Origin of the sequence: Dentiradicibacter hellwigii, assembly GCF_041770905.1 — a bacterium.
Lineage (GTDB): Bacteria > Pseudomonadota > Gammaproteobacteria > Burkholderiales > Rhodocyclaceae > Propionivibrio > Propionivibrio hellwigii.
This window is the reverse complement of the sequence record NZ_JBEUWX010000002.1, coordinates 745,239-802,909: the sequence shown is the minus strand read 5'-3', so window position 1 is coordinate 802,909 and position 57,671 is coordinate 745,239. Positions and strand designations below refer to the sequence as shown.

48 protein-coding genes, 1 tRNA gene and 2 pseudogenes (1 of these 51 only partly in view) are annotated in these 57,671 nt (G+C 58.7%); 26 read left to right on the top strand and 25 right to left on the bottom strand.

The features are described 5' to 3' along the window. Positions 1-1,771: the 3' portion of an AsmA family protein gene (locus ABCS64_RS05975; RefSeq protein ID WP_418890973.1), read on the top strand. Its footprint begins 455 nt before the window's first position; the window shows 1,771 of its 2,226 coding nt (coding positions 456-2,226); the start codon falls outside the window, past its left edge; it ends in the stop codon at positions 1,769-1,771. A gap of 47 nt (positions 1,772-1,818) precedes the next feature. Here the strand turns inward: ABCS64_RS05975 and ABCS64_RS05970 are convergent, their stop codons facing one another. Beyond that, positions 1,819-3,021, bottom strand: coding sequence for an amino acid aminotransferase (locus tag ABCS64_RS05970; protein ID WP_418890972.1), 1,203 nt, complete (start codon positions 3,019-3,021; stop codon positions 1,819-1,821). Between the two features lie 231 nt (positions 3,022-3,252). Here ABCS64_RS05970 and uvrB point away from each other — a divergent pair, with 231 nt between their 5' ends. Then, the gene (gene uvrB / locus ABCS64_RS05965) at positions 3,253-5,451 is read left to right on the top strand and encodes an excinuclease ABC subunit UvrB (protein WP_418890971.1); all 2,199 of its coding nucleotides are present in this window, start codon (positions 3,253-3,255) and stop codon (positions 5,449-5,451) included. 16 nt (positions 5,452-5,467) lie between these two features. Beyond that, on the top strand, positions 5,468-6,229 hold the full coding sequence (locus ABCS64_RS05960) for a HesA/MoeB/ThiF family protein (RefSeq protein ID WP_418890970.1): 762 nt from the start codon (positions 5,468-5,470) through the stop codon (positions 6,227-6,229). Between the two features lie 513 nt (positions 6,230-6,742). Here ABCS64_RS05960 and creD read toward each other — a convergent pair. The 4 genes from creD to ABCS64_RS05940 all read right to left on the bottom strand — a co-directional run bounded on the left by creD (position 6,743) and on the right by ABCS64_RS05940 (position 12,130). Beyond that, the gene (gene creD, locus ABCS64_RS05955) at positions 6,743-8,191 is read right to left on the bottom strand and encodes a cell envelope integrity protein CreD (protein ID WP_418890969.1); all 1,449 of its coding nucleotides are present in this window, start codon (positions 8,189-8,191) and stop codon (positions 6,743-6,745) included. A gap of 739 nt (positions 8,192-8,930) precedes the next feature. Next, positions 8,931-10,535 carry a two-component system sensor histidine kinase CreC gene (creC, locus tag ABCS64_RS05950; RefSeq protein ID WP_418890968.1) on the bottom strand — a complete coding sequence of 535 codons (1,605 nt, stop codon included), beginning with the start codon at positions 10,533-10,535 and terminating at the stop codon, positions 8,931-8,933. 94 nt (positions 10,536-10,629) lie between these two features. After that, entirely contained in the window at positions 10,630-11,403 is a 774-nt protein-coding gene (gene creB / locus ABCS64_RS05945; protein ID WP_418890967.1) for a two-component system response regulator CreB, read from the bottom strand. Positions 11,404-11,818: 415 nt separating this feature from the next. Next, complete coding sequence (locus ABCS64_RS05940) at positions 11,819-12,130, bottom strand: hypothetical protein (RefSeq protein WP_418890966.1); 312 nt, start codon at positions 12,128-12,130, stop codon at positions 11,819-11,821. A 310-nt stretch (positions 12,131-12,440) separates the two neighbouring features. Here ABCS64_RS05940 and ABCS64_RS05935 point away from each other — a divergent pair, with 310 nt between their 5' ends. Next, a complete protein-coding gene (locus tag ABCS64_RS05935) occupies positions 12,441-13,283 on the top strand; it encodes a BUD32 family EKC/KEOPS complex subunit (RefSeq protein WP_418890965.1) in 843 nt (280 codons plus the stop codon). Between the two features lie 143 nt (positions 13,284-13,426). Here ABCS64_RS05935 and cphA read toward each other — a convergent pair whose 3' ends face one another. The 4 genes from cphA to ABCS64_RS05915 all read right to left on the bottom strand — a co-directional run bounded on the left by cphA (position 13,427) and on the right by ABCS64_RS05915 (position 21,223). Then, on the bottom strand, positions 13,427-16,021 hold the full coding sequence (gene cphA, locus ABCS64_RS05930) for a cyanophycin synthetase (RefSeq protein WP_418890964.1): 2,595 nt from the start codon (positions 16,019-16,021) through the stop codon (positions 13,427-13,429). A gap of 99 nt (positions 16,022-16,120) precedes the next feature. After that, positions 16,121-18,295, bottom strand: coding sequence for a cyanophycin synthetase (locus ABCS64_RS05925; protein WP_418890963.1), 2,175 nt, complete (start codon positions 18,293-18,295; stop codon positions 16,121-16,123). Positions 18,296-18,380: 85 nt separating this feature from the next. Then, positions 18,381-18,872, bottom strand: a complete 492-nt coding sequence (locus ABCS64_RS05920; protein WP_418890962.1) for a cyanophycin metabolism-associated DUF1854 family protein — start codon at positions 18,870-18,872, stop codon at positions 18,381-18,383. Continuing rightward, positions 18,869-21,223 carry a cyanophycin metabolism-associated ABC transporter gene (locus ABCS64_RS05915; protein ID WP_418890961.1) on the bottom strand — a complete coding sequence of 785 codons (2,355 nt, stop codon included), beginning with the start codon at positions 21,221-21,223 and terminating at the stop codon, positions 18,869-18,871. Before ABCS64_RS05915 ends, ABCS64_RS05920 begins: the two co-directional genes overlap by 4 nt. A 1,693-nt stretch (positions 21,224-22,916) precedes the next feature. Here ABCS64_RS05915 and ABCS64_RS05910 point away from each other — a divergent pair. The 6 genes and pseudogenes from ABCS64_RS05910 (at position 22,917) to rlmD (ending at position 27,718) form a co-directional block, all read left to right on the top strand. Beyond that, complete coding sequence (locus ABCS64_RS05910; RefSeq protein WP_418890960.1) at positions 22,917-23,390, top strand: hypothetical protein; 474 nt, start codon at positions 22,917-22,919, stop codon at positions 23,388-23,390. A gap of 105 nt (positions 23,391-23,495) precedes the next feature. Further along, a complete protein-coding gene (locus ABCS64_RS05905; RefSeq protein ID WP_418890959.1) occupies positions 23,496-24,143 on the top strand; it encodes a hypothetical protein in 648 nt (215 codons plus the stop codon). Beyond that, complete coding sequence (locus ABCS64_RS05900; protein WP_418890958.1) at positions 24,140-24,457, top strand: hypothetical protein; 318 nt, start codon at positions 24,140-24,142, stop codon at positions 24,455-24,457. Before ABCS64_RS05905 ends, ABCS64_RS05900 begins: the two co-directional genes overlap by 4 nt. Position 24,458: 1 nt before the next feature. Then, positions 24,459-25,046: a hypothetical protein gene (locus tag ABCS64_RS05895; RefSeq protein WP_418890957.1), complete on the top strand. Its 588-nt coding sequence runs from the start codon at positions 24,459-24,461 to the stop codon at positions 25,044-25,046. Between the two features lie 316 nt (positions 25,047-25,362). Continuing rightward, positions 25,363-26,190: pseudogene (locus ABCS64_RS05890) on the top strand (tRNA (5-methylaminomethyl-2-thiouridine)(34)-methyltransferase MnmD); the annotation flags it as partial. A gap of 226 nt (positions 26,191-26,416) precedes the next feature. After that, entirely contained in the window at positions 26,417-27,718 is a 1,302-nt protein-coding gene (gene rlmD, locus ABCS64_RS05885) for a 23S rRNA (uracil(1939)-C(5))-methyltransferase RlmD (RefSeq protein ID WP_418890956.1), read from the top strand. 432 nt (positions 27,719-28,150) lie between these two features. Here the strand turns inward: rlmD and ABCS64_RS05880 are convergent, their stop codons facing one another. From ABCS64_RS05880 to ABCS64_RS05860, 5 genes are all read right to left on the bottom strand, one after another. After that, positions 28,151-29,530: an IS1380 family transposase gene (locus ABCS64_RS05880; protein ID WP_418889980.1), complete on the bottom strand. Its 1,380-nt coding sequence runs from the start codon at positions 29,528-29,530 to the stop codon at positions 28,151-28,153. 877 nt (positions 29,531-30,407) lie between these two features. Next, the gene (locus ABCS64_RS05875; protein WP_418890955.1) at positions 30,408-31,190 is read right to left on the bottom strand and encodes a UDP-2,3-diacylglucosamine diphosphatase; all 783 of its coding nucleotides are present in this window, start codon (positions 31,188-31,190) and stop codon (positions 30,408-30,410) included. 8 nt (positions 31,191-31,198) lie between these two features. Further along, a complete protein-coding gene (locus ABCS64_RS05870; protein ID WP_418890954.1) occupies positions 31,199-31,690 on the bottom strand; it encodes a peptidylprolyl isomerase in 492 nt (163 codons plus the stop codon). 89 nt (positions 31,691-31,779) lie between these two features. Beyond that, positions 31,780-32,379, bottom strand: a complete 600-nt coding sequence (locus tag ABCS64_RS05865; RefSeq protein ID WP_418890953.1) for a peptidylprolyl isomerase — start codon at positions 32,377-32,379, stop codon at positions 31,780-31,782. A gap of 159 nt (positions 32,380-32,538) precedes the next feature. After that, positions 32,539-33,276: a tetratricopeptide repeat protein gene (locus ABCS64_RS05860; protein WP_418890952.1), complete on the bottom strand. Its 738-nt coding sequence runs from the start codon at positions 33,274-33,276 to the stop codon at positions 32,539-32,541. 286 nt (positions 33,277-33,562) lie between these two features. On the opposite strand from ABCS64_RS05860, the gene cysS reads away from it, so the two are divergent. After that, positions 33,563-34,951, top strand: a complete 1,389-nt coding sequence (cysS, locus tag ABCS64_RS05855; RefSeq protein WP_418890951.1) for a cysteine--tRNA ligase — start codon at positions 33,563-33,565, stop codon at positions 34,949-34,951. Positions 34,952-35,808: 857 nt separating this feature from the next. On the opposite strand, the gene ABCS64_RS05850 is transcribed toward cysS, so the two are convergent. Continuing rightward, positions 35,809-36,618, bottom strand: a complete 810-nt coding sequence (locus ABCS64_RS05850; RefSeq protein WP_418890950.1) for an inositol monophosphatase family protein — start codon at positions 36,616-36,618, stop codon at positions 35,809-35,811. 182 nt (positions 36,619-36,800) lie between these two features. On the opposite strand from ABCS64_RS05850, the gene ABCS64_RS05845 reads away from it, so the two are divergent. The 10 genes from ABCS64_RS05845 to iscX all read left to right on the top strand — a co-directional run bounded on the left by ABCS64_RS05845 (position 36,801) and on the right by iscX (position 44,160). Further along, entirely contained in the window at positions 36,801-37,565 is a 765-nt protein-coding gene (locus ABCS64_RS05845) for an RNA methyltransferase (protein ID WP_418890949.1), read from the top strand. Positions 37,566-37,765: 200 nt separating this feature from the next. Further along, the gene (gene cysE / locus ABCS64_RS05840; protein WP_418890948.1) at positions 37,766-38,518 is read left to right on the top strand and encodes a serine O-acetyltransferase; all 753 of its coding nucleotides are present in this window, start codon (positions 37,766-37,768) and stop codon (positions 38,516-38,518) included. 63 nt (positions 38,519-38,581) lie between these two features. Further along, positions 38,582-39,070, top strand: a complete 489-nt coding sequence (iscR, locus tag ABCS64_RS05835; RefSeq protein WP_418890947.1) for a Fe-S cluster assembly transcriptional regulator IscR — start codon at positions 38,582-38,584, stop codon at positions 39,068-39,070. 53 nt (positions 39,071-39,123) lie between these two features. Continuing rightward, positions 39,124-40,335 (top strand): IscS subfamily cysteine desulfurase, encoded by a 1,212-nt coding sequence (locus ABCS64_RS05830; protein ID WP_479686651.1) that lies wholly within the window; start codon positions 39,124-39,126, stop codon positions 40,333-40,335. A gap of 22 nt (positions 40,336-40,357) precedes the next feature. Then, positions 40,358-40,741, top strand: a complete 384-nt coding sequence (iscU, locus tag ABCS64_RS05825; protein WP_418890946.1) for a Fe-S cluster assembly scaffold IscU — start codon at positions 40,358-40,360, stop codon at positions 40,739-40,741. Positions 40,742-40,769: 28 nt separating this feature from the next. Then, on the top strand, positions 40,770-41,093 hold the full coding sequence (gene iscA / locus ABCS64_RS05820) for an iron-sulfur cluster assembly protein IscA (RefSeq protein WP_418890945.1): 324 nt from the start codon (positions 40,770-40,772) through the stop codon (positions 41,091-41,093). A 13-nt stretch (positions 41,094-41,106) separates the two neighbouring features. Further along, positions 41,107-41,634, top strand: a complete 528-nt coding sequence (hscB, locus tag ABCS64_RS05815; protein ID WP_418890944.1) for a Fe-S protein assembly co-chaperone HscB — start codon at positions 41,107-41,109, stop codon at positions 41,632-41,634. Positions 41,635-41,678: 44 nt separating this feature from the next. Next, entirely contained in the window at positions 41,679-43,595 is a 1,917-nt protein-coding gene (gene hscA, locus ABCS64_RS05810; protein ID WP_418890943.1) for a Fe-S protein assembly chaperone HscA, read from the top strand. Beyond that, a complete protein-coding gene (gene fdx, locus ABCS64_RS05805) occupies positions 43,592-43,933 on the top strand; it encodes an ISC system 2Fe-2S type ferredoxin (RefSeq protein ID WP_418890942.1) in 342 nt (113 codons plus the stop codon). Before hscA ends, fdx begins: the two co-directional genes overlap by 4 nt. 2 nt (positions 43,934-43,935) lie before the next feature. Next, positions 43,936-44,160 (top strand): Fe-S cluster assembly protein IscX, encoded by a 225-nt coding sequence (gene iscX, locus ABCS64_RS05800; RefSeq protein ID WP_418890941.1) that lies wholly within the window; start codon positions 43,936-43,938, stop codon positions 44,158-44,160. Positions 44,161-44,321: 161 nt separating this feature from the next. Here the strand turns inward: iscX and ABCS64_RS05795 are convergent, their stop codons facing one another. The 4 genes from ABCS64_RS05795 to ABCS64_RS05780 all read right to left on the bottom strand — a co-directional run bounded on the left by ABCS64_RS05795 (position 44,322) and on the right by ABCS64_RS05780 (position 46,187). After that, entirely contained in the window at positions 44,322-44,720 is a 399-nt protein-coding gene (locus ABCS64_RS05795) for an IS256 family transposase, variant Zn-binding type (protein WP_418890940.1), read from the bottom strand. After that, positions 44,695-45,318 (bottom strand): IS1/IS1595 family N-terminal zinc-binding domain-containing protein, encoded by a 624-nt coding sequence (locus ABCS64_RS05790; protein ID WP_418890939.1) that lies wholly within the window; start codon positions 45,316-45,318, stop codon positions 44,695-44,697. The genes ABCS64_RS05795 and ABCS64_RS05790 overlap by 26 nt, the downstream gene beginning before the upstream one ends. Before the next feature lie 75 nt (positions 45,319-45,393). After that, a complete protein-coding gene (locus ABCS64_RS05785; RefSeq protein ID WP_418890938.1) occupies positions 45,394-45,807 on the bottom strand; it encodes a DUF4870 family protein in 414 nt (137 codons plus the stop codon). A gap of 303 nt (positions 45,808-46,110) precedes the next feature. Next, positions 46,111-46,187, bottom strand: a tRNA-Arg gene (locus ABCS64_RS05780). A gap of 113 nt (positions 46,188-46,300) precedes the next feature. On the opposite strand from ABCS64_RS05780, the gene tsaB reads away from it, so the two are divergent. The 3 genes from tsaB to ABCS64_RS05765 are packed head-to-tail and all read left to right on the top strand — an operon-like array spanning position 46,301 to position 48,343. After that, positions 46,301-46,978, top strand: coding sequence for a tRNA (adenosine(37)-N6)-threonylcarbamoyltransferase complex dimerization subunit type 1 TsaB (gene tsaB / locus ABCS64_RS05775; protein WP_418890937.1), 678 nt, complete (start codon positions 46,301-46,303; stop codon positions 46,976-46,978). Beyond that, the gene (gene rimI, locus ABCS64_RS05770) at positions 46,978-47,472 is read left to right on the top strand and encodes a ribosomal protein S18-alanine N-acetyltransferase (protein WP_418890936.1); all 495 of its coding nucleotides are present in this window, start codon (positions 46,978-46,980) and stop codon (positions 47,470-47,472) included. The genes tsaB and rimI overlap by 1 nt, the downstream gene beginning before the upstream one ends. Positions 47,473-47,521: 49 nt before the next feature. Beyond that, positions 47,522-48,343, top strand: coding sequence for a uracil-DNA glycosylase (locus ABCS64_RS05765; protein ID WP_418890935.1), 822 nt, complete (start codon positions 47,522-47,524; stop codon positions 48,341-48,343). A gap of 84 nt (positions 48,344-48,427) precedes the next feature. Here ABCS64_RS05765 and ABCS64_RS05760 read toward each other — a convergent pair whose 3' ends face one another. The 4 genes and pseudogenes from ABCS64_RS05760 to lplT form a co-directional block, all read right to left on the bottom strand. Next, on the bottom strand, positions 48,428-48,772 hold the full coding sequence (locus ABCS64_RS05760; protein ID WP_418890934.1) for a DUF1493 family protein: 345 nt from the start codon (positions 48,770-48,772) through the stop codon (positions 48,428-48,430). Next, positions 48,769-49,098: pseudogene (locus ABCS64_RS05755) on the bottom strand (STM2901 family protein); the annotation flags it as partial. The pseudogene ABCS64_RS05755 and the gene ABCS64_RS05760, both read right to left, overlap by 4 nt. Before the next feature lie 243 nt (positions 49,099-49,341). After that, complete coding sequence (locus tag ABCS64_RS05750; RefSeq protein WP_418889980.1) at positions 49,342-50,721, bottom strand: IS1380 family transposase; 1,380 nt, start codon at positions 50,719-50,721, stop codon at positions 49,342-49,344. 226 nt (positions 50,722-50,947) lie between these two features. Then, complete coding sequence (gene lplT, locus ABCS64_RS05745; protein WP_418891892.1) at positions 50,948-52,210, bottom strand: lysophospholipid transporter LplT; 1,263 nt, start codon at positions 52,208-52,210, stop codon at positions 50,948-50,950. Between the two features lie 351 nt (positions 52,211-52,561). On the opposite strand from lplT, the gene alr reads away from it, so the two are divergent. Both alr and radA read left to right on the top strand, forming a co-directional pair. Beyond that, positions 52,562-53,656 (top strand): alanine racemase, encoded by a 1,095-nt coding sequence (alr, locus tag ABCS64_RS05740; RefSeq protein WP_418890933.1) that lies wholly within the window; start codon positions 52,562-52,564, stop codon positions 53,654-53,656. Positions 53,657-53,669: 13 nt separating this feature from the next. Continuing rightward, on the top strand, positions 53,670-55,037 hold the full coding sequence (radA, locus tag ABCS64_RS05735; protein WP_418890932.1) for a DNA repair protein RadA: 1,368 nt from the start codon (positions 53,670-53,672) through the stop codon (positions 55,035-55,037). A gap of 199 nt (positions 55,038-55,236) precedes the next feature. On the opposite strand, the gene prmB is transcribed toward radA, so the two are convergent. Then, positions 55,237-56,160 (bottom strand): 50S ribosomal protein L3 N(5)-glutamine methyltransferase, encoded by a 924-nt coding sequence (gene prmB / locus ABCS64_RS05730; RefSeq protein ID WP_418890931.1) that lies wholly within the window; start codon positions 56,158-56,160, stop codon positions 55,237-55,239. 23 nt (positions 56,161-56,183) lie between these two features. After that, positions 56,184-57,359, bottom strand: a complete 1,176-nt coding sequence (locus ABCS64_RS05725; RefSeq protein WP_418890930.1) for a PilT/PilU family type 4a pilus ATPase — start codon at positions 57,357-57,359, stop codon at positions 56,184-56,186. Between the last annotated feature and the right edge of the window lie 312 nt (positions 57,360-57,671).

Below are 57,671 nucleotides of genomic sequence, written 5' to 3'. Positions count from 1 at the left end.
TGATTTTGCGGCAGAGGCTACCGCAGATGCCGCAATGACCGATGCAGAAAGCCCTGTGCAAGGTCGTACGGATTTGGTTGTGACGCCTGCTGATACAAAAACGCAGAATGCTGTAAATGCGCGATCCACCATAAAAACGATCATCGGAAAGCTTACTTCGCTCTCTGGGCGTTGGTGGGGCTGGCGCAACCGCCGTCTGGCGGCACAGAATCAAGAGCAAACCATGCAGCGTCCGTATGCGCCGTATCATCGAGAGACTCCCTCACGTTATCAGATTGGCCGGCCGGGCAGGTTGATCCGTCCGGTGCGGAGATCCTCTGGTATGAAAACACTGATTACCTTGGTGTTGCTCATCTTCCTGGGTGCGGCTGTATTTGTGGCTTTTCCGCCTTTAACTATGTATGTGGCAAGCATCGAAGCGGCCGCGTCGAATAGCCTGGGGCGTCCCGTCAAAATAGGCCGACTGAGCGCATCGGTTTATCCGCACCTGGGTATTTTGCTGGCAGATGTCGTCATTGATGCGCCGGACAGCAAGAAGGCGGTGAGTGGTGCGAATGAAACCAATGAGGAAAACGGCAGTGAAATAGATCAACCCCTTCATATAGCCAAGATCTGGCTGGAACCGGATGTCCGGACGCTGTTTGCACCGCGCAAGGATCTGCGGCGTGTTTTTGTAAGCGGTATCGTGCTTACGCCGGAGGTGTTCGCCGCATTGCCGGCCATGTTGCAGCAGATCAATGGAAACCACTCGGAATTCCGTGTCGCCGGCCTGTATTTTGAACAGCTTGCATTGGATATTCCTAAATTATCCATTGGCCCTTTGCAAGGATTGGCGGAATTGTCCGAAACGGCCGGTTTGAGCGCACTGAATTTGCAGACAGATAAACGCAAACTCAAGCTGGTGCTGACGCCTGACGGACAACGCATCAATTTTGAGGCTGAGGGTAGGGCAATACGTATTCCGGCGCTGGCGCCCGTGGATTTCAACTCGATCAGCGTGAAAGGTGTCTGGGAAAATGGCGAGATGAACGTCTCCGCCTTTGATTTCCGCCTGTTTGATGGCGCCATCATAGGACAGGCGAAAGCCCGTCTGGAAGAAACTGTTGCTGTTGAAGGTGATTTGACTTTCGATCATGTAGATTCCGGAAAATTGAGCACTGCCCTAGGAGTGGAGAACCTGCTTGCCGGTGATCTGGAAGGTAAAGCCCGTTTCTCTGGTACCGCCAATGAATGGAACGGGATTTTGCCTGCTTTGACGGTAGAGGGCAGTTTTCTAATGCAGCGGGGCAGCCTGACTGGCATCGATCTGGCCGAAGCGGCGCGCCGCATTTCCGAGATGCCCGTTCAAGGCGGGATGATGAGTTTTGAACAGTTTTCCGGCAAGATGCGGCTCATGTCTTCCCGGTTACGCTTCTACGATCTGAAAGTGGAATCGGGGCTGATGTCCTCGGTGGGGAGCGCCGAAGTGACCGCCGACCAGACGCTCAACGGCCGGATGGACTTGCAGATGCACGGCTCCGTCAATCAGGTGCGGGTGCCCATTGTTCTGGGCGGAACGCTCCAATCTCCGACGGCGCGTGCAGTCAGACCGCAACGGAATGCCACCGTGGTTGCTCCGCCCACTCTGGGCGCTGGCGCCAGTGACTCTTCGGCTACCCAGGCTACTCAGGCGGGCGCACAGACAAAAGCACGGGATGCCGGCAGCTCATCGGCATCCCGTGATAACAGTGACAATATCCTGCTGCCGTCAGTACGGCCCGCCCAGTTCTAAAACGCTAAAACATCGAGCGGGCGCGAAGGCCACAGTGCGGCAGCGTGTTACAGCACTGCCGCAACGGCATCGACGACGTAATCGATATTACGCGTGTTGAGCGCTGCGATGCAGATGCGCCCGGAGCTGACGGCATAGACGCCGAATTCTTTTTGCAGGCGCGCGACCTGGTCGGCCGAGAGTCCGGTGTAGGAAAACATGCCGCGCTGCTGGACGATGAAGGAAAAGTCCTGCGCCACGCCTTTGGCCTTGAGCTTCTCGACCAGACTGTGGCGCATGACGCGGATACGGTCACGCATGCCGGTCAGCTCGCTTTCCCATTGGGCGCGCAGTTCAGGCGTCGACAATACGGCCGCAACAACGCTGCCGCCATGCGTGGGCGGGTTGGAATAGTTGGTGCGGATGACGCGCTTGATCTGCGAGAGCACGCGTGCCGACTCGTCTTTCGACGCCGTGACGACCGACAGCGCGCCGACGCGCTCGCCATACAGCGAGAATGATTTGGAAAACGAGCTGGAAACAAAAAACTGCATGCCCGATGCGGCAAACAGGTTAAGCGCCAGCGCGTCTTCGGCAATGCCATCGGCGAAACCCTGATAGGCCATGTCGAGGAAAGGCACGAGACCGCGTGCCCTCATGACTTCGATGATTTCACGCCATTGGGATTGCATCAGGTCTGCGCCGGTCGGGTTGTGGCAGCAGGCATGCAGAATAATGATGCTGTTGGCGGGCAAAGCATTCAGGCAGGCTTTCATGCCGTCAAAATTCACACCGCGCGTTTTGGCGTCGTAGTAAGGATAGGTTTCGACGGAAAAACCGGCGGCCTCAAACAAGGCACGGTGATTTTCCCAGCTGGGGTCGCTGATATAGACCTTGGACGACGGCAACAGACGGCGCAGATAATCTGCGCCCACCTTCAATGCTCCCGTGCCGCCCAGCCCCTGGGCGGTGATGACGCGGCCTGCCGCCAACAGCGGTGAGTCCTCGCCGAACAGCAGGTGTTGTACGGCCCGGTTATAAGCGGGGTTGCCATCGATCGGCTGATAACCGCGCGTTGGCAAGCTTTCTACGCGCGCTTTTTCCGCCTGTTTGACAGCGCCGAGCAGCGGAATTTTGCCGCTTTCGTCAAAGTACACGCCGACGCCGAGATTGACCTTGTTCGTGCGGTCATCGGCGGCAAAAGCTTCGTTGAGGCCAAGAATGGGGTCGCGCGGTGCCATTTCGACCGCAGAAAAAATGGAGGCAGTCATTTCGGTATGTTTTCCTAGGTTGGGTGATAAGAGTGATGAAAAAACGACAATACGGGAATGATATAGAGATAGGTATCGAGTACTAAAGAGATAACGATCTATTGGAGGATTCCGCGGATTGAATCTGCATCTGGAAATTCTAGAAATTCTGGAAGATGGCAGACCGCTTGTGGCGGCCGCCGTTTCCCATCTCCGGCAGCCTTTCCGACGACTTTCCCGTAGAATTCTAGCATGACAGATTCCGATAAAAATTCTTCCAGAAAGACGGCTTCCAAAGCCTCGTCCAGGCGCAAGCAACCGGCGCTGTCGTCGGCGCATTCAGCGGCGGCGGTGCAGATATCCGATCCGGCGCCCGATCCGGTGTCTGAGGTCAAGCCAGCGCCGGCGTTCATCAGTTTTCCGGGCAGTCCGTTCCGGCTCCACCAGCCTTTTCCGCCTGCGGGGGACCAGCCTTCGGCGATTGCCGCGCTGGTCGAAGGGCTGGAAGATGGCCTGTCTTTTCAGACATTGCTGGGGGTGACCGGCTCCGGGAAAACCTACACTATGGCCAACGTCATCGCCCGTACGGGGCGGCCTGCGCTGGTGCTGGCGCCGAACAAGACATTGGCCGCGCAGCTTTACGCCGAATTCCGCGAGTTTTTCCCGGAAAATGCCGTCGAGTATTTCGTCTCCTACTACGATTACTACCAGCCGGAAGCCTACGTACCCGCGCGCGATCTGTATATCGAAAAGGACTCGGCCATCAATGAACACATCGAGCAGATGCGCCTGTCGGCGACCAAAAGTCTGCTGGAGCGGCGCGATTGCGTGATCGTGGCTACCGTGTCCTGCATCTACGGCATCGGCGACCGCGACGAATATCACAACATGATCCTGACCATGCGCGTTGGTGACCGCATGGGGCAGCGCGACATCGTCAAGCGGCTGGCCGAAATGCAGTACAGCCGCAGCGAGATGGATTTCCACCGCGGTACGTTTCGCGTGCGCGGCGACATTATCGATGTCTTCCCCGCCGAGCATGCCGAGCATGCCGTGCGTATCTCATTGTTCGACGATGAAATCGACGGGTTGCAATTTTTCGATCCGCTGACCGGGCATTTGCAGCAGAAACTGGCGCGTTTTACGGTTTTCCCTTCCTCGCACTACGTCACCCCGCGTGCGACGGTGCTGCACGCCATGGAGGCGATCAAGGAGGAACTGCGCGAGCGTAGCGCCTTTTTCACGCGCGAGAACCGTCTGGTCGAAGCGCAGCGCCTCGACCAGCGCACGCGCTTCGATCTGGAAATGCTCGACCAGATCGGCTTCTGCAAAGGCATCGAAAACTATTCACGCCATCTGACCGGCCGCCGCGCCGGCCAGCCGCCGCCGACGTTGATCGACTATTTGCCGGCCGATGCGCTGATGTTCGTCGACGAATCGCACGTTGCCATTCCACAGGTGGGCGCCATGTACAAGGGCGACCGCTCGCGCAAGGAAAACCTTGTCAATTACGGTTTTCGCCTGCCCTCGGCGCTCGACAACCGGCCGTTGAAATTCGAAGAATTCGAACGTCTGATGCGCCAGTGCATCTTTGTTTCGGCGACGCCGGCCGAGTACGAGCGCGCGCATCAAGGGCAAGTCGTCGAACAGGTTGTGCGACCGACTGGCCTGGTCGATCCGCAAATCTGCGTGCGTCCGGCGATGTCACAAGTGGACGACCTGCTCGGCGAAATCCGCCAGCGCGCCGCGTGTCAGGAGCGCGTTCTGGTGACGACGCTGACCAAGCGCATGGCCGAGGAACTGACCGATTATCTGGGTGAGAACGGCGTGCGCGTGCGTTACCTGCATTCGGACATCGATACCGTCGAGCGCGTTGAAATCATCCGCGATCTGCGTCTGGGCGAGTTCGATGTGCTGATCGGCATCAATCTCCTGCGCGAAGGGCTGGATATTCCGGAGGTTTCCCTGGTGGCGATTCTCGATGCCGACAAGGAAGGATTCCTGCGCTCCGAGCGCTCGCTGATCCAGACCATCGGCCGCGCCGCGCGCCACCTCAACGGTACGGCGATTCTTTATGCCGACCAGGTGACCGACTCGATGCAGCGCGCCATCGACGAAACCGAACGGCGGCGCGCCAAACAGCTTGCCTTCAATGCCGAACACGGCATCACGCCGCGCAGCGTCTCGAAACGGATCAAGGACATCATCGATGGCGTGTATGACGCCGAATATGCTGCGCGCCAGCTCAAGGCGGCCGAGCCGGGGCAAAAACCCTACGAGGCGATGAACGAAAAACAACTGACGCGCGAATGCAAACGGCTGGAAAAGGAAATGCTCGAATACGCCAGAAATCTCGAATTCGAAAAAGCCGCCGCCGCCCGCGATACGCTGTTTCGCGTCAAAGAGCTGCTGTTCGGTGCGGCGGGGCATGACGAGGAAGGGCGCGCATGAACGCGGGGATGCGCGCATGAATGACCAACAACGCTTGCGCTATAGCCGCCATATTCTGCTCGATGAAATCGGCATCGCGGGGCAGGAGAGGCTACTGCACAGCCGCGCGCTGATCCTTGGCCTGGGCGGCCTCGGTTCGCCCGCTGCCCTGTATCTGGCGGCCAGCGGCGTCGGCCGGCTGATGCTATGCGATCACGACACGGTCGATTTCAGCAACCTGCAACGGCAGATCATTCACCGCACGGCCGCTGTCGGACAGCCCAAGACGGCTTCGGCGCAGGCAACGCTGCACGAAATCAATCCGGAAGTCGAATGCGTCCCGCTCACCGAGCGTGCCGACGAAGCGCGGCTGGCAAGGCTCGTGGCCGAGGTCGATGTCGTACTCGACTGCTGCGACAACTTTGCCACGCGCTACGCCGTCAATCGCGTCTGCCGCGCGCAGCGCACGCCGCTCGTTTCCGGCGCGGCCGTTCGCATGCAGGGGCTGGTTGCCGTGTTTGATTTCCGTGCCGACGATGCGCCCTGTTACCACTGCGTTTTTCCCGAAGACAGCGAGGCGGAAACGCTCCATTGCGCGACGAGCGGTGTATTTGCTCCGCTGGTTGGTATGATCGGCGCCATGCAAGCCGGGGAGGCGCTGAAGCTGCTGGCAGGCGTTGCGCACGGCCTGTGCGGTCAGCTGCTTTCCGTCGACGCGCGGGACATGCGCTTTGCGCGGAGTGCCTTGCGCCGCGACCCCGATTGTCCCGTCTGCGGCGCATCCCGATCGCAGAAATAACAGCGTCCTTTGCCCAAATTACCGCGTTGCTGTGTTGACCTGGCCTTATCGTTTATCGTACTGAGTGGTCTGTCTGCGGCTTACTGTCTTGTCTTTGGCAACATCGAGCGATAGCGGCTTCCTTTGCCAAAATACTGCGTTGGCTCGCCTTGCCGTACTGCCCGTACTGTCTGCGGCTTACCGCCTTGTCTTTGGCAACGTCGAGCATAGCGGCTTCCTTTGCCAAAATACGGCGTTGGCTCGCCTTGCCGTACTACTCGTACTATCAGCGGCTCGCCGCCTTGTCTTTTGGCAAAGTCGAGCCGCTATTAGGCTTCTGGAGCACCCCTCTGAAATCCGTAAAAACAGGGCAGAAAACATAAAATGCCCGGAAGCCCTTTAAATACGTGGGGTTCAGGGCATCAAAAAACATAAACTACCCCGAACCCCTCTTCCTGTGGAAATGTACGCAAATTCAGGGCAGGAGAGAGCAACCACCTTTTTATTGCCGAGGGAATCTGCTTTGCCCGGTTTTTATTTCCTCGGCGCGTTGTTCTGCCCCAAGCCGTACCAGTCGATGCGGCGGGTGCCGATCATCAACCCAGCCAGCGCGGCGAAGAGCAGCAGCGAGCCGAGCAGCAGCGCGTTCTGTTCCGCGCGCAGGATGCCGAAGAGCGCGGCGTAGAGCAGGGCCTGCGCCAGACTAAAGCCGAGCGCGCGCCGCCAGCCTTTCAGGATCGCGGCCAGATAGACGGCGATCAGCGCGATCGAGGCGGTGGCAGAGACCAGATAGGCGAGCCAGAAGCGGATGTGTTCGGAGAGGCTGATGAGCAGCAGGAAGAAAATAGCCTGCGCCAGCCCGACCAGCAGATACTGGATGGGATGGATCGGCAGCGTGCGCAGATGCTCAAAAGCAAAAAAGGCGGCGAAGCCGAGCGCGATAAACAAGATGCCGTATTTCACTGCCCGCGTCGCCTGCTGGTAAATATCGACGGGATTGATCAAGCTGACCTGAAAGCCGTCATGATTGTCAGCAATGCCGTCGGCGGCCAGCGCCGTGGCGCTCCAGCGGGCGGTAAAACCCTGCTCGCCGACTTCGCGGCTGCGCGGCAGGTAGTTACCGCCAAAGCTCGGGTGCGGCCAATCGGCGCGCAGCTCGGCGGTGGTGGTTTCGCCCAGGGGAATGCGCGTCAGGCTGGAGGTGCCGGAGAGCGTCAGTGTGATGTCGAAGGGCAGCGAGGCCGGCTTGCCGTTGTACGCATGCGCGCCCACCGCGCGAAAGCCGGCGCGGATGTTGAAGGCCGCAGCGGCGGCGTGGCCGGCAGAGAACACGTTATCCTCCGGGCGCTCGTCGTCGCCCTTGGCGCTGCGCAGGGCAATCTCGCGCACGCCGGCTTGCCGCTGCGGCAGCTTCATGTCCGCGTCGGTCAGGCGCACCCCCTGGCGCAGTTGCAGCGCCTGACCGTCCAGCATCACTTTTGGCTCGCCGTCGATACCGCGCGGGTCTTCGATGCCCAGGATCAGCGTCGGGCTGCCCCAGACCAGGCGGGATGTGGCATTGCGCAGGGTTAGCGCGCTGGCGTCCGGCGTTTCAAAATGGCCGCTGATGTGCTCTTGCAGCGAGAACACATTCGTGTCGTACAGCCCGTAGGCGCGTTTTTCGACCTTCATGTTGCCGTTGAAGTCAAGCTGCTTCGGCTTGACGGCGATCCGGTGGCGGATCACGTAGCGCTCGATGCGTTTGATGATTTGCTTGCCCTGTTTCTCGGTGCGTTCTTCGTCGAAATACTCATCGACGGGGAAGACCAGAATCGGCCCGGTAATCGTTTGTTCCCCCGCGGTGGCGGCGGCGATCGCGCGGGTTGCCTGGTTGCGGAATTCCGTTCGTTCATCAATGGCGGATTGGATCATGCTCAGCGGGAGCATCAGCAACAGGCTGATGATGAGCAACAGAGCGCATTTCTGGAAGAGCGGGTGGCGCATCGTATTCTCCTGACAGATGGATGGATCGACGTCAAATCCGTGGCGACCGGTGACGGGGCGGCACGCTGGCAAGGCCCCAATGGCAAACCCGCGGCGATTGACAGGCGCAGTCTGCCCGCCCGGCGTGAGGGGAATATGAAGGGCGTGTGAAGTGAAGCGTGAGGCGATGCGCGGGGGAGGGATATATCGGGCGCATGGCGGCGGGAATTTATGGACGCCGCGCCAAGTTGCAGCACACCCCGGTGCTCTGCAAATGATGGCCCTTGGCGGAGAGCATGCCCTGTAGCCCGCGTGGATTGGGCATCGTGGCGATGCCTGCCCCGAAACACTGATGCGACAAGGGCTGCGCAAGAGCTTGCCCGGAAATCCGCGCCCGGCAAAGCTTGCGAAAAAGTGTGGCGCGTAAGCCACATGGGATGCGGCTTCTGGCAGAAAGTGGCTGGAAACGGCGCGTGCCGGGCGCTGGTATCGGCCGATCGTCCGTATAGAAGATTTCATGCCGGCTCAGGCAGCGCCATGACCCGAATCCGCCGTCTCGGTCGCTTGCCATCGCAAGGGAGCTTCATCGTTCGCTCGCAAGGTTTCGCATAGTCGTGCGCTGGTCTAGTTTGACGGGGTAGTAGAACACCGTCTCTGATTTTTAGTGGCCGTGCATTGCCGCCAGCGAGGCAAGCAAATCGAAAAATGTCTCGCCCTGGACGATCACGTACGTATGGGCGAGGCGGAGGGTGTGCCTAGTTTACGGCGAAGCCGGGTGCAGCGGCAGACGCAGGCGGGCGAGGGCGCCGGTATTGTTTTCGGCGTCCTCTTTGGTGTCATCCGCGCTGCTTGCGTAATTCACGTTTTCCAGTGTGACGGTGCCGCCGTGGAGAGCGGCGATTTCGTGCACAAGAGGGAGGCCGAGGCCGCTGCTCCTGGGTGCGCCGTCCGGTCGGGGCAGCGAGAAGAAGCGCTCGAACAGCCGTGTGTGGGCGTAATCAGGGATGCCGGGGCCGTAATCCCGGATGCGGATTTCAAGCCAGTTTTCGGCTCGCGTGTCAACGCCTTCCGCATCGGCCGCCGCATGATCCGCTGCATGACCCGCCACGTGCGCCAGCGTGCATTCGACCACGCTCCCCGGTGGTGAAAAGTCGAGCGCGTTCTGCAACAGGTTGGTCAGCGCCAGACCGAGCAGAAAGCGGTCGCCCCGGATGGCCGGTAGCGCCGGAGCGGCGGTGAGCGTGAAGATGACGCGCTTGCGCACGGCCTGCGTCGCCAGATGCGCCTGCTGCTCGGCGAGCAGCTTGGCGAGGTCGACGGCGGTCGGCGCGTCCAGCGCGCGTTGCTGCTCGATCTGCGCCAGCCGCAAGAGCGTCTGGATCAGGGTTTGCAGGCGTTCGCTCTGCGCCAGTGCGTTGCTGGCGAAGCGCTGGCGCTCGCCCTCCGGCAAACTGGCTTCCGCAAGCAACTCGGCGGCGCCGTGGATGGCGGCGAGCGGGCTTTTCATCTCATGCGTCAGGTGTTGCACGTAGCGTTCGATGTAGGCGCGGCCGTCGACCTCGTCGCGCAGTTGCGCCAGAGCGCGCGCCAGTTCGCCGATTTCGTCACGCCCCCGCGAAGGCGGCGTAGCGGGCTGCCCGGCGGACAGCGCGCGGGCATAGCGCAGCAGTTTACCCACCGATATCGTCAGCCAGGCGGTAAACAGCGCGCCGATTACCAGTGTCGCGCCGAGCAAAAGCAGGCCGTGGCGCAGCATGGCGCGTTCGCCGCGCGCGATGATCGGCGCCAGTGTGCGCGAGGGCTTGGCGACGGTGACGACGCCGACAATGCGCCCGGGGTGTTCATTGGCCTCCGTGCGGCCACCGGCATGGGAACCACTGTCATTCACCTGGCTCCGGTCACGGATTGCGGCGGCGACGTGCATAACGCCGCTGGCCTCATCTTCCGGGTTATCGCGCGTTGAACGCGCGCCGTACTTGCCGCGCAGGGTAAGGGCGACGTCGCGCCAGTTGGAATAATCTTCGCCGATGGCGCGGTTTTCCGAATCGTAGCGGACGATGCCGGCCGCATCGGTGACATAGATCCTGAAGTCCAGCGTTTGTTTTTCCAGCCCCCAGATTTTGGCTTTGATCGGTCGCTGGCGGTACGCTTCGACGCTGGCGGCGAAGCGGCCATCCGGCAGGCGGTGGGCGAGTAGGTCGTCGCGGGCCAGTTCGGCGAGCAGGTTGGCGGTATCGATCATCACGTCTTCCACCGCGTCGCGCACGCCTGGCTTGACTTCGGAAACAAAAACGTGCAACAGGAACCAGCCGGCCAGTCCGACGATGAGGAAATAGCCGAGAAAGACGCGCGCCCAGAGTCTCATCGTGGGGCGGCCTGTCGCAATCTGCGCGGGGCGTTGCGGCACAGGGCGCGTTGGTTGCTGCGTCGGCCTGGTCGGCAAGGGGCGCACGAACGTTTCATGAGACGGATGTGGCCAGTGCGTAGCCGATGCCGCGGTGGGTGGCGATGACCTCGTCACCGTCGTGAATGGCGCGCAGTTTGGCGCGCAGCGTCTTGATGTGCGTGTCGATGCTGCGGTCGGTTGTCTCAGGTGCGTCGGCCCAGACGCGCGCCATGATTTGTGCCCGGCTAAACACGCGCCCCGGCGAGGAGAGCAGGAGTGCGAGCAGCTCGTACTCGTAGCGGGTCAAGTCGAGCGCCTGCCCGTGGTAGCGGATTCGGCGGGCTTCCGGCATGTGTTGCCAGATGGCGTCAGGGGCCACGATGTCCGCCGCAGGCGGGCGCTGGCGCGCTTCGCGGCGCAGAATGGCGCGCACGCGGGCGGCCACTTCGCGCGGCGAAAAGGGTTTGGTCACGTAATCGTCGGCGCCCAGTTCGAGTCCGAGGATACGGTCGATCTCCTCGGCGCGGGCGGTCAGGAAGATAACCGGCAGGTCGCGGTGGCGGGGCTCGGCGCGCAAGGCTTTCAACACCTCGAAACCCGTCGTGTCGGGCAGGCCGATGTCGAGAATGGCAAGCACGAAATTTTCTGTCTCGTCGGCGCGCAGGACAGCCAACGCATCGCGTCCGAGCAGGACATGGCGGACAGAAAAGCCTTCGCTGCCGAGCGCGTAGATCAGCGTATCGGCAATGGCCGACTCGTCCTCGGCGAGCAGGATGGCCGGCAGGGGAGGCGCGGAAGAAGGCGTCATGGGGGGCGACATGGCGTGCGGGTGATTCCGGGAATTCAAGGCCCCGTCCGTCGGGGCATATAAATCAATGAGCGCGCATATTTTACCGGCGGAACGGTTGTTGCGCGCCAAGGTGGGAGACAGATACGGGCGGTTGGCAACAAGGAGAAAGAAGCGGGGCGGCGCGCGCAGCATGTCCAGCCAATGCACCGGTGGTTCCCGGAGATCCCCGTGGAATGGGCGTTTCCGGAGTACCTGCCCGCATATACCCTATTGACGCGGGCTCCAGCCAGACCTTCCGTTCGGTGTTGATACCGATGCCAGGTTGGCCTACCTGCCGGCGTGTTATTCGTGCGGAGGTTAGCGATGCCGGTTTCCGGCGTTGCCTTTCACTTTTCACTCGCTCCGTTTTCGTTATGTGTTCCCGTCACTGCGCCGCTTGCCGTGCGTGGGAAACATCCTTGCCGTACCAGTCTCATTGTTCCGCGACGCGCTTGGCGATGTGCGCGAGCGACTCGTCAACCGGGTCGATCAGGATCAGGCAGATATCGCCGGGCTGGAGCTTGTCGAGCGCCGTATTGATGGCCAGGAATTCACCGTGGATTTCCTCGATTTTCCTCGTCCGCCGTGCATTCTTGAGTCCGTCGCGCAGCAAGGCAAGCACTTCGCCATCAGCACGGCCACGCTGGCAGGCATCCTGATAGAGAACGATACGGTCGAAAGCATCTCCCAGGATTTCGGTCTGCTTGCGGATATCCTCGTCACGCCGGCATATTACCGACGGCATCGACCAGCGTCTAAATGGCGTGCGTCGGTATTATGGCCGTAGTCGGCGATGATTGTTGCGGCGGGTTAGCAGTGGCTTCGCAGGGCGTCGGATAAAATGCCGTGTGCCGGCAGGCTCAGGCCGCATCGACGCGGCGCCCACCGGCGCAGGAGAAAACGTGCGGACACTGCGTGGGCAATAAGTTTGGATAATTTTTGGGCTATGGATACGACGCACGCCATTTTCCCGAAGTGCGGGGCATACGCACACAGGCCATTCTGCGCACTGCCCCTATTCAGGGCATACGCAAATCCGTATTATCGCTATGCGCATGAAAAACGCTGCTTTGCCTGGCGTGCGTGCGCTACGCGGCCGTGACGGTACGCGCTCCCGACAGGTGTCAATCGCCATGAACCACAACTATTCGGCGGCGCTTGCCGCCATCCTGCCCCGGCAGACGAGCAATATTGCCCACTACACCCTGGCTGGCAACGAAACCGTTTGGGTGCGTAAAGTGGGGAAAACCATTCCGCGCTGGCGTTATACCCTCATCGGCTGTCTCGCCGCTACCCTTCGCCTGCGCGCCCTCAAACCCGTGCCCAACACCGGTGGGCGGGCAGCCATTGCGGTGGAAGCGGCGCGTCTGCAAACGCTTGCGGCACATGGCGTGCGCGTGCCGCGCCTGCTCGCCTCGGATGACGACGGCCTTATGTTTACCCACCTGGGCGAACATACCCTGCTTGAATGCATCGAGCACGAAGATAGCCTTGCCCGCTGGCAACAAGGGCTTGCCGCCATCAAGAGCGTCCATGAGCGCGGACAATACCTGAGCGAATCCTTCGCACGTAATATGATCGTCGGCGACGATGGTGGCATCGGTTTCATCGATTTTGAGGAAGACCCTGGCCGTTATCTGCCGCTGCCCGCCTGCCAAAGCCGCGATTACCTCTGTTACCTGCAATCCACGGCGCTTATCCTCAAGCGGCGTGGCTGCCTGGATTCCGCCGTCCGTCGCTGGTCCGATCATGCCGCCGCCTTGCCGCCCGCCATTGCCGACGACATCCGTACCGCCGCCCGTCCGATGCTGTGGATGCGCGCCCTGCATCACCCCCGCTGGGGAAAGGACACGCTGCGCCTTGCCGCCCTGGCGGAGATGTTCTACCGGGCGCGCTGATCCGGGCGTGAAAAATACCGGCATACGGGGGATGCGGAGCATTTTTAATTCCGGCTTTTACGCCGGAATGCCTGCCGATACGCGCCGCTTCCCTATGCGCCCCTTTTGCCCCTTCGTATACCTCGCACGCCGTTAAACCGGACTTATTGTTCCGCGACGCGCTTGGCGATGTGCGCGAGCGACTCGTCAACCTGGTCGATCAGGATCAGGCAGATATCGCCAGATTGGAGCTTGTCGAGGGCGGTATCGATGGCCAGGAATTCGCCGTGGATTTCCTCGATTTCGCGCGTCCGCCGCGCATCCTTGAGTCCGTCGCGCAGCAAGGCAAGCACTTCACCGTCGGCGCGGCCGCGCTGGCAGGCGTCCTGATAGAGGACGACACGGTCAAAGGCACCTCCCAGGATTTCGGTCTGCTTGCGGATATCCTCGTCACGCCGGTCACCGGCGCCGCTGATAACGACGGTACGGCGGCTCCCCGGCGGCGCCGGCATATTGCCGACGGCGTCGACCAGCGCCTGAATGGCGTCGGGGTTATGGCCGTAGTCGGCAATGATCGTGGCGCCGCGGTAATTGAACAGATTGAAGCGTCCGGGGGCGGAATCGGCATCGTTGACGAAGCGGGCAAGCCCCTGACGGATGGTGGCCGGGTCGATGCCCAGCGCCCAGGCAGCGGCGACGGCGGCCATCGCATTTTCCACCTGAAAGCCGATGGCGCCGCCTGCGGTGATGGGAATCTCCGCGAGCGGGAAGCGTTCCAGCACGGCGCCGTGCCAAGTGACGATGGCGTCACCGTCGAGATAAACGACACGCTTGCCCTGGGCACGGTGCATGGCCATGATCCGGTGCCTGCGGTCGCGGGCGAAAAAGATGACCTGACCGGGGCAGGCGTCAGCCATGCGTGCGACCATCGGATCGGCGGCGTTGAGCACGGCAAAGCCAGTCACGGGCTTGACGTTCTGGACGATGACGCGCTTGACGACAGCCAGATCCTCTACGGTGCTGATGTAAGAAAGGCCGAGGTGATCGCCACTGCCGATATTAGTGATGACGGCAATGTCGCAGCGGTCAAAGCCCAGCCCTTCGCGCAGGATGCCGCCGCGCGCAGTTTCCAGCACGGCCGCGTCGACGTTGGGATGGAAGAGCACGTTGCGCGCGCTGCGTGGGCCGCTGCAGTCGCCGGTATCGATGCGCTTGCCCTGAACGTATACGCCGTCGGTACTGGTCATGCCGACGCGATAGCCCCGGCTGCCGAGGATGCTGCCGATCAGGCGCACGGTCGTCGTCTTGCCGTTGGTGCCGGCGACGGCGACGAGCGGGATGCGCGCATCCTCGCCCGGCGCGAACATCGACGAGATGACTGCCTCGCCGACGTTGCGTCCTTTACCGAAGGAGGGGTTCAGGTGCATGCGCAGGCCCGGTGCGGCATTGAGTTCCACGATGCCGCCGCCTTGTTCTTCCAGCGGGCGCAGAACGTCCTGGCAGACGATATCGACGCCGGCGATGTCGAGGCCGACCATCTGAGCGGCGGCGATGGCGCGCGCGGCAAAATCCGGATGTACGTCATCGGTGACGTCGGTGGCCGTGCCGCCGGTTGACAGATTGGCGTTGTCGCGCAGCACGACGCGCTGCCCCTTGGCCGGCACCGATTCGGCAGTCAGGCCGTTTTGCGCCAGCCGCGCTAGGGCAATGTCGTCAAAGCGGATTTTGGTCAGCGAAGTGGCGTGGCCTTCGCCGCGCCGCGGATCGGCATTGACCAGATCGACCAGCTCGCGCACCGTGCGCACACCGTCGCCGATCACGGTCGGCGGTTCGCGCCGTGCGGCGGCAACCAGCCGGTCGCCTACAACCAGGATACGGTGGTCCTGGCCAGCAAGGGAGCGTTCGACAAGTACGTTGCTGCTGATGCGTGCGGCGGTGGCATAGGCCGCCTCGACCTGCGCGCGCGTCGTCAGGTTGACGGCAACCCCTTTACCTTGGTTGCCATCCTGCGGCTTGACGACGATGGGAACGCCGCGTTCGATGCCGATTTCACAGGCGGCGGCCCAGGCATCGGCGGCGTCGCGCACGGGACGGCCGATCGGCACCGGCACGCCGGCGGCGTGCAGCAGGCGCTTGGTCAGCTCCTTGTCCTGCGCGATGGTTTCGGCAACAGCGCTGGTGGTGTCCATTTCGGCCGCCTGGATGCGGCGCTGTTTGCTGCCCCAGCCAAGCTGCACGAGGCTGCCCTGGGTCAGGCGGCGGTAGGGGATGTTACGGGCGATGGCGGCATGCACGATGGCGCCGGTGCTCGGGCCGAGGCGCACGTGCTCGTCGAGCTTGCGCAACTGGCGCAAAGCTTCGTCCAGATCAAAAGGGGCAGCGTCAACCGCCGCCCGACAAAGCTGCATGGCGAGGTCAAACGCCAGCCGGCCGACTTCTTCTTCGCTGTATTCGACAACGACCTGATAAACGCCGGTTTCCGTGGCGGGTGTCGTGCGGCTGAACGTGACCGGGCAGCCAGCCTGCGCCTGCAAACCGAGAGCGGCGAATTCGAGCGCATGCGCCATAGCGACGGCGCGATCCTCTTCGGCCGGGTGCAGGTAAGCAATTTCCGGAAAACGCTCACGCAGGCGCTTTTCAAAGCCGGTGATGGCGCTGATGTCGCGCTCGTTTTCGTCACAGCTGACAATGGCTTCGATGGCGGTATGGCGGCTCCACAGATTGGGGCCGCGCAATGCACGGATTCTCGAGACTTCCATAAATTTTCCTCGTAGTTCTGATGCGCCGCCGGAATTCTGTGGGGCGGCGGCGATTTCTGTCGGGTGGAGCGTGTCCGGCGTTCCTTTCGGAGAAGCTGTCTAATCGGGCAAGAAGGTTTCGATGCCGATGCGCATGACGTCGTGGCTGAGGCCAAGCGCCCAGGCGGCGGCCACAGCGGCCAGCACGTTTTCGGTCTGCGCCGCGGGCTGACCGTTCTCCCCGCTTTCCTGACAAAGCGGCACGTCTTCCAGGCTCACCAGTTTGGTTTCCCCTTGATGGTCGGCCAGCATGATGTGTCCGTGGCGCACGAACACTGCGCGCCCGCCGTGCTTCTGATGCGCGCTGATGGCGGCCAGATCCGGGTCGTCGGCAAACAGGATGATTTCGCCGTCGCACAGCGGAATCATGTCGATCAGCATCGGTTCGCGCGCATTGAGCACCGCCGCGCCCTCCTTGAGTACGAGGTCAATCTGCGTGCGCATGATGTTGAAGACCTGTTCGGGCGTGTTGGTGTAACGGCGGCCGATGTGGCGGGCGGGGTCGATATTGGTGATCACGCCGACCTGACAGCGGTCGTAAGCCACACCGCTTTCGAGAATCGTATCGCTGCCGTTTTCAAAAACCGCAGCTTCGACGGCGCGGTTTAGCAGCGTCCGGTGCGCCGCGTCCCAGTTGGCACGGTCGCCTTTTTCCAGCAGGCGGCGATCGATAAACAGGCCGTCGCTGCACGCCAGACCGGTTCGTTTGCCGGAAATGGAGAGCAGGCGCGCAACCAGCCGGCAGACGGTGGTTTTGCCGTAACTGCCGGTAACGCCGACCACCGGAATGCGGCCGTTGCCGTCGGCAAAGAGGTGGTCGACGATGGCCTGCCCGACCGGGCGCGGTTTGCCAACGCCGGGCTTGAGGTGCATCAGCAGGCCGGGGCCGGCATTGACTTCGACGATGGCGCCGCCCTGTTCGGCGAGCGGTTTTGAAATATCCTGGCAAACGAGGTCGATGCCGGCAATGTCGAGTCCGACGATGCGTGTGGCGAGCGCGGCGATTTCGGCGGTTTCCGGATGCACCGCATCGGTGACGTCGAATTCGTGATTGGCGTTGCGCTGGATGAGTACCTTGCGCCCGGCGTCCGGAATGGAATCGGGCGTCAGGTTCTGGCGCGCAAGGTTGATGTGCACCGCCGGATCCATGTCGATTTTTGCAAGCGGATGGTTTTCGCTCACGCCTCGGCGCGGGTCGCAGTTGATCTGCGTTTCAACCAGTTCGCGAACCGTCGATTTACCGTCGCCGGTGATCTGCGCCGCGTCGCCGCGATTGGCGGCGATGAGCTTGCCGCCGATAACCAGCAGGCGGTGTTCGTTACCGGGAATCGAGCGCTCAACGATGACCCCGTTGCCTTCCTCAAGGGCAGCGGCATAAGCCTTTTCGATTTCCTCGCGCGTTTTGATGTCGATGAAAACGCCGCGCCCGTGATTAGCATCGAGCGGCTTGACGCAAACCGGCAGGCCGATGTCCTGCGCGGCCTCCCAAGCATCTTCCGGGCTGTCGACCTCGCGCCCCTCAGGCACCGGCACGCCGCAATTTTCCAGCAATGTCTTGGTGAGATCCTTGTCGTGCGAAATGCCCACGGCGATGGCGCTGGTCTGGTCGGTTTCCGCCGTCCAGATGCGGCGCAGCGCAGCGCCGTGGCCGAGCTGGACGAGATTGCCGGAGCGCAGCAGGCGGATGTACGGAATTTTCCGCATATCGGCGGCCTCGACAATGCAGGCTGTCGAGGGGCCGAGGTAGTGCGCATCGACCAGTTCGGCAAGCTTTGCGATCGATGCGTGCACATCGAACGGCCGATCGGCCATGGCCGCTAGCACCAGTTGACGCGCCTCGAACAGCGCGGCGCGGGTGACATCCTCTTGCCAGGCGCGCACGACAACCTTATAGACGCCGCGCGGGCCGGCTTCGCGCGCCTTGCCGAAGCCGCCGGGCAAGCCGGCGAGATTTTGCAGTTCGAGGGTGACGTGTTCGAGGATATGCGCCGGCCAGGTGCCTTCCTCAAGGCGGCGCAGAAAGCCGCCGCGCTCGCCATAGCTGCAACGGTGCTCGATCAGCGAGGGCAGCATCGTCTTGAGCCGTTCGTAAAAACCGGGAATCTTGTTGGAGGGAAAATCCTCCAGCTCGCCGATATCGACGACCGCTTCGATAACCGGCCGGTAAGTCCAGATGCTCGGGCCGTTCAGATAGCGGATTTCAAGGAATTTGATGTCTTTGTTGGTCATGTCCATTTTTTATGATCTCGGAAGGACTGCGCGCGATAAGCGGATAGGTTCGAATAACGTATGGTGCAATGTTTGGATTACCGTCGGCATCTCACAGAAAACGGTCGAGAAATTTTCGGCTTTGCGCATCGAGCGCCAGCCGGTCGCGGATCAGGTAATTGATGCCGTGACTGTCGGCGATGAGCAGCGCATTGCCCGGCAGGCGGCGGATGTTTTCCTCGCCCTTGAGTGTCAGCGCCGTTTCGCCGCGGTCGGTGATCACCTGCCAGAAACTGGGGGTGGCGTAGCTGGAAACGCTGAGGATGCGTTCGATAACCGGCATGAATTCGCGTCCGGCCAGTTCGCCGGTAACCAGCTCGCGCAGGGCGGCGGGCAGGGCGTCGAGGCGATCGATCCAGGCCAGTTCGTGCCCATGCGCGTCGACGAGGGCGATGCCCTCATCCGGCGCGCAGATCGGAAAAGCGCGCACGGGCGTAACGTCCTCATGCGCCGTGCCGTCGGCATCGGTCAGGATCAGGCGGCCGAAGGCGTCGCGGTGTAGCCGGTAGGCCGGCGATATGGTGGATAGGGTGGGCAGGTTCATGCCTTGTGTGCTCCTTGGTCGTTTTCATCGTCGCGCTTGCCGGAACTGCCGGAGTAGGGGGCATCGGCCTCGCTTTCTTCCTCGGCGTTGCGCGCCTGCGCCTGGTAAAGCTGGTAGTAATGGCCTTCCTTGGCCATTAGCTCATCGTGGCTGCCCACTTCGACGAGGTCGCCCCGGTCGAGGACGATCAGCCGGTTGGCGTTGCGCAGCGTGGACAGGCGGTGGGCGATGGCGATGGTGGTGCGGCCGCGCACGAGGTTGTCCAGCGCTTTCTGGATTTCCTTCTCGGTCGTCGTATCGACCGAAGAAGTCGCCTCGTCGAGAATCAGAATCTTCGGGTCGATGAGCAGGGCGCGGGCGATCGAAATACGCTGGCGCTCGCCGCCGGAAAGCGCCTGGCCGCGCTCGCCGACCAGCGAATCGTAGCCCTGCGGCAGGCGCAGAATGAATTCGTGCGCATGTGCGGCGCGGGCGGCGGCGATGATCTCTTCGCGCGTGGCCTCGGGCTTGCCGTAGGCGATATTTTCCGCAATGGTGCCGAAGAACAGGAACGGCTCCTGAAGGACGAGGCCGATATGGCGGCGATATTCGGCAACCGGCAGCGAACGGATATCGACGCCGTCGATCAGGATGGCGCCTTCGGTCACATCGTAGAAACGGCAGATCAGGTTGACCATCGTGCTTTTGCCCGAACCGGAATGGCCGACGAGGCCGACCATCTCGCCCGGTTCGATGGTCAGGCTGATATTGCGCGCGACGCTGCGCGTGCCGTAGCGAAAGCCCACGTCGCGCAGTTCGATGCAGCCTGCGACCTTTTCCAGATGCACGGGATTAACCGGCTCCGGCACGCTGGAAACGTGGTCGAGAATGTCGAAAATGCGTTTGGTGCCGGCGGCGGCCCTTTGCGTCACCGAAACGATGCGGCTCATCGAATCCAGGCGCGTATAAAAGCGGCCGATGTAGGCCAGAAAAGCGGTCAGCACGCCGACCGAAATTTCGTGCTGCGAAATCTGCCAGATGCCAAACGCCCAGATGACCAGCAGGCCGATTTCGGTCAGCAGCGTCACGGTGGGGCCGAACATCGACCAGATCTTGTTGACCTTGTCGTTGATTTCGAGGTTGTGCTGGTTGGCGGCGCGGAAGCGCGCCGCTTCCCGGTGTTCCTGCGCAAACGCCTTGACGACGCGGATGCCGGGAATGGTGTCGGCCAGCACGTTGGTGACTTCCGCCCAGATGCGGTCGGCGCGCTCAAAGCCGGTGCGCAGTTTTTCGCGCACCATGTGGATGAGGAAGGCAATGACCGGCAACGGCAGCAGGGTGACGAGCGCCAGCCAGGGGTTGATCGAAACGAGGATGGCGGCCGTCATCGTGATCATCAGCACGTCGGTGGCAAAATCCAGGAAGTGCAGTGAAATGAACAGGTTGATGCGGTCGGTTTCCGAGCCGATGCGCGCCATCAGATCGCCCGTGCGCTTGCCGCCGAAGTATTCCTGCGAAAGCTTGAGCAGATGCTCGTAGGTCGTCGTGCGCAGGTCGCGCCCGATGCGTTCGGAAACCAGCGCCAGAATGTAAGTGCGCGCCCAGCCCAGCCCCCAGGCGAGTAGTGCGGCGGCGAGCAGGCCGGACAGGTAAAGCGCAACCTGCGTCGAATCGATCGGCTGGCCATTCTGGAAAGGAATCAGCACCTTATCCATCAGCGGCATGGTCAGGTAGGGCGGCACCAGCGTTGCCGCCGTGCTGGCCAGCGACAGAATGAAGCCGGCGAGCAGTTGCCAGCGGTAAGGGCGGGCAAAGCGCCACAGGCGCAGCAGCGTCCAGGTCGAAGGCGGCGTCAGGTTTTCCCGGTTGCAGTTCGGGCACTCGTCCTGGCCGGCGGGCAGGGGCATGTCGCAGTTGGGGCAAAGCGCCTGCACCGGCTTATACGGCGCGTGTCCCGTCGTGCGGAATTCGATCTGCCGCGCAAACTGATCGATCAGCCGGCCCGCAGTAATATCGCCGCCCAGCGTATAGCGCCAGATGGCCAGCCGCCCGTTTTCGTCGAATAACTCCAGGCTGCCGACGCCGGCATGGTCGCGCCGCGTCAGCCGTAGTCCGGCGCGGCATGGGTAACTTTGCCAGCTCGCCGTATCTGCCGTTTTTGCGAGCAGGCGCTGGTCGGTCAGCACCAGCATCCCGGCGGCAAAGCGTAGCCGCTCGTCAAGATCGGTTTCCAGGCAGGCAAGCAGCGTCTCGTCCGGCGCCAGTTGCGCCTCGACCTGCGTTTGCCAGACAGCCGGCAAATGCGCCGCTGCGGCGCCGGAAGAAGGGGAAGGGGAAGGAATCGGGTGATCGGTCGTTTTCGGTTCAGTCATTGTCAAAAGTGGGCGGCCGCGAAGGCCGGCGTATCAAATATCAATATTGATTTATCTATATTGCGTAGCCGAAGTATACCCGCCCCTAACGCGCGACCCACCTCGCCGGTTGATTGCGGCCGATGCAGACTGCCCGATTTGCCCCGATTTGCCCAAATTCACCCCAGTTCGCCCGATGGTTCAAAACCTTTTGGCAGCGCTATAGTTGAATAAATAAAAAAGCTTAGGCTGGAAACCCGCGCGGAATAAGGGTTTCCGCGCTACCTGCCCGCAAACGCCCAATCCACGCGGGTTATAGCGCTGCCCTGTCTGAAACGCCCAAAGGACGCGGGCTTCCGGGCAGCTGTTGCGGACGGACAGCGACTGCGGACGTTCGGACGCCACAGACGTTCAGCCCGCCGCGCGCAGCCACCGCCGCGCTTTTCCAGCCCTTCAATAGTCGTGGCTACCGTTCAAACACCACACACAGATGCTGCCGCGCTCAACGCGCCATGCAGGCAGAGACCGACAGCGGCGGAGCAGGCCCTGAACCCCGCGTGAAACGAGCATCTCCGGAGATCCTGCCCGCAAACGCCCAATCCACGCGGGCTCCAGCGCTGCCTGCTCGTAAACGCCCGATTGGTGCGGGTTCTAGCGATGCCCTCTCTGAAACTCCCAAAAGACGCGGGCTTCCGGGCAGCCACCGCAGACGAACAACTGCTGCGGATGTTCGGACGCCGCAGACGTTCAGCCCGCCGCGCTTTCTAGGCCTTCAATAGTCGTGGCTACCGTTCAAACACCACACACAGACGCTGCCGCACTTAACGCGCCATGCAGGCAGAGGCCGGCAGCGACGGAGCAGGCCCCAAACCCCGCGTGAAACGGGCATCTCCGGAGAGCCTGCCCGCAAACGCCCGATTGACGTGGGTTCCAGCGCTGCCTGCTCGTAAACGCCCGATTGGCGCGGGTTCTAGCGATTCCCTCTCTGAACGCCCGATTGGCGCGGGTTCTAGCGATTCCCTCTCTGAACGCCCGATTGGCGCGGGTTCTAGCGATGCCCTCTCTGAAACGCCCAAAAGACGCGGGCTTCCGGGCAGCCATTGCGGACGAATAGCAACTGCGGATGTTCGGACGCCACAGACGTTCAGCACGCCGCGTACAGGAGTCCGACCTGAAACGGCACATGCCGTGCTTGTTGACCTACGAACGTTTTTCTGACTTCGGTCGCTAGACTGCTGCCTGCTGATCCGCGTGGATTGGGCATTTCCGGCGTACTGCCCGGCAACCCGCGTAGATTGGGCGTCTTCGGCCCGCCTTCTTCAATTCTTTTGTTTAAAACGCCGACATCGGCAGCCATGTTTACACAGGAGAGTAAATTTCTGCTTATAAAAATTATTTCGCCAAAAGTCCGTCCTAAAAACACCTATTTGGGGCATTACACCCCCCATTCCCCCATTCACTCCCATCCGGCCGCCTGCCGGCCCGCTCCGGGTGCGCCCGACAGCCATTTTCCCTGCCGCAGCGCCGGCGAATGCCTTGTAAATCAAATGGTTGACATCATCCGGGCGCAGTTCTAGAGTTTTCTCCATCCCACAAGCATCCCCGTCTCCACAAAGTGCGCGTATTTTTAGGAGGCATTATGTCGAAGCCAGCCTGCGGCAGCGCCTGGATGTTTATAAACCGAAACCTGCGTCGGAACGCCCTCCATTGCTACATGCTGGCGGGGATATTCCTCGGCGTTGCGCAGATTGTGAGCCACCGCTATTACAGCGCAAACTGGGCGAGCGACCTGCTCATCGCGCGCCTTCAACTTGACTCGCTCGGGTGGGCGTTTATTTTCACGCTCACCGCCAGACTGCTGGGATTGCTGGTTGAAGGGTCTGAAAAACGCTGCGGACGCAAAAAGCCCTGCCTGATAACGTTCATCGATCACGTGATCGAAATTGTTTCCCGGCGCGCGGCCGGGCTCGCATTGGCCGCAGCATCCACGCTGGCCGGATACACAATTGTCGTGGCGCTTTCCGGCGCTTATTTTCACGCCCTGTTTTTCTTGTTGTTCAGCCTTTATCTCCTGTCCCTGGGCGAGGCGGCCGTCAACCCGCTGCTTAAAGGAAAACAGTCCAAAGCCTTCTTTCCGGCGCTGGGCGTAATGGCTGGATTGCCTTTGGACATGAACCTCCTGAGCTGAACCACCGCAGGCTCACGTGGCACAGAAATCTTTGTTGAAAGGCATCTGAAACACCTCTGCCCACAGCACCGTTACACCCACATATCTTATCGAGGAACCGACGCTATGAAACTCTACATTGGTCTGGCCGGGCCGGCATTACTGATTTTCTACCTGCCGCTGGCGCTGATCGGGCTTTTGGTGCTTGCCTCCAAGGTCTGGCGCCGGAAAAAGCGCTACTGGGCGATACCGCTTTATTTGATCCTGGCCTATTTGATTCCGCTAGGTGATGTGACCTGGTATAGCTGGAAGATGAACAAGGCCTGCGACCAGGCCGGGTTGCATATCTACCGCACTGTCGTGGTGGATGGGTTTCAAGGGCTTTATGCCGATATGGATACAATGAAAGAGCATCCCTACGTTTTCGTTGAAGATAAGCCATTCCCGGGCGAAAAAACCATCAATCGCTTTGAGCGCAAAGGCGATGAAATTGTCGTTACAAAAATCCCTGAGCCAACGGCCGAATGGGAAATCATTCGCGATCGCTTAGATTGTTATGATAAGGACCTGGGCGTCATTGTAGATGGGGAGGTTATCCGTAACCGAAACACAGGAGAAGTTATTGCAAAAGATAGATACTTTACGGCGCGCATGGGTTGGATCGACAACTTAATTGGATCGGTGATCGATAACGGCGCCGGTGGTTGTTACAGACGACCCAAGCTGATCACTGAATTTCACAGAGTCCTTATTCCTTCAGGAGCGAAACCATGAAACCTATGACCATTCAGGAAATATACGACTACGCCAAACTTTCGACACTGGCTTATGTGGATTTGAGCAAACATGGTCGGGATAAAATTACACCTGAAATCATCATTGATGAAGGGGCAAGTGAACGTTTACCCGGCAAATCCGCCCGTATTCCTGAAGCGCTTGGCCGGCAAATGTTCGATCCTAAAGAGCCGGCGGACATCACCGGACGCTGGACGATACTCGATCCCTATTTCAAGAGGAGCGACGACACCGGGTACAGCCTGGGCGGGCGGTTAGCGTATAACGAATCCGAATTCAAACGGGTTGCCTGACATGGGCGCGGTCATTCTGCCCCTGATGGGGATTTACCTGATCCTGCTGATCGTCGGCACGGCTTACGGCTGGCGCTGGGCTAAACGGCGAGGCTATTCAACAGTCAAACGCGCGCTCTGCGCCTTTGGCGGCTTCCTGATTGTCTATTTACCGCTTATGTGGGACTGGATACCGACCGAATTGGCGCACCGTTATTACTGCAAGAAAGAAGCCGGTTTATGGATTTACAAAACGCTGGATCAATGGAAAGCGGAAAACCCCGGCGTATATGAGACGCTGGTATATAACAAGGATCGGCCGTTTAAATGGGTATATAGGGACAAAAATGGGAGTAAGTATGTCAAATCTCTCAATGGGAGAATAAACTATTCTTCCGAGACGATCTTTCCTTTCTTGTCTTTAAATAAAGATATATTTGAAGTTATTGATACAAAGAATGATGAAGTTCTGGCAAAATATATCGATTTTGGTTATGGTATTTCGATATTTGTAGTTCGATGGGCGGACGAGCCATTTTGTGAGAATATGCATCATCTGAGAAAAGATTTTTTTAACTTTGAAGAAAGTTTTAAAGGAGCTGAAAAATGATCAACTCATTATCTCTCTTTGAACAAACCCAATTGGCGGAAGCCGATTAAGCTTTATTCCCAAATAATAATGGGATTTTTTAATAAAGTAGTCTTTACTAATTTTTCAGATTCTTTTCAAGGCAATAGGCAATCACTAACCCATTGAGGCTTTTGCAAAGCTTTCTGGTTTTTCTCTTGGTATTTTTAATATTTTTAGAAATACGATGCGCAGATTCCTTAAAACGGGTTTCTGCCGGGTTTTGCAAAGGTTTCATTTTTTTCGGATGAACGTTGTGCTCCAGATGCTTCCAAAAACTTTTTGATGTTTAATTTTTATGCTTGAAATCCCAACCTTGCAGCGGCTTGCCGACGGTACGCCGTTTTCCGGGCGTTACGGCGATGTTTACTACGCGGCTGCGGGCGGGCCGGCGCAGGCGCGGCATGTGTTCCTTGCTGGCAATGATTTGCCGGCGCGCTGGCAGGGGCGAGGGCGTTTCGTCATCCTTGAAACGGGCTTTGGCCTTGGTCTGAATTTTCTGGCGACCTGGCAGGCCTGGCGAGCCGATCCGCAGGCTTGCCGCGAGCTGTGCTTCATTTCGCTGGAGAAGCATCCGTTTGCCGCGGCCGATCTGGCGGCGGCGCATGCGGCCTGGCCGGAGTTTGCGTCGTTGGCCGGAATGCTGCAGGCGCAGTGGCCGCCTTTGCAGCCGGGCGAGCATCGCGTGGTGCTGGAAGGCGTGCCTGCGGCGCAGGGGCAGGAGGCGGCAGGCGATGGCGGGAAAAGGGAAGGTACGGAAATGCGGGGGATGCCGGATGTGCCGGAGATGCTGCCGTCGCCGGAGGTGCAGGCTGCGCAGAACATGCCTGCCGTGCGGCGTGTCGAGCTGCGCTTGCTGTTCGGCGATGCCGCAGCGCTGCTGCCGGCCTTGACGCTGGCGCCGGACGAGGCGGTCGATGCGTTTTTTCTCGATGGCTTTTCGCCCGCCAGAAACCCGGATCTGTGGTCGCCGGCGCTGTGCCGCGCGCTGGCGCGGCTGGCGAAGCCGGGCGCGACGCTGGCGACTTGGTCGGTGGCAGGCAGCGTCCGCCGCGCCTTGTCCGAGGCCGGGTTCATGGTGGAGAAGCGCCCCGGTTTTGCCGACAAGCGGCAGATGCTGGTCGGCCGGTTTCCGTAATGCGTAGCGGCAGGGCGTCAACTATCCAAAACCTGAAACGACCGTGACGGCGGCTGCGTTGTAGCTGCGTTACGGCAGTGTTATGGCGATATTGCGCGCATTGTCAGCGTGCGCCCGTGTAAGTATCGACTACCCGCGGCGGTGTGCGTCGTGACGGCTTGGGGTCTGTTCGACGATACAATGCCGCTTTTTTGAATTTCTGGAAGTTCCCGGCATGCCGACTGGAATCATCGAATCCCTAGACCACGAAGCGCGCGGCGTGACGCGGCTGGATGGCAAGACTATTTTTGTGGACGGGGCGCTGCCCGGCGAACGGGTCGAGTTCGTCAGTTATCGCAAGAAGCCGACGTATGAGAATGCCCGCGTCGAGCGCATCATGACGCCTTCCGCCGAGCGCGTGACGCCGCGTTGCCCGCATTTTGGCGTGTGCGGCGGTTGCAGCATGCAGCATCTGTCCGCGCCTGCGCAGGTGGCGGCCAAGCAGCGCGTGCTGGAAACCAATCTCTGGCATCTGGGACGGGTGCAGGCGGAGCAGCTCTACGCGCCCATTCACGGGCCGTCCTGGGGCTATCGCTGGCGGGCGCGGCTGTCGGCGCGGTGGGTGGCGAAAAAGGGCGGCATGCTGATCGGCTTTCACGAGCGCAAAAGCAGCTATGTGGCCGATATGCGGATATGCCCGAATCTGCCGCCGCATGTTTCCGCGCTGCTGATGCCGCTGCGCGAACTGATCGGCGCGCTGTCGATCAGTACGGCGATGCCGCAGATCGAGCTGGCCGTGGGCGAGGATATGACGGCGCTGGTGCTGCGCATTCTTGAGCCGCTCAATGGCGCTGACGAGACGTTGCTGCGCGCCTTTGCCGACCGGCATGGCGTTGTTTTCTACCTACAGCCGCAGGGGCCGGCCAGTGTCTACCGCTTTTACCCGCAGGCGGGGGCGGAACTGTCGTACCGGCTGCCGGATTACGGCATCGAGCACCGCTTTTCGCCGACGGAATTTACTCAGGTCAATCACGCCATTAACCGCGTGCTCGTGCGCCGCGCCATGACGCTGCTGGCGCCGCGCCCCGGCGAGCGGATTGCCGATATGTTTTGCGGCCTGGGCAACTTTTCGCTGCCCATGGCGCGCCTGGGCGCGCACGTTGTCGGGATCGAAGGCAACCGCGAACTGGTGCGCCGTGCCGGCGAGAACGCCGCCGCCAACGGGCTGGCCGGGCAGGTCGAATATGGCGTGGCCAACCTGTTTGAGGCGACGCCGGCATCGCTGGAACAACTGGGGCGCTGCGACAAGATGCTCATCGACCCGCCGCGCGAGGGCGCGGTCGAACTGGTGAAATCGCTTGGGATGGCTGGCGAAAACGGCCCGCAGCGTATCGTCTATGTTTCCTGCAACCCGGCGACGCTGGCGCGCGATGCGGGGATTCTGGTGTCGCAAAAAGGCTATCGCCTGCGCGGCGCGGGGGTCGTCAATATGTTTCCCAACACGTCGCACGTCGAATCGATCGCGCTGTTTGAATAGTAGGCTGGGGTGCTTGGCTCTGCCGGCAGGGCAAGGGAGGGCGCGGCAGAGTTCGGGCATAGGGGCAATCCTAAACTTTTTTCGGCAGGTATCGCTGAAGCCCGCGTGGATAAAGGCGTTCCGGGCAAGCACCTCTGAAGCCCATATAAATAAAGGGCTTCAGGGCATTCCCCTTGGAGAAGCCCTAAATACGCGGGCTAGCCCGCATTTCTCACACCCTCACGGTTCGGCCCCCGTTGGCGCGGTTTTTTCCTTCACGCGTCGCCGTGACCGCGAGGATTCAGGCCTGCGAGCGGCCAATGGAGTGCAGGCGGGTGAGGTTCTGCGAGCGGTCAGGTGCGTTGAGGGGGCAAGCGGCGCTGTTTGGGCATGAGACCGCCTCGCGCGAACGGGAGCGCGATCGGATCAGCAGGGCCACGGTGGCGTGGCGGATCAGCCGGGGGCGAGTCTGGCCTGGGCCAGGCGCCAGGTGGTCTGGAACGGATGACTGCTGGCCATGCTGACATGGATGCGGCGCACGCTGATCTTGACCCGTGCGCCGATCTTGAGCAGTTTCAGGCGCAGGCTCTCGCAGGTGGCCTCGGCCAGTTCGGTGCCAGCCAGCCCGATGCGGCGCAGCGCTTCGAGCATGACGTAGGCGAAGGAGGCGAACCACAGCCGCAGCTGATTGGCCCGCATCGTCGCCGTTGAGGTGCGATCGGCGAACAGGTGTAGCTGGCACTCCTTGATGCGGTTCTCCATTTCGCCTCGGGCGCAGTACAGCGCCTCGTACAGTTCGCGTGCCGGCCAGCGCTGAGCGTCCAGGCTGGTGACGATGAAGCGCGGATTGGCCTTGCCCGGCAGCTGCTCGGCCTTGCCGACGACCCGCCGGGCGCACGACCAGCTGTCAAGGGTGCGGTAGGTGAAGTCGCGAAACCGCCGTGCGGGCTTGCCGGTCTGGGTGCATTCGGCCTGCGCCTGGCTCATCTCGGTTTCGATCTGGGCCTTGAGCCGGTCGTTCTTGGCCAGCCCGAAGACGAAGTCGATGTGCGTCTGCTCGCACCAACTCATCAAGGCATCGCGCGCAAAGCCCGAGTCGGCACGCAGCACGATGCGCACCTCCGGCCAGTGGCGGCGGATCTGGGTGACGATGCGTTCGAGTTCATCGATGCTGCCCGCCGAGGCATCCGTGTTGGCCCGGCGCAGCTTGGCGGCGAGCAGATGTCGGCCGCAGAAGATGTACAGCGGCAGGTAGCAGTAGCCGCCGTAGTAACCATGGAAGAAACGCCCTTCCTGCTGGCCGTGCAGCGGGTCGTCGGTGGCGTCCAGATCGAGGATGATCTCGTCAGGTGCCTGCTCGTGCGCCTCAATGAAGCACGCGACGAACAGCGACTCGAAGGCCGCCGGATCGTGAGCGATCTTGTGATAGCGCGAACCGTCCTTGGTGTCGGGGGCATGTTCGAGCCGGTTCAAGGTCGACTTGCCCGCCAGCGGCTCGCAGCCCTTGCGCCGAGCGCTGAGCTTACCGGCCAGCGTGGCCAGTACCGGGTCACGGCGCAATTGATCGTGATCGTTCAGGTCCTCGTAGCCCAGCGCGATCCCCACGATCCGTTGCATCACCAACGTGTGCACCGTGTGTTCGATCAGCTCCGGATCGCGCCCATCCTCGAAGCAGGCCGCCACCCGTTCGGTCAGCCGCAAGGTGCGATCGACCTCGCGCAGCAACAGCGCGCCCGCATCCGAACTGATCTGCCCTCCGTCGAAATCCACCGCCACCTGGCGGCCATCAATACGCTTCGCGCATGGGCTGACTACGGTACACTGTGTCGGCATCGCGGCTTCCTCAGAGATATGGTTAAGTCGTTCTCGCAAAAAAACTTTCTTATATCTCCGGCCGCGATGCACCTTCTATCTGTGAGAAATGCGGGCTAGCGGGCAGGTGGCCGGAGATACTTTAAATATAGGAATTGCCAAGACCTGCGCGCTGACTTTCACCCACGGAACTCCTCTTGATGCCGTTGCGCTGAGCGGCAGCGCGCCCCGCTGACTTTCTTTGCCTCGCCAAAGAAAGTCAGCAAAGAAAGGCGACCCTGAGGCGCAGACTTTCCTTGCCGCGGGCCGCTTGTCGGCGGGCTTGAAAACTCGCTGCGCTCAGACAATCAAGCCCTTAATTTCCGCCAAGCTACCCCGCGCCCCTCTGAAATAGCGGCTTCCTTTACCAAAATACTGCGTTGGCTCGCCTTGCCGTACTGCTCGTACTGTCTGCGGCTCGCCGCCTTGTCTTTTGGCAAAGTCGAGCCGCTATGAGGCTTTCGGGGCACACTTCTGAACCCCGCGTGGATAGGGTGTTTGCGGGCGGTTACTTCCAAAACCCGCATGGATAAAGGCGCTCCAGGCAGGTGCCCCTGAAGCCCTTATAAATAGAGCGTTTGCGGATATGGTGCTCGGAGATGCCCTAAATACGCGGGCTGCAGGCCACCTCTTTTTGGAGATGCGCCTGCGCTTTCGCCCCAGCGTTTCTCCAATTCTCCCTTGTCGGGGAGATGCCCCGAAACCCGCATGGATAGGGCATTTGCGGGCAGGCACCTCTGGAGCCCTTATAAATAAAGGGCTTCAGGGCAGGGGCAGCGGAGATGCCCGAAATACGCGGGTTAGCGAGCCGGCGCATTTCGCGCAATGGCGCGGATGGCGGGCCTGGCGCAGCCGGCGCTCATACCGCAATCCGGCAAAGCTGGCGGCCGTCGAAGCGGAGGATTTCGCCGGAATCCTTGCGCCAGTCGGCCAGAACCCAGCGCTCGACGTTTTTGCCGTCGATGGTGTGAACATGCGTCGCCGGTAGGTGGGTATGGCCGTGGATGAGTGTGGCGTAGTGGTGTTCGCGCAGGAAGTTTTCCGTCGTTTCCGTGGCAACGTCGCCGTCGCTGAGCTTGCCCTGGCGAATTTTTTCCTCCCAGGCGCGTTCGCTCTGCTGGCGGAAGGCGGCGGCCATCGCCTTGCGTTCGGCCAGCGGACGGGCGAGCATGGTCGCCTGAAAAGCGGGTTGGCGCACCTGGGCGCGAATGGCCTGGTATTCGTGGTCGTTCGTACACAGCGCATCGCCATGCGAGAGGATGCAGCGGAATTCAGGCAAGCCTGAACCGGATGCGGCGGGCAGGGTCAGCGCGAAAGGATCGGGCAGCAGGCGCGCGCCGCAGCGGGCGGCGAAGGTTTCGCCGAGCAGGAAGTCGCGGTTGCCGTGCATGAGCGAGAGGGCGGTGCCGGCATCGCTCAGGCGGCGCAGGGCGGCGACGATGGCGGCGGCGAATCCGCCATCGTCCGGGTCGTCGATGGCATCATCGCCCGGCCAGGCTTCAAAAAGATCGCCGAGGATGAAGATCTGCCCGGCCTGGTGCGCCTGTCCGTCGAGATAGTGCAGAAAGCGCTGGTTGATTTCCGGTGTCCGCGGCGAAAGGTGTAGGTCGGCAATAAAGTCGGTGATGGCGCTGGCAGGCATGGCGGTTTTCAGCAGACTTCGGCGCGTTCGATGATGACGTCTTCCTTCGGCACGTCTTGGTGGAAGCCGGCGCTGCCGGTCGCTACGCCCTTGATTTTATCCACCACTTCGCTGCCTTCGACCACCTTGCCGAAAACGCAGTAGCCCCAGCCGCTGGGCGTTGGTGCGGTATGGTCAAGGAAGCCGTTGTCCTTGACGTTGATGAAAAACTGCGCGGTGGCGGAATGCGGATCGTTGGTGCGCGCCATGGCGATGGTGTAGCAGTCGTTCTTCAGGCCGTTGTTGGCTTCATTCTTGATCGGCGCGCGGGTCGGCTTCTGCTTCATGCCCGGCGCGAAGCCGCCGCCCTGGATCATGAAGCCGTCGATGACGCGGTGAAAGATCGTGCCGTCGTAATGGCCGGCCTGAACGTAATCAATGAAGTTCTTGACGGTTTCCGGCGCTTTGTCGGCATCCAGTTCGAGGGTGATGACGCCGAAGTTGGTGTGCAGTTTGATCATGGAATTTTCCTCAGGTTGAGTGTGTTTGAGAGGAGGCGAAAAGGCGGAGTTTGGGGGCCGCTTGCGGCCTGAAATTGCGCGCCGGGTGTCTATTTGTCGGAAAGCACCTTGACCGATTCGATGATGACGGGTTCGACCGGCACATTCTGGTACATCCCGCGGTTGCCTGTTTTGACCTTGGCGATTTTATCGACGACATCCATGCCTTCCGTGACTTTGCCGAACACGGCGTAGCCCCAGCCGTCATGGGCCGGATAGTCGAGGTTGGGATTGTCGCGGTGGTTGATGAAGAATTGTGCCGTTGCCGAATGCGGGTCGGCGCGGCGCGCCATGGCGATGCTGCCGCGCAGGTTCTTGAGGCCGTTTTTGGCCTCGTTGGCGATCGGCGCTTTCGTCGGCTTTTCGTTCATCTCTTTGGTGAAGCCGCCGCCCTGGATCATGAAGCCGTCGATGACGCGGTGGAAAATCGTGCCGTCGTATTGTCCGCTGCGTGCGTATTGCAGGAAGTTTTCCACGCTCTTCGGCGCTTTGGCCGCATCCAGCTCCAGTGTGATTTTGCCGAGGGTGGTTTGCATTTCGACACGGGGGGCGGCGGTGGCCGCGAATGCCGCGGCAGAAAGCAGCAGTCCGGCAAGGGAGAACGATAGCGTGCGGAAAAAACGGTCAAGGATCGAGAAAGTCGAAGTCATCAGAGGCTCCTGGAGGTTGAAGTAGGCAATTAAAAAAACAGCTTGTGAAGGCGGCGTCGTTTTTGGATAAGGCAATAAACAAGGCGATATTTTGTGCGAGCGCGGAAGAGTGCGGAAAAGAGTGAAAGGGTGCAAAAAGGCGCGAAAGAACGCGGAATTTTACCGTACCGATCCGTTGAGAATTGGTGCGAGCACTGCCGCCTTGGCGCGAGCGCGTGCGTTGGGCGAACCGGCGCCGGAATCGGCGGCTTCGAGCCGGGCGGCCTGTTCGTAAGCGCGCGCCGCCAGTTTGGCGTAAACGTCGCCCAGATTTTCGTGCGCAAGGGCGTAATTGGGGTTGGCGCGCACGGCCATTTCCAGCGCGGCTCGTGCTTTGTCATACTGCTTTTGCTGTGCGTAAAGTGTGGCGAGGTTGTTGTAGGGTTCGGGCAGTTCGGGGAAGTCTTCGGTCATCCGGGTAAAAAAGGTGATGGCTTCCTGCGTCCGGCCTGTGTCGCCCAGAATCTGCCCTTTGAGGAAGCGGGCGTGTGCATCGTTGGGTTGGGCGGCGATGAGCGCGTCGGCTTTTGCCAGCGCCTGTTCGGTCTGGCCCTGTTTGAGCAGATGCTGAATTTCGGTGACGGCGAGCGTTTTTTCCGAAGGCGCGCGAAGAATCTGCTGGGCGTGGAGCGACGGTGCGACAAAGCAGAGCGCCAGCGTGCAGAACAGGCTCATCAAGCCCATCCAGTAGGCGTTCCAGCAGGAGTTCCAGTATGAGGGGGCGCGCGAGGATTCCGAAGCGCTTGCCGGCGGTGTTGCGGGAATCAGTACGGATGGTACGAGTGGTACGGAAGGTACGGAGACGGCCAATAGCGCTGAAGGCAAGGCGGGGCGGGGGCTTTGAGGATGAGGATGCATCCGGCCGGTTTGGGAGGAGATGGGCATCGCTGGTATACTTTCGCGGAGTTTTTCGGAGACGAAGTGAGGGCTGCGAACTGATCGGCCGATTTTATCAAGAAGCCGGGCCGATCGAAAAAATCGTGCCGCCGGCGCCTGGAATTCCCATTGTCCCCATTATTTCCATTCCCGCGGGTTCCCGTCGTTTTCATCCGAACATGTTGAGAGTCTTGCCAATTTCACCAATCCCAACAATCCCGCCAATCCCCAAGCCCGTATTTGCCGGGCAAGCGACCGAGTCCAGAAAATGCTGAAAATCTTCAATTCCCTGAGCCGTGAGAAACAGGCGTTCATCCCCATCGAGCCGGGCAAAGTGCGCATGTACGTCTGCGGCATGACGGTGTATGACTTTTGCCACCTCGGCCATGCGCGCGTGCTTGTCGTTTTCGATATGGTGCAGCGCTGGCTGCGGGCGAGCGGCTTTGCCGTGACCTATGTGCGCAATATTACCGACATTGACGACAAGATCATTAAGCGGGCGAATGAGAATGGCGAGACGATCGGCGCGCTGACCGACCGTTTCATTGCTTTCATGAATGAAGATTCCGACGCGCTGGGCGTTCAACGTCCCGATCACGAGCCGCGGGCGACCGACTATATACCGCAAATGCTGAAACTGATCGGTCAGCTCGAGGCGCATGGGCTGGCGTATCAGGCTGCGGATGGCGACGTGAATTTTCCGGTGCGTCAGTTCGCCGGTTACGGAAAACTTTCGGGTAAATCGCTCGACGATCTGCGCGCGGGCGAGCGCGTCGATGTCGATCAGGCCAAGCACGATCCGCTCGATTTCGTGCTCTGGAAACATGCCAAGGAAGGCGAGCCGCACTGGAATTCCCCGTGGGGCAAGGGGCGGCCGGGCTGGCATATCGAATGCTCGGCCATGAGTTCCGACCTGCTTGGCGCCCATTTTGATATTCACGGCGGCGGTCAGGATTTGCAGTTTCCGCACCACGAGAACGAGATCGCGCAATCGGAGGGGGCGCATCGCTGTACGTTCGTCAATTACTGGATGCACAACGGTTTTGTGCGCGTCGATGACGAGAAGATGTCCAAATCGCTCGGCAATTTTTTCACCATCCGCGAGGTCCTGAAAAAATACGATGCCGAGGTCCTGCGCTTTTTTATTCTGCGTGCGCATTACCGTAGCCCGCTCAATTATTCCGACAAGCATCTGGACGATGCGCGGCAGGCGCTGGCGCGGCTGTATACGGCGCTGCGGGCTGTGCCGGACGCCGCTTCCGGTGCGTCGGTGGATTGGGATGAGGCGCACGCGCAGCGCTTCAAGGCGGCGATGGATGACGACTTCAATACGCCGGAAGCGTGTGCCGTACTGTTCGATCTGGCGGCCGAGGTCAATCGCGGCAAATCGCCCGCGCTGGCGGCACAGCTAAAAGCCCTGGGCGGCTTGCTCGGGTTGCTCCAGCGCGACCCGCAGGCTTTTCTACAGGCAACGCCGGCAGGCGATGAGGCGCATGACGGGCTGACGCCAGCCAAGATCGAAGCGCTGATCGCCGAACGCGCCGCGGCCAAAAAGGCAAAGAACTATGCCGAAGCCGATCGCATCCGCAACGAGCTAACCGCGGCCGGCATCGTGCTGGAAGATACGGCGCAAGGGACGAGCTGGCGGCGCGCCTAGCGTCTTCCTTTGCCAAAATACGGCGTTACTGTGTTGACCTGGCCTTGCCGTACTGAATGGTCTGTCAGCGGCTCGCCGTCTTGTCTTTTGGCAAAGTTAAGCCGCTATATATTGGGCGTCTCAAATATGGGTGCCCTGAGCCCCGCGTATTTAGGGCGTTTCAGAGGAGGTGTCCGCAAACCCCTTGTATTTAGGGCATCTCCGGGTACCCTACCCGCTAGCCCTTTATTTATAAGGGTTTCAGATGTGCCTACCCGGATCGCCTTTATCCATGCTGGTTTCAGAAAGGTATGCCCGCAAATGCCCTATCCACGCGGGGTTCCGGGCATATTCCTTTGCGCATTCGATCACGACGAAGCACCCAGACCCCCTTAGGCGCAGCCGCAGGCGCGGGGCAGCTTGGCGGGAACAAGGGCTTGATTGTTTGAGCGTAAGCGAGTTATCAAGCCCGCCGCCAGGCAATCCGCGACAAGGAAAATCTGCGCCTCGGGGTCGCCTTTCTTTGCTGACTTTCTTTGGCGAGATAAAGAAAGAAGGTAGGAAAGTCAGCGGGGCGCGCTGCCGCTCAGCGCAACGGCATCAAAAGAAACCCTTGCGGGCGGAGCCAGCGCCTACAGTCAAACAATCCTTTCAATCCTTATTTTTAGGTTCTGCCGAGAGACTGCCCGCTAGCCCACGTATTTAGGGCATCTCCAATGCCCCTGCCCTGAAGCCCTTATAAATAGGGCGTCTCCGAGGGGCATGCCCGGAGCGCCTTTATCCATGCGGGTTTTAGAGGTGCTTTCCTGGAAACGCCCTATCCATGCGGGCTCCGGCGGTGGTCTGTCTGATCCCTGTACACTTTGCCGCCTGCGTTTTTACGCGGGCAGCGCAGGCGTGCGGTGTGCGTCAATGACTTGCAGAATCTGGGCGAACACCTTGGGCGTACCAGCGATCAGGTTGTTGGTTTCCAGATAGCGGCTGCCGCCGGAAAGATCGCCGACGAGGCCACCTGCTTCACTGATGAGTAGGGTGCCGGCCGCCATATCCCACGGCATCAGGCCGATTTCCCAAAAACCGTCAAGCCGGCCACAGGCGACATAGGCAAGGTCGAGCGCTGCCGAACCGGCGCGGCGGATGCCGGCGCTGTGCTGCGTGAAATCCTTGAACAGCTTCAGATATGTGTCGATATGTTCGAACAGGCGGAAGGGGAAACCCGTGCCGAGCAGGGCGCCGCTGAGTTTGGCGCATTTGGAGACGCGAATCCGGCGTTCATTGAGAAAGGCGCCGTTGCCTTTGCTGGCGGTAAACATTTCATTGCGCGTCGTGTCATAAATGACGGCCTGCGTGACTTGTCCCTTGTAGGCGAGCGCAATCGATACGGAATATTGCGGAAAGCCGTGGATGAAGTTGGTCGTTCCGTCGAGCGGATCGATGATCCATTGATAGTCATTGCCCGCGCCCTGGCCGGCGATGCGCCCATTTTCCTCTGCTAGAATTCCGTAGTCCGGATAGGCCTCGCGCAGAATCGAAACAATGGACGCTTCGGCAGTTTTGTCGACCTCGGTGACAAAATCGTTTTGTGCCTTGCTTGCAATGTGCAGGTGTTCAAGGTCGAGCGAGGCGCGGTTGATAATCTGGCTGGCACGGCGCGCAGCCTTGATCATGATGTTGAGCGCTGGGTGCATGGGCGTCTCTTGAAAATTCCTAAAAATTCTTCGGACGGCGGCCGGTTGGGTTTGCAGGCGGCGCCGAAGCGAAATCATCGAATCGTAGTAAACGTAGCGAAGACCGCCATTTTAATATGAATCTACGCCCTCCACTTTTTCCAGCCCCGTCTTTGCCGGGTTGTTCGCCTGTTTCCGGGCGTATGCAGCGCTTGGCGAATGTGCGCATCGTTCTCTCGAATCCCAGTCATCCAGGCAATATCGGTGCAGCGGCGCGGGCGATGAAGACGATGGGGGTGGCGCGGTTGATGTTGGTGAATCCGGAGCGCTTTCCCGACCCCGTAGCTACTGCGCGCGCGGCGGGCGCCGATGATGTTTTGCAGGCGGCCCCTATCTGTCAGTCGCTTGATGAAGCGCTGCACGGAACGATTCTGGCGATTGCCTTGTCAGCGCGACAACGTGACCTGGGGCCTGCGCCGTTGTCCGTGCGCGATGCGGCTTCCCTGGTTCTGGAACAGGCAGAGTGTGGCGATGTGGCGCTGGTGTTCGGTAACGAGACCCGGGGGCTATCGAACGAGGATGTTCAGCGTTGCCGGTATATTGTGCATATTCCGACTGACCCTGCGTATAGCTCGCTCAATTTGGGCGCAGCCGTTCAGGTGTTGTGCTATGAGCTGCGCCAAAATGCGCTATCCGGCGCGCCGCTGGGTCAGGAATGTACAGCAGGGCGGGTAACGCCGTTTTCTTCGCCGCCCGCGACGCATGAGGAAGTGGAGCGCTTTTATGCGCACTTGCGCGATGTGATGATTCGCGCCGGATTCCATGACCCGCTGCATCCGAAACGTCTGATGCCAAAATTACGCCGTTTGTTTGGGCGTGTGGCCTTGGAGCGGGATGAGGTCAATATTTTGCGCGGTATTCTCGATGCCGTGGATAAGAACCCGGGGCTAGACAGAAGTAATCACTGAGATGACCGAGGGAAGCCCGGGCATCCGTTTGTCTAGTATGCAGCCTGGATATTCGGCCTGGATACTGATTGGGCGTTAAATGGGCAGAAAACAGAATACTCAACGCGCCGCCAGAGTATGTCCTCTTGGCGTGCTTAATTCTTGATGGTGCAAGTCGGGTATTGTAAACTCTCCCAGTTTTTTTCCGGAGAAACCTACCCATGTTCAACGCCTTGCGTGAAGACATCCGTTCGATATTCGACCGCGATCCTGCGGCGCGTACGAGCTGGGAGGTTTTGACCTGTTATCCGGGGCTGCACGCGATCATTTTGCATCGCCTGGCGCACGGGCTGTGGATGCGCGGTTTTTACTGGTTTGGCCGATTTATTTCACATTGTGCACGTTTTCTGACCGGCATCGAAATACATCCCGGCGCAACCATTGGCCGCCGCTTTTTCATCGACCACGGTATGGGCGTCGTCATCGGCGAGACGGCGATCATCGGAGACGATGTGACGCTTTATCATGGCGTGACGCTGGGCGGTACTTCTTGGAACAAGGGCAAACGGCACCCGACGCTTGCCGATGGCGTCGTTGTCGGCGCGGGTGCGCAGATTCTGGGTCCGATTACGATTGGCGAAGGTGCCAAAGTCGGCTCCAACGCCGTTGTCGTCAAAGACGTGCCAGAGGGGGCGACGGCGGTGGGCAATCCGGCGCGAATCATCGATTCGGCACAAGCGCAAAAACGCGAGGAGAAAGCGGGTCAAATGGGGTTTTCCGCCTATGCACTGGGCGACAAGCAGGACGACCCACTGGCCAAGGCTATTCATGGCTTGCTTGATCATGCGGTTGAAACAGACCGGCGCATTGCATGTTTGTTACAAAAACTGGAAGTCATGGGCGTGCCTTTAGAAGATGAACTGGCAACGGCAGACAAATTCGACCCGCAATACTTGAATAAAATAGTTGACTAATATTGTGCGGGTTTTATATAGTCGACAAATAAAGTCTGGTATTGACGGGATAAGGAGAGCTTAATGCGACTGACTACCAAAGGACGTTTTGCCGTGACGGCAATGATCGATCTGGCGCTAAATTCAGGGCAGGGGCCGGTGACTCTGGCGGGAATCAGCGGACGCCAGAAGATTTCGCTGTCTTATCTTGAGCAGCTTTTCGGGAAACTGCGCCGTTCCGGGCTAGTCAACAGCGTGCGCGGTCCAGGCGGCGGATATTGCCTGGCACGGCAGGGGAGTCAGATTACCGTGACTGACATCATCCGCGCGGTTGATGAACCGCTGGATGCCACGCAATGCGGCGGAGGCGAAAATTGCAGGGATGATTCCCGTTGCATGACCCATGATTTATGGACAACGCTGAACCTGAAGATGTACGAGTATTTATCCTCGGTGACGCTGAGTCATCTGGTAGACAGCCAGAGGCGTCAGGAAAGTGCGACTGTCATCAAAACCTTGCGTAAAACAACAGATTTTGCCGCACAGCGGCAGCCACTTTCCATTTCTGCCTGAGTTTGCCTGAATAAATAGTATGCAGACCGTGCAATCACAAGGAGTTCAATGAAATGCTGAAACTGCCGATTTACCTTGATAATTCAGCGACAACGCCGGTTGATCCTCGCGTTGCAGAAAAAATGATTCCATATCTATGCGAGCAGTTCGGGAACCCAGCTTCACGTTCACACGCTTTCGGTTGGCAGGCCGAGGCGGCGGTCGAGGCGGCGCGTGCTGAGGTTGCCGCACTGTTGAATGCTGATCCCAAGGAAATCGTCTGGACTTCTGGCGCGACTGAGTCGGACAATCTGGCCATTAAGGGGGCTGCGCATTTTTACTCAGGCAAGGGTAAACACATCATTACCGTCAAGACCGAGCATAAGGCCGTTCTCGATACCTGCCGCGAATTGGAACGGCAAGGTTTTTCAGTGACCTATCTCGATGTGATGGAAAACGGTCTGATTGATCTGGATGTATTTAAGGCCGCGCTGCAGCCCGATACGATTCTTGTCTCGGTGATGTTCGTCAATAACGAGATCGGCGTCATTCAGCCAATTGCTGAAATTGGTGAAATCTGTCGTGAAAAAGGCATCATTTTCCATGTCGACGCGACACAGGCGACGGGCAAGATTGAAATTGACGTCGGACGTCTGAAAGTTGATCTGATGAGCCTTTCAGCGCATAAGGTTTATGGTCCGAAAGGGATTGGCGCGCTTTACGTGCGCCGTAAACCGCGTGTCCGCCTGGAAGCGCAGATGCACGGCGGGGGGCATGAACGCGGCTTCCGCTCGGGGACTTTGCCTGTGCACCAGATTGTCGGCATGGGTGAGGCTTTCCGTCTGGCGCGTCTGGAAATGGCAGAGGAAAGTGCGCACATTCGCATTCTGCGTGATCGCTTGCTGGTGGGGCTGTCCAGTATTCCGCAGGTTTATGTCAATGGCGATATGGAACAGCGCGTGCCGCATAACCTGAATATCAGCTTTGCCTATGTTGAAGGCGAATCGTTGATGATGGCTTTGAAGGATCTGGCCGTTTCTTCTGGCTCGGCGTGTACTTCCGCTTCGCTGGAGCCATCCTATGTGTTGCGTGCATTGGGGCGCAACGATGAATTGGCGCACAGCTCGATCCGCTTTACTCTCGGGCGCTTCAATACTGAAGAAGAGATCGACTATGCCATTGAACTGTTGCACAGCAAGATTGGCAAACTACGCGATCTGTCGCCGTTGTGGGAAATGGTCCGGGATGGAGTCGACCTAAGTTCCGTGCAATGGGCGGCTCACTGATTGAAATACTGGAGGAATTGGTATGGCGTATAGCGAAAAACTTTTGGATCACTACGAACACCCGCGTAATGTCGGTTCTTTCGACAAGGACGAGGAAGGCGTAGCGACCGGCATGGTCGGCGCGCCGGCCTGCGGTGACGTGATGAAGCTGCAAATCAAGGTAGGCAAGGATGGCGTCATCAAGGACGCAAAATTCAAGACCTATGGCTGCGGCTCGGCGATTGCCTCATCGTCGCTGATTACCGAATGGGTCAAAGGCAAAACGCTCGAACAGGCGCTCGAAATCAAGAATACGCAAATTGCCGAGGAACTGGCGCTGCCGCCAGTGAAAATCCATTGTTCGATTCTGGCCGAAGATGCGATCAAGGCGGCGGTTGCGGATTACCGGAAAAAACAGGGCGAATGAACTGTTCTGTTTCGGCAAGGAGGCAATGATGGCGGTTAGCCTTTCAGAAAGGGCGGCACAACACGTCGCCCACTACATTACTAAACGCGGCAAAGGGATCGGATTGCGTTTGGGCGTGCGTACCAGCGGCTGTTCTGGCGTGGCCTACAAACTGGAATTTGCCGATATGGTCGAAGAAGGCGATGTCGAATTTGAATCGCACGGCGTGCGGGTGCTGGTCGATGCCAAGAGCCTGCCGTATCTTGACGGCACACGGCTTGATTATGTGCGCGAAGGCTTGAACGAAGGCTTCAAGTTCGACAATCCGAATGTCAAGGGAGCGTGCGGCTGTGGCGAAAGCTTCAGTGTTTGATTAGATGACGATTATGGACTTTAACGTAGATCATTTCGCACTTTTCGGTTTGCCGAGAGCGTTTCGTATCGACAGCGATGCGCTTGACCGCAGCTATCGGGAAATTCAAGCACAGATTCATCCCGACCGCTTTGCCGATGCCGACGAAGCAGCTCAGCGGCGTTCGCTCCAATGGGCAACGAAAGCTAACGAGGCGTACCAGACCTTGCGTAAACCCTTACCGCGCGCGCGTTACCTGCTGGAGCTGCTTGGCCATAAGGTGAAGGCAGAAAATAATACGACGATGTCGACCGCTTTTCTCATGGAGCAGATGGAATGGCGGGAGGCCGTTGCAGAGGCGCGCGCAGCTGGCAATGTGACCGATCTGGCGGACCAAGAAGTGCGTGTTCGTGGGCAGATTCGGCAAGCTTACGAGACGCTGGCGCTTGATCTTGATGAGCGGCGTGACTGTCAGGCGGCAGAAGATGGGGTATTGCGCCTGATGTATCTCGAAAAATTGTTGGCGGAAATTGACGAAGCGCTTGCTGCGCTTGAACAATAAAACGATTCAGTATGTGCTGAACGACTGACGACAGACTGTTTTCCATGGCTTTACTGCAAATTTCTGAGCCGGGCGAGTCGCCCGCGCCGCACCAGCATAAACTCGCCGTAGGAATCGATCTCGGTACGACCAACTCGCTGGTGGCGACGGTGCGCAGCGGCCAAGCCTGTGTGATCAGTGATGAGCAAGGGCGGCCGTTACTTCCTTCGGTGGTGCGTTATCGTGCGGGAAGTGAGCCGATTGTCGGCTACGAAGCGCGCTTACGGCAAGCGGATGACCCGCGCAATGTCATCGTCTCCGTGAAACGCCTCATGGGGCGGGGTATCTCGGACGTCGTGCATCGGGAGTCGATGCCTTACTATTTTGACGATGCGCCCGGTATGGTTCGTGTGCGCACGGCCGCAGGGATCAAATCGCCCGTCGAAGTTTCTGCCGATATCCTCAAAGCTTTACGCGAACGTGCCGAGGCGGTGCTGGGCGGGTCGCTGGTGGGTGCCGTGATTACCGTGCCGGCCTATTTTGACGATGCGCAGCGTCAGGCGACCAAGGATGCCGCCAAACTTGCCGGACTGTCCGTATTGCGCCTACTCAATGAACCGACTGCCGCAGCCATTGCCTATGGCCTCGACAATGGTGCGGAGGGCACTTACGCCGTCTACGATCTGGGTGGAGGAACATTTGATATTTCAATCCTCAGGCTCTCGCGCGGGGTCTTTGAGGTACTGGCGACGGGCGGGGATTCTGCGCTCGGCGGCGATGATTTCGACCAGCGCATTTTCTGCTGGGTTATCGAAACGGCCGGGCTGCGGCCGCTTTCGGCGGAAGATGCGCGTCTGCTGCTGAGCCGTGCACGCGAGGCCAAGGAGCATTTGACGCGACACGATGCTGCGCCGATCGTCGCCAATCTGGGCAGTGGTGAAATCGTCGATCTGAAATTGACGACGGAAATTTTTTCTGAAATTACGCAGACACTGGTTGCCCGGACGCTACAGGCCGTCAGAAAATGCCTGCGTGATGCTGGCCTGGCGGCGGATGAGATTAAGGGCGTCGTGATGGTTGGTGGTGCGACGCGCATGCCGCAAATTCAGCGCGCTGTTGGCAATTTCTTTGGGCGGGAGCCGCTGAACAATCTCGATCCTGACAAGGTGGTTGCCTTGGGCGCCGCGATGCAGGCCAATCTGCTAGCGGGTAATCGTGCGCCGGGTGACGATTGGCTGCTGCTCGATGTGATTCCGTTGTCGCTCGGGTTGGAGACGATGGGTGGCCTGGCAGAAAAGATTATCCCGCGCAATTCGACGATTCCCGTCGCGCGTGCGCAGGAATTCACAACCTTCCGCGATGGGCAGACTGCTTTGGCCATCCATGTCGTCCAGGGCGAACGCGAACTGGTCAGCGACTGCCGCTCACTGGCACGCTTTGATTTGCGCGGGATTCCGCCGATGGTTGCCGGTGCGGCACGTATTCGGGTCACGTTTCAGGTCGATGCCGACGGCCTGCTGTCGGTGTCGGCGCGCGAAACGACCGCCGGCGTCGAAGCGAGCATTGCTGTCAAGCCGTCTTACGGATTGTCCGATGACGAAATTACCGCCATGCTCAAAGACTCGCTGGCACATAGTCAGGACGATGCCTTGCGCCGTGCCGTCAAGGAGGCTCAGGTGGAGGCGCAGCGCATGATCGAAGCCGTGCAATCCGCCTTGAAAAGTGATGCCGGTCTGCTGGATGAAGCGCAGCGAACGAATATCGAATCGCTGATTACACAGTTGCAGGCTGCAGCACTGGGCGAAGATCGTTCTGCAATCAATGCCGCCATCAATGCGCTGGATGTCGGGACCCGTGATTTCGCGGCACACCGCATGAATGAATCGATTCGCCGTGCTTTTGCCGGACAGCGAGTCGATGCCTTGGAGGCTGAGGTTGGCCTTATGCAAAATGCGCAAGCGCCTAAAGGAAATACGTTATGACGCAGATTATCGTATTGCCCCATGCCGAACTTTGTCCGGAAGGGGTGGTTATTGATGCACAACCGGGCGAATCAGTCTGCGAAGCGCTGCTCAATCACGGCATTGCCATTGAGCATGCCTGCGAAATGTCCTGTGCTTGCACGACCTGCCACGTCATCATCCGCGAAGGTTACGATGGATTGGAACCGCCGGATGAGCTGGAAGAAGATCGCCTGGATCAGGCCTGGGGGCTGGAACCCAATTCGCGCTTATCCTGCCAGGCGGTCGTAAACGATACGCCGCTCGTCGTTGAAATTCCGCGTTATTCGATCAATATGGCAAAGGAAGGGCAGCACTAGCCATGAAATGGACGGATATTCATGAACTGGTCGCCGAATTGGCGGATGCCTACCCGGATGTTGACCCGCGCAAGGTCAATTTTGTCGATCTGATGAATTGGGTCAAGGCATTACCCGGTTTCGACGACGACCCTAATCGTTGCGGCGAGAAGATTCTGGAAGCGCTTCAGCAGGCCTGGATCGACGAAGTTTCTTGGCGCCCGAGGTCCCGGAGTCGGGCGTCGTAGAAAAAGGCGCTTCTTGGCGCTTCTCCTGAAGGGGAGCCCGGAAACCCTTGTAAACAGGGCATCTCCGGGCGCCTGTCCGGAGATCCTTTATTCATGGGCGTAATGGACAAAATAGGTGTTTTTTTCGAGACATAACGCTCTAATAGACAAAATAGGTGTTTTTAGGACGGATCCTTTGCGAAATAATGTTTTATAAAGCGCAACTTATTCTCCTTTTTCAAACCCCGATGACACCGCAAAAGCCGCTTCATATCGCTGAATTTCCCTTCCAGCAAATTGGTCGTATTCGGGATGCCTAGCCTGGGAAAACGCTCATAGGTAAACAACCATGGCAGATGCCGTTTCAGGCTGTTGTACGCGGCGCGCAGACGCTTATGCGTGTAGTGAGAGCGGCCTGTTTTCTCGTTCACGCTGCGTTCGTTCAGGAAGGTGGCGTACTGCTCGTACCAGCCCTTGAGGGCCTCCTCGAACGCCGCCTGAGTGTTCTCCGTCAGGGTCAGTGACAGGGCACGCAGCGCCTGTGCTGCCGGGCTTTTAGGCTTTCTGGTCAGGTGGCGCACGACGATTTTGATTTGGTGAAACTTTCACATTTGCACGGGTATATCCGGGAAGGAGCCCAGCAAGCCGCTTTTGCCATCGCAGATAATGCTTTGTATCACCCCCCCTTTTTTCTTGTAACGCAGCGACTTCCTGTGTGTAGAGCGCGTTGGTTTCCCGCTCGACTGCCACGACCGTCAAGGCGCGCTTGCTGCGAGCGTCGTAGAGAACCATGACGCCCCATTTTCGGCCGAAATAGGTGGTGTCCATGATGAGGTTCACAGGTGCCTGTGGCAGCACGCAATCGGCCTGTGTAGCGGCTTTGGCAAGGTGACGACGGATGGTTTTGAGGCTGCATCCGTAATGCCCAGCAAGCTGTGCGGCGCTTTGCTTGCCTTCGCTGTAGCGCTGCCAAAAGGTGTTGAGGTTTAGCTTTTTCCCGCCGCTGAAACGCTTGTGACAGGACACGCATCTGTAGCGTTGTTTGCCACTTTGGGCGCCATCTTTCCTGACCTGTTTGGAGCCGCAAAAAAAAGCATTTTTTGTGTTCAAAGGTTTTGAACTCTTATAAAGCCTTGCAGCGTAAGGAATACAGCGATTTTTAACACCTATTTTGTCCATTACACCTATTCATGCGGGTTTCAGGGGTGCCTGCCTGGAAATGCCCTATCCACGCGGGTTTCCGGGGGCGCTGAATCAGATTGGGAGCGCTTTTCTATCATTCAGCGCCAGCCAGCCGCGGGCAATGCGGTAAATTGCCCAGATGCCAAGCACCAACATGCCGATATACCACAGCGCAAAGCCGACAAGCACGAGCATCAATATGAATGATGGGATGGCGATGATGATCGACCAGAGCAGCGCGTACCAGAAAGTGCGGATTTGCCAGCGGAAATGCGACTCCAGCCAGGTGTTGCGCACTTCATCGCGTTTTATGTAATTGATGATTACCGCAATGAGCGACGGCCAGGCGAACAAGAACTGGCCGATAATCGTCGGTGCTCCAAATGTTCCGATGATTAGGCTGACTGCATGCAGCGCGTAAATCAGGTGCGTGGTGTTAACCAGTGATTCGCTGGGCCCGGGAACCAAGTCAGTACCATCAGTCATGTGGCGCTCCTTTTCGGTTTATGTGTTCAAGATGAATAAAACAATGATGAGTCTGCATATTGGGGCTGTGGTTGCGCTTCCTATGCCATCGGTAAGACTGGCGAAAATCATAAAGAATGAAAAGGCGGAATCGCCTACTGAGGGGCTAGAGGAAAGTTTGGCCTAAAAGGTCAGCAAAAACTGACCGTTCCCATGACTTGCCAGCGCTCCGCACGCACAACCCCCATTGCTATGGGCGGCACTCAAAAAGAAAAAGGATTGAATCATTGCTGACTCAATCCCTGTTCTGTTTTCGGATTTGCGTGGCGCGCCCGGAGCGATTCGAACGCCCGACCCCTTGGTTCGTAGCCAAGTACTCTATCCAACTGAGCTACGGGCGCAACGCATTTCTCGAATCCGGTGGATTGTACAGATCAATCATTGTTTGTTCAAGCGTTTTCTAATGTTGGCACGTGTTTTCGCATGTGAAATTGGCTTCCAGTAAAATAGACGGATGAAGATTCTTGCCCTTGAAACGGCGGTTGATCCTGGTTCGGTTGCACTCTGGCTGGAAGGAGAAATCGTCGAACGCTTTTGTCCGGAAGGCTTGTCGAATTCTGCGACGCTTCTGCCTTTGGCGGCACAGATATTGGCCGATGCCGGGTTGAGTTTTGCCTGCCTTGATGGATTAGCCTTTGGTCAAGGGCCCGGCGCATTCACTGGGCTGCGCGTGTCTTGTGGCCTGGCGCAGGGGTTGGCAATCGCACACGACCTGCCTTTGCTGGGCGTGGGTACGCTGGAGGCCGTGGCTGCATCGACCGGAGGCGAGCGTGTAATGACGATGCTTGATGCGCGGATGGGGGAGGTGTATTGCGCGGCATTCGACCGCGGCTGCCGAGTATTTGCAGAAGGTGTCTATGCGCCGGAGGCTTTGCCGCTGCCTGATTCAACGGGTTGGCTGGCCTGCGGTAATGCATTGGCGGTCTATCCCCAGATCCGTGAACGTCTGGCTGGCTGCGTGGTGGAGTGGAGGCCGGAAATTATGCCCTGCGCGAGCGCGGTGGTGCGGCTTGCTGCGCCGCGTCTGATGCGTGGTGAGCGGCTCGATCCGGCGGATGCCGTGCCGCTGTACGTGCGTGACAAGGTGGCCAAAACGATTGCCGAGCGTCTGGCTGAAGGCGGGCATGCCTGATGAGCGCCATGATGCAAACACCCCAGGCCAGTTTGGTACCGATGGTGTTATCGGATCTTGATGCGGTGCTGTGTATTGAGCGGCAGGCTTGCCGTTTTCCCTGGAGCCGCGGTAATTTTGTCGATTCGATGACAAGCGGCTACTTATGTCAGGTATGTCGCAGTGATGAGGAGATTCTTGGCTATTTCATCCTAATGATGGCGGCTGACGAAGCCCATCTGCTGAATATTGTTGTTGCACCGACCCATCAGGGAAAAAAACTGGGGGCATACCTGCTGCACCAGGCCATGATGATGGCGCAAGATGCCGGTGGCCGCATCCTGCTGCTGGAAGTTCGTCCGTCCAATGCCGCAGCACTGGCGCTGTATCGCCGTGTTGGTTTTCGACAAATCGGTGTGCGCCGGAATTATTACCGCGATACTGAGGGAAGCGAAGACGCGGTCGTAATGTCGCGGGCGTTGGAAGAAATGCGGTTGAGCGAGCAATGTGGGTAAATTTACCGAATCCATCGAAAGCCTTGGCAAAGCGGCATGAGGTGCTGGCATGAGCCTGACGCGCAAACGAATACTCGATGAAATGGGACTCTCGCCGCAGTGGATATTGCGTGTCCGCCCAAAACCGATGGGCGATTCGCAGTGCGCCGAAACTGGCCAGACCCTGGCAATGCATGATGTTCAGACCGAAGCCAGTCAATCCCCCGTATTGCCAGGGCCTGCGCCGGCTGCCGCATCTGCTGAAGAAATGGCACGGGCGGACAATAAGCATAATGTGCTTGCAAAGGTTATGGATATGGATTGGCCGCAATTACGGCAGACCATCATGGCTTGTCATCTGTGCGGCTTATGTGCCAAGCGAAAGCAGGCGGTGCCCGGCGTCGGCGACGAACAGGCCGACTGGCTTTTCATTGGCGAAGGGCCGGGGGCGGAGGAAGATGCGCGCGGCGAGCCGTTTGTCGGCCAGGCCGGTCGGCTACTCGATGCCATGCTGGCGGCGATCGATCTGGCACGTGGGAAAAACGTCTATATCGCCAACGCCGTCAAATGTCGCCCACCGGGCAACCGCACACCCGAGCTATCAGAAATGGCCGCTTGCCGACCTTACCTGCAACGCCAGATTGAACTGCTGCAACCCAAGTTGATCGTGTTGCTCGGTAAGGCAGCAGTTGCTGCCGTGCTGGGCGAAGAGGGCTCTTTGGCCAGTATGCGCGGCAGGTCTTTGATATACCGGCAGGGCGAACTGGAAATTCCCACGCTTGTCACCTATCACCCAGCCTATCTGCTGCGCAACCTGCCGGACAAGGCCAAAGCCTGGGAAGACTTGTGCCGCGCGCGCGCACTGATGCAGTGCATCGTGAATATGCCTTAAGTTTCTTTTGGCAAAATTATTTGGATAAATACAAACTTATTCCGGATTTGTAGAGTTGATACAATATAAATAATACTATTACAGTTAAATTTTTTCTATTTCTGATGTATTCCATTCATTATTCTTTGCTGCCTTTACCAACATTCCTATTGTTAGTCGTATTGGTATTTGTCTTTTCTTGAAAGATGGAAATAACCATAACCCTTCTGGAGGAAAATAACGTAGTAAATCAAAATCAAGATTTTTAATTGAGAACTCCTGAAAAAATTTCTCGATCATAGGCTCCGCATCTTCTCCAAGCATACGTAAATCAGTTCTCAGGTCTGTTGTAAGGCTAATTTTTTTTGGAGCAAGGCCAGAAAAAATAGGTGGTGGAACCTCTTTATGGATGAATGTAAAAACCTGGTTAGTAACTGTATCTTCCATCATGCGCGGATCCTATCATTTTGAGATACATAGTTATTATAGGTGGATATTGTTTTCCACATTATTTGTGTAATATCATAAGTAAGAATAATCCAACCAACTACAGGAACTGACCTTCCAATAAATGCACCAAGGTTCTTAGTTAATGCTATTCGTAATCCCGTAATTGATGAGCCTGTAATCATTGGTAGTTGAATTTTCAAATTATAATTGGAGACTCTTCGGCACGCTAGAGAAGCAATTGAAGTTCCTTTTGTTGCACCTATTGGTTTTACTCGTGTACCAACAATTGGTTGTCCAAGTAATATGGCAGTAACAGCCCCAATATCTTCTACTCCTAGCCCGCATTTCTCACACTCTCACGGTTCGGCCCCCGTTGGCGCGGTTTTTTCCTTCACGCGTCGCCGTGACCGCGAGGATTCAGGCCCGCGAGCGGCCAATGGAGTGCAGGCGGGTGAGGTTCTGCGAGCGGTCAGGTGCGTTGAGGGGGCAAGCGGCGCTGTTTGGGCATGAGACCGCCTCGCGCGAACGGGAGCGCGATCGGATCAGCAGGGCCACGGTGGCGTGGCGGATCAGCCGGGGGCGAGTCTGGCCTGGGCCAGGCGCCAGGTGGTCTGGAACGGATGACTGCTGGCCATGCTGACATGGATGCGGCGCACGCTGATCTTGACCCGTGCGCCGATCTTGAGCAGTTTCAGGCGCAGGCTCTCGCAGGTGGCCTCGGCCAGTTCGGTGCCAGCCAGCCCGATGCGGCGCAGCGCTTCGAGCATGACGTAGGCGAAGGAGGCGAACCACAGCCGCAGCTGATTGGCCCGCATCGTCGCCGTTGAGGTGCGATCGGCGAACAGGTGTAGCTGGCACTCCTTGATGCGGTTCTCCATTTCGCCTCGGGCGCAGTACAGCGCCTCGTACAGTTCGCGTGCCGGCCAGCGCTGAGCGTCCAGGCTGGTGACGATGAAGCGCGGATTGGCCTTGCCCGGCAGCTGCTCGGCCTTGCCGACGACCCGCCGGGCGCACGACCAGCTGTCAAGGGTGCGGTAGGTGAAGTCGCGAAACCGCCGTGCGGGCTTGCCGGTCTGGGTGCATTCGGCCTGCGCCTGGCTCATCTCGGTTTCGATCTGGGCCTTGAGCCGGTCGTTCTTGGCCAGCCCGAAGACGAAGTCGATGTGCGTCTGCTCGCACCAACTCATCAAGGCATCGCGCGCAAAGCCCGAGTCGGCACGCAGCACGATGCGCACCTCCGGCCAGTGGCGGCGGATCTGGGTGACGATGCGTTCGAGTTCATCGATGCTGCCCGCCGAGGCATCCGTGTTGGCCCGGCGCAGCTTGGCGGCGAGCAGATGTCGGCCGCAGAAGATGTACAGCGGCAGGTAGCAGTAGCCGCCGTAGTAACCATGGAAGAAACGCCCTTCCTGCTGGCCGTGCAGCGGGTCGTCGGTGGCGTCCAGATCGAGGATGATCTCGTCAGGTGCCTGCTCGTGCGCCTCAATGAAGCACGCGACGAACAGCGACTCGAAGGCCGCCGGATCGTGAGCGATCTTGTGATAGCGCGAACCGTCCTTGGTGTCGGGGGCATGTTCGAGCCGGTTCAAGGTCGACTTGCCCGCCAGCGGCTCGCAGCCCTTGCGCCGAGCGCTGAGCTTACCGGCCAGCGTGGCCAGTACCGGGTCACGGCGCAATTGATCGTGATCGTTCAGGTCCTCGTAGCCCAGCGCGATCCCCACGATCCGTTGCATCACCAACGTGTGCACCGTGTGTTCGATCAGCTCCGGATCGCGCCCATCCTCGAAGCAGGCCGCCACCCGTTCGGTCAGCCGCAAGGTGCGATCGACCTCGCGCAGCAACAGCGCGCCCGCATCCGAACTGATCTGCCCTCCGTCGAAATCCACCGCCACCTGGCGGCCATCAATACGCTTCGCGCATGGGCTGACTACGGTACACTGTGTCGGCATCGCGGCTTCCTCAGAGATATGGTTAAGTCGTTCTCGCAAAAAAACTTTCTTATATCTCCGGCCGCGATGCACCTTCTATCTGTGAGAAATGCGGGCTAGTTGCTCAAGAGTTTTATCTACAGTAATCCAGAAAAATAGTTCAGTACTGGTTAAATTTGACTGTAATTTATAGTGATAGACACGCCCACTCAAAATATTTCCTTTCGATGATATTGAATTAATTAAATCAGTGCGTCGAATCGTCGAGATGGATCACATCGTCTTGGATGCGCTGATTATGCTCGTGGCGGCGTTTGACGAGCAGCATGCTGCTGCTGACGAATAGCCCGAACAGGGTGATGACCCAATAGATCGAGAGGTTGATCTGCATCATTAGATAGTACAGACAGGTCATAACCAGAATCGAGAGATTCTCGTTGAAATTCTGTACGGCAATCGAGTGGCCCGCGCCCATCAACTGATGACCGCGGTGTTGTAGCAGAGCATTCATCGGCACGACGAAGAAGCCTGAAAGTGTGCCGATAATGATGAGCAGAGCAATGGCAACCCAGAGATTGCTGACGAAAACCATGGAGAGGACGATAAGGCCCATGGCAATTCCAAGCGGAATGACGCGCACGGACTGACGCAGCGTCACCATTTTGGCAGCGGCGGCTGCACCGAGTGCCACACCGATGGCGACGACGCCCTGCAACATGCTCGATTTGGAGAGGTTGAGATGCAGCGCGGCTTCCGCCCATTTGATGACGATGAACTGTAAGGTTGCGCCAGCGCCCCAGAACAGCGTGGTGACGGCCAGCGAAACCTGACCGAGACGGTCGCGCCAGAGCAATATCATGCAGCGGTTGAATTCCTGGAACAAATAAAGCGGGTTCTTGTGCAATTTTTTGTGCTCGACGCCGGTGTCGGGAATGTACAGATTAAAAAGGGTGGCGAGGAGATAGAAAAAACAGGTGATGGCAATCGCTATTTCACTCATCGAGTCGATGCCCAGTTTAATGAACGGCAGGTCAGGGCTGAGCAGGCGGGCGGCCAGCCCCGGCTGAATCAGCGTGCCGCCGACGACGACGCCGAGAATAATGGCGCCAACGGTCAGCCCTTCGATCCAGCCGTTGGCGATGACCAGCAGTCGGTGCGGCAAATATTCGGTCAGAATGCCGTACTTGGCGGGCGAATAGGCGGCGGCGCCCAGGCCGACGATCGCATAGGCAAAGAGTGGATGTACGTGGAAAAACATCATGCCGCAACCGACAATTTTGATGGCGTTGCTGATGAACATGACGCGCCATTTGGGCATCGAATCGGCGAATGCGCCGACAAACGCGGCGAGGGCGACGTAGGAAACGGTGAAGAATGTTTTTAACAACGGCTCATAAGCTGGTGGCGCCTGCATTTCTCGCAGGACGGCGATCGCAACGATGAGCAACGCGTTGTCGGCAAGCGCGGAAAAAAATTGCGCCGCCATAATAATGTAAAAGCCGAAAGGCATTAACACTGGACAGTTTCTAACAAGATGGGCAGTTTTATACCACGAAAACCAGATTGATATCCCGATTTGTCGCCGGGGGGCGACGAGCAGAGCGTTGAGGAATCGCGGTTATATAAGGGCTGCGGCAGCTCTCTACTTTCTCTGAAACGTTTGTCAGTCTAGGGATGGGTTGAGGTTATGGCGGTAGGGTTTTCGCCGCGGCTGCGGAATGGGCTGGGGAATTTTTTGATGGATTTTTGATGGATGCGTGATGGTTGAGGCACAATGCCGCTGTTTTGATTCGCCCGGGAAATTTCCGGATAAATTTTTTTCGTTTCAACTTCCAGTTTTCAGGCCTCAGGTTTTTTATCCATGCCTCGTCCAATTCAAGCCCGCATTGCTACGGCCGCAATTCGTCACAATTATCTTCTTGCCAAAAAATATGCCGCCCGTGGCGGGGAGTCTGTCAAAGCCTGGGCAGTCGTTAAGGCTAATGCGTATGGTCACGGCCTGTTGCGTACGGCACGGGCGCTTGGCGACGTAGCAGACGGTTTTGCGTTGCTCGATCTGTCCGATGCGGTCACTTTGCGCGATGCCGGTTTTAGGCAACCCATCCTGTTGCTCGAAGGCATTTTCGAGGCGCGCGACGTGCATACATGCGCCGAATACCGGCTAACGCCGGCAATTCACTGCCTGGAACAGCTTAAATTGCTGCAAACAGCGGGTTTGCCTGGACCTTTGCCGATTTATCTCAAGCTGAATACGGGGATGAACCGGCTTGGTTTTACATTTGACCAGATCCCCTTACTGCGGGCGGCACTGGAGCGCATTTCTGTATTGGGCGAAAAGACGTTGATGACGCATTTTTCCGATGCCGATGGCGAGCGTGGAGTTGCCTGGCAATTGGCGCGCCTTGATGCGATCCGCAATGCCTGGCCGGAAGCCGCGACGTTTCCCGTATCAATGGCGAATTCAGCCGCACTGATGCGCCATCCGGCGACGGTACGCGGCTGGGCGCGCCCCGGTATCATGATTTACGGAAGCTCACCTTTTACCGAGACCCCTGCGGCCCGTCTGGATTTGCAGCCTGTCATGACGCTGGGCAGCCGCATCATTGCCGTTGAAACGGTAGGCGCCGGCGAACGGGTTGGCTACGGCGGCACGTTCGTTGCCGAGCGCGAAATGCGTTTGGGCATCGTTGCCTGTGGTTATGCCGACGGTTATCCGCGCCATGCGCCGACGGGGACGCCGATTCTGGTCGACGGCCAGAGAACGCGGGCGATTGGCCGGGTATCCATGGATATGCTGGCCTGCGACCTGAGTGATTTGCCTGCGGCGGGTGTGGGTAGCGAGGCCGTTCTATGGGGTGAAAAGCTGCCGGTTGAGGAAGTGGCTGCGGCGGCAGGGACGATCAGTTACGAGTTGCTGTGTGCTCTGGCGCCGCGCGTGCCGGTCGCCGAAGTTTGAAAGCAGGCAATCAATGGCCAAAACAAAAACGATGTACGCCTGTACCGAATGCGGCGCCAGTGCCTCCAAATGGCAGGGGCAATGTCCGGGCTGCGGCGGCTGGAATACGCTGGTTGAAACGCTTGTTGAGACCGTGCCCGCGAACGGCAAGCGCTTTGCCGCGCTGGGTGGTGTGGCGCATCTACAGGCGCTGGCCGACATCGAGGCGCGAGAGGAAGACCGTTTGCCGACGGGGATGGGGGAATTCGACCGGGTACTTGGCGGTGGTCTGGTGGCTGGCGGCGTCGTGCTGATCGGCGGTGATCCGGGGATCGGCAAGAGCACGCTGCTGTTGCAGGCATTGACGGCGCTTGCCGTGCGACAACCGGTACTTTATGTCAGTGGTGAGGAGTCCGGCCAGCAGGTTGCATTGCGCGCACGCCGCCTGGCGCTCAATACCGGTGGCCTCAAGTTGCTGGCGGAGATCAATCTGGAAAAGATTCTTGCCGTATTACAGGCGGAACGGCCGTGTGTGGCGGTCATTGATTCGATTCAGACCTTGTGGTCCGAGCAGCTTAGCTCTGCGCCCGGTTCGGTTGCCCAGGTGCGTGAGTGTGCGGCGCAGCTGACGCGGCTAGCCAAACAGACCGGGATGACGATCATCCTCGTCGGCCATGTGACCAAGGAGGGGGCGTTGGCCGGTCCGCGCGTACTTGAGCATATCGTCGATACCGTGCTGTATTTTGAAGGGGACGCGCATTCGAGATTTCGCCTAATTCGTGCGGTCAAAAACCGCTATGGCGCGGTCAATGAAATCGGTGTTTTCGCCATGACTGACAGAGGGCTGAAAGGCGTCAACAATCCCTCGGCAATGTTTCTGTCGCCGCATGGGCAGAATGTCCCCGGCTCCTGCGTGCTCGTTGCGCAGGAAGGAACGCGGCCCTTGCTTGTCGAAATCCAGGCGCTTGTCGATCAGGCGCACGGTAATCCACGCCGCCTGACCGTCGGTCTGGATGCGCAGCGGCTGGCGATGCTGCTGGCCGTGCTGCATCGTCATGCTGGCATCGTTTGCTTTGACCAGGATGTTTTTATCAATGCCGTTGGCGGCGTAAAAATTGTCGAACCGGCAGCCGATCTGGCCGTATTGCTGGCAATTGTTTCGTCGCTGAAAAACCGGCGGCTGCCGGACAAGCTGGTCGTTTTCGGTGAAGTGGGTCTGGCGGGAGAAATCCGTCCCGCGCCGCGTGGGCAAGAGCGCCTTAAGGAAGCGGCCAAACTCGGCTTTTTGTATGCGCTGATTCCTGAGGCCAATCGGCCCAAACAGGCGGTTTCCGGCATACAGGTTATTGCTATCCGGCGTGTGGAGGAGGCCGTCGCGCGTCTACGCGAGCTGGAAAATTAAGCGTAACAGCTAAATGGGGCAGGGCATCTCAGAACGCCTGCCCGGAGCCCCTTTGTTTGCGGGCATTTCCGATGGGGGGGCTCTGAGGCCCTTGTAAACAGGGCATCTCAGAGAGGGTGCCCGGAAGTCCTTTATCCACGCGGGTTTCAGAGGAGGTGCCCGGAGATGCCCTGTTTACAAGGGCTTCCGGGGTGCCTTTTTAGCGGCCGCCGGGTAAATCTTTTTGACGCAGCAGGAAAACAAAATTTCCACCCGCCGCCGTTTCGAGCCAGGTGAATGGCGTATCCGGATAGGCGGCTTCGAGCGCTTCCCGGTTATGGCCGATCTCGACGATCAGCAGGCCGCCGGGGTTCAGGTGATTGGCCGCTTCGTGCAAGATGATGCGCGTGAAATCCAGGCCGTCTTCACCGCTAGCCAGGGCGATTTCTGGCTCCTGACGGTATTCCGGAGGCAGTGCGGCCATCGACTCGGTATTGACGTAAGGTGGGTTGCTGATGATGAGGTCGTAGCGTTCGTTGGGGATGGCTGCGAAGGCATTGGATTTGAGTGTGTGAATGCGCGTTTCGAGTGCGTAGTCTGAAATATTGCGTTGCGCGATGGATAGCGCATCTTCAGAAACATCGATGGCGTCGACGCGTGCTTCAGGAAATGCCAATGCCGCCAGAATGGCCAGGCAGCCGGATCCGGTACATAGGTCGAGTACACGATTGATGGCCCATGGATCTTCAACCCAGGGACTTAATTGTTCTTCCAGTAGCTCGGCAATGTGCGAGCGCGGGATGATGGCGCGCTGGTCGACGTAAAAACGGTATTCCCCGAGCCAGGCTTCGTGCGTGAGGTAGGCAGCGGGGATGCGTTCTTCAATGCGCCGACGGATGATATTCAGGCATTCGGCCAGCTCATGGCCGGTCAGGCGCGCGTCTATGAATGGCTCAAGCTGATCAATCGGCAAGTGCAGCGTATGTAACAGCAGGTAGGCGGCCTCATCCCAGGCATTGTTGGTTCCGTGGCCGAAAAAGACGTCGGCCTGCCTAAACCGGCTGACGGCAAATCGCATCAGATCGCGCAGGGTGATGAGGCTATCCTGAGCCTGTTCAAAAATCGAAGATATGTTCGGTTCCAAGAAATTCCCTTCGCTGCGCTGGCTTATGCCGCTTCGTCGGTATCGTTCAGTTTGAGCGTGAATTCCTTGAACAATGCTCCACCTTCATTAGTGTTGGTCATCGGATCTGTTTCGGTGCTTGTCTTGCGCTTGCTGTTCGTTACTTCCGAGTTGTTGATGATCCACGACAGATTGGTGGGCGAATCTGCATTGGCCAAGGCTTCATCCAGCGTGATTGTGCCTTCACGGTAAAGGCGGAAAAGATCCTGTTCGAAAGTTTGTGATCCTGGCGCCAAGCTTTGTTCCATCGCTTCCTTGACGCCTTGAATTTCGCCCCGTTCGACCAATTCCTGTATGTGACGCGTGTTGAGCAGAACTTCTGCCGCCGGGATCCGCTGACCATCAGGGCGTTTGACCAGACGTTGCGAAATGATAGCTTTCAAGCTGGCGGAAAGATCCAGATAAAGTGCCGTACGATTTTCCAGCGGGAAGAAATTGACGATCCGGTTGAGCGCATGGTAACTGTTGTTGGCGTGCATGGTCGCCAAACACAAATGGCCGGTTTGTGCGTAGGCGATGGCCGCTTGCATGGTTTCCTTGTCGCGGATTTCGCCGATCAGAATACAGTCTGGCGCTTGACGCATAGCGTTGCTGAGTGCTTGTCCCCATCCGTGCGTATCCATGCCAAGTTCCCGTTGGTTGACGATGGATTTTTTGTGCTTGAAAAGAAATTCGATCGGATCCTCGATCGTCAGAATGTGTCCGCTGCGATTGATGTTGCGGTAATCCAGCATTGAGGCAATTGTCGTTGATTTGCCTGAACCCGTTGCCCCTACAATGAGGATCAGTCCGCGCTTCTCCATGATGAGTTCGGTGAGAACCGGTGGCAACAAAAGCGTATCGAGCGCCGGAATGATGCTTTGGATGTAGCGTACGACGATCCCGATCGAAGATCGCTGCCGGAAAAAATTAATTCGGTAGTTGCCCGTCCCAGGGATGCTGAAGGATATATTCATCTCCATCGTATCCTCGAACACCTTGGCCTGCGCAGGCGTCATCAGTTCATAAGCAATTTTTTCCGTGATCTCCGGAGTCATGATCTGCTGGTTGACCGGCATCACAGTACCTTGAATCTTAATATGAATGGGTGTGCCAGCAGAAATGTAGAGATCGGAAGCCTGTTTTTCCGCCATAAGATGGAAAAGATTGTCAAGAATCATAAGTACGCCCCTTTATTGCGAATCAGATTGGATTTTGGTTGAACGCGGCTGAAGCCGATAAAGAATGGGTGTCGATAGGCCTAGATACGTACCTAACATCCGTCCGGATGCGCGTTAAAATATTTTTCATGCATTATAGGAGAATGCTATTGGCAAAGAAAGAAGCGTATCGGTCAAACGGCAAGCTTTGTGCGGAAAATTTTTACTATAAAAACAAAAATGGTTGGCTTGAATGGTTGACTTGAAGATATAAAGCTATATAATTCGCGCCCTCGTTACTCAAGGGTAGCGAGCTTCCTTCCAAGTTGAAGG

Bases quoted from the DNA above. Each gene is read 5' to 3' on its own strand.
- ABCS64_RS05920 (WP_418890962.1), bottom strand. From the start codon at position 18,872: ATGAACCTGCCCACCCTATCCACCATATCGCCGGCCTACCGGCTACAC.
- cphA (WP_418890964.1), bottom strand. From the start codon at position 16,021: ATGGAAGTCTCGAGAATCCGTGCATTGCGCGGCCCCAATCTGTGGAGC.
- ABCS64_RS05880 (WP_418889980.1), bottom strand. From the start codon at position 29,530: ATGCCGACACAGTGTACCGTAGTCAGCCCATGCGCGAAGCGTATTGAT.
- fdx (WP_418890942.1), top strand. From the start codon at position 43,592: ATGACGCAGATTATCGTATTGCCCCATGCCGAACTTTGTCCGGAAGGG.
- tsaB (WP_418890937.1), top strand. From the start codon at position 46,301: ATGAAGATTCTTGCCCTTGAAACGGCGGTTGATCCTGGTTCGGTTGCA.
- ABCS64_RS05765 (WP_418890935.1), top strand. From the start codon at position 47,522: ATGAGCCTGACGCGCAAACGAATACTCGATGAAATGGGACTCTCGCCG.
- iscU (WP_418890946.1), top strand. From the start codon at position 40,358: ATGGCGTATAGCGAAAAACTTTTGGATCACTACGAACACCCGCGTAAT.
- ABCS64_RS05970 (WP_418890972.1), bottom strand. From the start codon at position 3,021: ATGACTGCCTCCATTTTTTCTGCGGTCGAAATGGCACCGCGCGACCCC.
- ABCS64_RS05760 (WP_418890934.1), bottom strand. From the start codon at position 48,772: ATGATGGAAGATACAGTTACTAACCAGGTTTTTACATTCATCCATAAA.
- ABCS64_RS05850 (WP_418890950.1), bottom strand. From the start codon at position 36,618: ATGCACCCAGCGCTCAACATCATGATCAAGGCTGCGCGCCGTGCCAGC.
- ABCS64_RS05785 (WP_418890938.1), bottom strand. From the start codon at position 45,807: ATGACTGATGGTACTGACTTGGTTCCCGGGCCCAGCGAATCACTGGTT.
- lplT (WP_418891892.1), bottom strand. From the start codon at position 52,210: ATGCCTTTCGGCTTTTACATTATTATGGCGGCGCAATTTTTTTCCGCG.
- ABCS64_RS05750 (WP_418889980.1), bottom strand. From the start codon at position 50,721: ATGCCGACACAGTGTACCGTAGTCAGCCCATGCGCGAAGCGTATTGAT.
- hscB (WP_418890944.1), top strand. From the start codon at position 41,107: ATGGACTTTAACGTAGATCATTTCGCACTTTTCGGTTTGCCGAGAGCG.
- uvrB (WP_418890971.1), top strand. From the start codon at position 3,253: ATGACAGATTCCGATAAAAATTCTTCCAGAAAGACGGCTTCCAAAGCC.
- ABCS64_RS05865 (WP_418890953.1), bottom strand. From the start codon at position 32,379: ATGACTTCGACTTTCTCGATCCTTGACCGTTTTTTCCGCACGCTATCG.
- iscA (WP_418890945.1), top strand. From the start codon at position 40,770: ATGGCGGTTAGCCTTTCAGAAAGGGCGGCACAACACGTCGCCCACTAC.
- alr (WP_418890933.1), top strand. From the start codon at position 52,562: ATGCCTCGTCCAATTCAAGCCCGCATTGCTACGGCCGCAATTCGTCAC.
- ABCS64_RS05960 (WP_418890970.1), top strand. From the start codon at position 5,468: ATGAATGACCAACAACGCTTGCGCTATAGCCGCCATATTCTGCTCGAT.
- cysS (WP_418890951.1), top strand. From the start codon at position 33,563: ATGCTGAAAATCTTCAATTCCCTGAGCCGTGAGAAACAGGCGTTCATC.
- ABCS64_RS05915 (WP_418890961.1), bottom strand. From the start codon at position 21,223: ATGACTGAACCGAAAACGACCGATCACCCGATTCCTTCCCCTTCCCCT.
- ABCS64_RS05875 (WP_418890955.1), bottom strand. From the start codon at position 31,190: ATGCCTGCCAGCGCCATCACCGACTTTATTGCCGACCTACACCTTTCG.
- creC (WP_418890968.1), bottom strand. From the start codon at position 10,535: ATGAGACTCTGGGCGCGCGTCTTTCTCGGCTATTTCCTCATCGTCGGA.
- ABCS64_RS05910 (WP_418890960.1), top strand. From the start codon at position 22,917: ATGCTGGCGGGGATATTCCTCGGCGTTGCGCAGATTGTGAGCCACCGC.
- ABCS64_RS05830 (WP_479686651.1), top strand. From the start codon at position 39,124: ATGCTGAAACTGCCGATTTACCTTGATAATTCAGCGACAACGCCGGTT.
- ABCS64_RS05860 (WP_418890952.1), bottom strand. From the start codon at position 33,276: ATGCATCCTCATCCTCAAAGCCCCCGCCCCGCCTTGCCTTCAGCGCTA.
- cysE (WP_418890948.1), top strand. From the start codon at position 37,766: ATGTTCAACGCCTTGCGTGAAGACATCCGTTCGATATTCGACCGCGAT.
- creD (WP_418890969.1), bottom strand. From the start codon at position 8,191: ATGCGCCACCCGCTCTTCCAGAAATGCGCTCTGTTGCTCATCATCAGC.
- ABCS64_RS05905 (WP_418890959.1), top strand. From the start codon at position 23,496: ATGAAACTCTACATTGGTCTGGCCGGGCCGGCATTACTGATTTTCTAC.
- ABCS64_RS05895 (WP_418890957.1), top strand. From the start codon at position 24,459: ATGGGCGCGGTCATTCTGCCCCTGATGGGGATTTACCTGATCCTGCTG.
- iscR (WP_418890947.1), top strand. From the start codon at position 38,582: ATGCGACTGACTACCAAAGGACGTTTTGCCGTGACGGCAATGATCGAT.
- iscX (WP_418890941.1), top strand. From the start codon at position 43,936: ATGAAATGGACGGATATTCATGAACTGGTCGCCGAATTGGCGGATGCC.
- ABCS64_RS05870 (WP_418890954.1), bottom strand. From the start codon at position 31,690: ATGATCAAACTGCACACCAACTTCGGCGTCATCACCCTCGAACTGGAT.
- ABCS64_RS05935 (WP_418890965.1), top strand. From the start codon at position 12,441: ATGAAAAACGCTGCTTTGCCTGGCGTGCGTGCGCTACGCGGCCGTGAC.
- rimI (WP_418890936.1), top strand. From the start codon at position 46,978: ATGAGCGCCATGATGCAAACACCCCAGGCCAGTTTGGTACCGATGGTG.
- rlmD (WP_418890956.1), top strand. From the start codon at position 26,417: ATGCCGACTGGAATCATCGAATCCCTAGACCACGAAGCGCGCGGCGTG.
- ABCS64_RS05940 (WP_418890966.1), bottom strand. From the start codon at position 12,130: ATGCCGTCGGTAATATGCCGGCGTGACGAGGATATCCGCAAGCAGACC.
- hscA (WP_418890943.1), top strand. From the start codon at position 41,679: ATGGCTTTACTGCAAATTTCTGAGCCGGGCGAGTCGCCCGCGCCGCAC.
- radA (WP_418890932.1), top strand. From the start codon at position 53,670: ATGGCCAAAACAAAAACGATGTACGCCTGTACCGAATGCGGCGCCAGT.
- ABCS64_RS05845 (WP_418890949.1), top strand. From the start codon at position 36,801: ATGCAGCGCTTGGCGAATGTGCGCATCGTTCTCTCGAATCCCAGTCAT.
- ABCS64_RS05925 (WP_418890963.1), bottom strand. From the start codon at position 18,295: ATGGACATGACCAACAAAGACATCAAATTCCTTGAAATCCGCTATCTG.
- ABCS64_RS05790 (WP_418890939.1), bottom strand. From the start codon at position 45,318: ATGGACAAAATAGGTGTTAAAAATCGCTGTATTCCTTACGCTGCAAGG.
- ABCS64_RS05900 (WP_418890958.1), top strand. From the start codon at position 24,140: ATGAAACCTATGACCATTCAGGAAATATACGACTACGCCAAACTTTCG.
- ABCS64_RS05725 (WP_418890930.1), bottom strand. From the start codon at position 57,359: ATGATTCTTGACAATCTTTTCCATCTTATGGCGGAAAAACAGGCTTCC.